Source organism: Arthrobacter sp. MDT2-16 (genome assembly GCF_054510925.1).
This window is the reverse complement of the sequence record NZ_JBTNDP010000001.1, coordinates 394567-450387: the sequence shown is the minus strand read 5'-3', so window position 1 is coordinate 450387 and position 55821 is coordinate 394567. Positions and strand designations below refer to the sequence as shown.

53 protein-coding genes (1 of these 53 only partly in view) are annotated in these 55821 nt (G+C 70.8%); 34 read left to right on the top strand and 19 right to left on the bottom strand.

The features are described from left to right. Positions 1-46: 46 nt before the first annotated feature. A complete protein-coding gene (locus ACX80N_RS02210) occupies positions 47-724 on the bottom strand; it encodes a Crp/Fnr family transcriptional regulator (protein WP_105033162.1) in 678 nt (225 codons plus the stop codon). Between the two features lie 235 nt (positions 725-959). Between ACX80N_RS02210 and ACX80N_RS02205 the strand changes: the two genes are divergently transcribed. Then, positions 960-2159: a MarP family serine protease gene (locus ACX80N_RS02205; protein ID WP_459338114.1), complete on the top strand. Its 1200-nt coding sequence runs from the start codon at positions 960-962 to the stop codon at positions 2157-2159. A gap of 60 nt (positions 2160-2219) precedes the next feature. After that, entirely contained in the window at positions 2220-2969 is a 750-nt protein-coding gene (locus ACX80N_RS02200; RefSeq protein WP_459338113.1) for a polysaccharide deacetylase family protein, read from the top strand. Here the strand turns inward: ACX80N_RS02200 and ACX80N_RS02195 are convergent. Continuing rightward, positions 2937-4112, bottom strand: coding sequence for a GNAT family N-acetyltransferase (locus tag ACX80N_RS02195; RefSeq protein WP_459338112.1), 1176 nt, complete (start codon positions 4110-4112; stop codon positions 2937-2939). The genes ACX80N_RS02200 and ACX80N_RS02195 overlap by 33 nt on opposite strands. Positions 4113-4332: 220 nt before the next feature. Next, the gene (locus tag ACX80N_RS02190) at positions 4333-5337 is read right to left on the bottom strand and encodes a DUF2332 domain-containing protein (RefSeq protein ID WP_459338111.1); all 1005 of its coding nucleotides are present in this window, start codon (positions 5335-5337) and stop codon (positions 4333-4335) included. A 208-nt stretch (positions 5338-5545) separates the two neighbouring features. On the opposite strand from ACX80N_RS02190, the gene ACX80N_RS02185 reads away from it, so the two are divergent. From ACX80N_RS02185 to ACX80N_RS02175, 3 genes are all read left to right on the top strand, one after another. Then, a complete protein-coding gene (locus tag ACX80N_RS02185) occupies positions 5546-7246 on the top strand; it encodes an ABC transporter substrate-binding protein (RefSeq protein ID WP_459338110.1) in 1701 nt (566 codons plus the stop codon). Between the two features lie 99 nt (positions 7247-7345). Beyond that, positions 7346-8350 (top strand): ABC transporter permease, encoded by a 1005-nt coding sequence (locus ACX80N_RS02180; RefSeq protein ID WP_459338109.1) that lies wholly within the window; start codon positions 7346-7348, stop codon positions 8348-8350. A gap of 53 nt (positions 8351-8403) precedes the next feature. Continuing rightward, on the top strand, positions 8404-9288 hold the full coding sequence (locus tag ACX80N_RS02175; protein WP_459338464.1) for an ABC transporter permease: 885 nt from the start codon (positions 8404-8406) through the stop codon (positions 9286-9288). 55 nt (positions 9289-9343) lie between these two features. On the opposite strand, the gene ACX80N_RS02170 is transcribed toward ACX80N_RS02175, so the two are convergent. Then, entirely contained in the window at positions 9344-10324 is a 981-nt protein-coding gene (locus tag ACX80N_RS02170) for a DUF5996 family protein (protein WP_459338108.1), read from the bottom strand. Positions 10325-10611: 287 nt separating this feature from the next. Between ACX80N_RS02170 and ACX80N_RS02165 the strand changes: the two genes are divergently transcribed. Next, positions 10612-11538: a reverse transcriptase domain-containing protein gene (locus tag ACX80N_RS02165; RefSeq protein ID WP_459338107.1), complete on the top strand. Its 927-nt coding sequence runs from the start codon at positions 10612-10614 to the stop codon at positions 11536-11538. Here the strand turns inward: ACX80N_RS02165 and ACX80N_RS02160 are convergent. The 4 genes from ACX80N_RS02160 to ACX80N_RS02145 form a co-directional block, all read right to left on the bottom strand. Continuing rightward, a complete protein-coding gene (locus tag ACX80N_RS02160) occupies positions 11533-13431 on the bottom strand; it encodes a dipeptide ABC transporter ATP-binding protein (RefSeq protein WP_459338106.1) in 1899 nt (632 codons plus the stop codon). The two genes, ACX80N_RS02165 and ACX80N_RS02160, sit on opposite strands and share 6 nt — an antisense overlap. A 55-nt stretch (positions 13432-13486) precedes the next feature. Next, positions 13487-13969, bottom strand: a complete 483-nt coding sequence (aroQ, locus tag ACX80N_RS02155) for a type II 3-dehydroquinate dehydratase (RefSeq protein WP_105033153.1) — start codon at positions 13967-13969, stop codon at positions 13487-13489. A 7-nt stretch (positions 13970-13976) separates the two neighbouring features. Further along, positions 13977-15296 carry an MFS transporter gene (locus ACX80N_RS02150; protein WP_459338105.1) on the bottom strand — a complete coding sequence of 440 codons (1320 nt, stop codon included), beginning with the start codon at positions 15294-15296 and terminating at the stop codon, positions 13977-13979. Positions 15297-15396: 100 nt separating this feature from the next. Further along, positions 15397-15975, bottom strand: a complete 579-nt coding sequence (locus tag ACX80N_RS02145; protein WP_459338104.1) for a TetR/AcrR family transcriptional regulator — start codon at positions 15973-15975, stop codon at positions 15397-15399. A gap of 117 nt (positions 15976-16092) precedes the next feature. On the opposite strand from ACX80N_RS02145, the gene ACX80N_RS02140 reads away from it, so the two are divergent. Beyond that, a complete protein-coding gene (locus ACX80N_RS02140; RefSeq protein ID WP_105033150.1) occupies positions 16093-16515 on the top strand; it encodes an organic hydroperoxide resistance protein in 423 nt (140 codons plus the stop codon). A gap of 55 nt (positions 16516-16570) precedes the next feature. Here ACX80N_RS02140 and acs read toward each other — a convergent pair whose 3' ends face one another. Continuing rightward, the gene (gene acs / locus ACX80N_RS02135; protein ID WP_459338103.1) at positions 16571-18529 is read right to left on the bottom strand and encodes an acetate--CoA ligase; all 1959 of its coding nucleotides are present in this window, start codon (positions 18527-18529) and stop codon (positions 16571-16573) included. Positions 18530-18816: 287 nt separating this feature from the next. Here acs and ACX80N_RS02130 point away from each other — a divergent pair, with 287 nt between their 5' ends. Genes ACX80N_RS02130 through ACX80N_RS02120 form a run of 3 tightly spaced genes read left to right on the top strand, consistent with a single transcriptional unit; the run spans position 18817 to position 21832 of the window. Then, the gene (locus ACX80N_RS02130) at positions 18817-20271 is read left to right on the top strand and encodes a hypothetical protein (RefSeq protein ID WP_459338102.1); all 1455 of its coding nucleotides are present in this window, start codon (positions 18817-18819) and stop codon (positions 20269-20271) included. 60 nt (positions 20272-20331) lie between these two features. Continuing rightward, positions 20332-21135, top strand: coding sequence for an endonuclease III (gene nth / locus ACX80N_RS02125; protein ID WP_459338101.1), 804 nt, complete (start codon positions 20332-20334; stop codon positions 21133-21135). After that, positions 21128-21832, top strand: coding sequence for an NUDIX hydrolase (locus ACX80N_RS02120; protein WP_459338100.1), 705 nt, complete (start codon positions 21128-21130; stop codon positions 21830-21832). The genes nth and ACX80N_RS02120 overlap by 8 nt, the downstream gene beginning before the upstream one ends. A gap of 9 nt (positions 21833-21841) precedes the next feature. Here the strand turns inward: ACX80N_RS02120 and ACX80N_RS02115 are convergent, their stop codons facing one another. Continuing rightward, positions 21842-23551: a bifunctional 3'-5' exonuclease/DNA polymerase gene (locus ACX80N_RS02115; protein ID WP_459338099.1), complete on the bottom strand. Its 1710-nt coding sequence runs from the start codon at positions 23549-23551 to the stop codon at positions 21842-21844. A gap of 104 nt (positions 23552-23655) precedes the next feature. Here ACX80N_RS02115 and ssd point away from each other — a divergent pair, with 104 nt between their 5' ends. From ssd to ACX80N_RS02080, 7 genes are all read left to right on the top strand, one after another. After that, on the top strand, positions 23656-24717 hold the full coding sequence (gene ssd, locus ACX80N_RS02110; protein ID WP_459338098.1) for a septum site-determining protein Ssd: 1062 nt from the start codon (positions 23656-23658) through the stop codon (positions 24715-24717). Beyond that, the gene (locus tag ACX80N_RS02105) at positions 24714-26033 is read left to right on the top strand and encodes a TadA family conjugal transfer-associated ATPase (protein WP_459338097.1); all 1320 of its coding nucleotides are present in this window, start codon (positions 24714-24716) and stop codon (positions 26031-26033) included. The genes ssd and ACX80N_RS02105 overlap by 4 nt, the downstream gene beginning before the upstream one ends. 8 nt (positions 26034-26041) lie before the next feature. Then, positions 26042-26821 carry a type II secretion system F family protein gene (locus ACX80N_RS02100; protein ID WP_459338096.1) on the top strand — a complete coding sequence of 260 codons (780 nt, stop codon included), beginning with the start codon at positions 26042-26044 and terminating at the stop codon, positions 26819-26821. Then, a complete protein-coding gene (locus tag ACX80N_RS02095) occupies positions 26818-27429 on the top strand; it encodes a type II secretion system F family protein (protein ID WP_459338095.1) in 612 nt (203 codons plus the stop codon). Before ACX80N_RS02100 ends, ACX80N_RS02095 begins: the two co-directional genes overlap by 4 nt. 143 nt (positions 27430-27572) lie before the next feature. Beyond that, complete coding sequence (locus tag ACX80N_RS02090) at positions 27573-28121, top strand: DUF4244 domain-containing protein (protein WP_459338094.1); 549 nt, start codon at positions 27573-27575, stop codon at positions 28119-28121. Beyond that, positions 28121-28588: a TadE family type IV pilus minor pilin gene (locus ACX80N_RS02085; RefSeq protein ID WP_459338093.1), complete on the top strand. Its 468-nt coding sequence runs from the start codon at positions 28121-28123 to the stop codon at positions 28586-28588. The genes ACX80N_RS02090 and ACX80N_RS02085 overlap by 1 nt, the downstream gene beginning before the upstream one ends. Then, on the top strand, positions 28581-28967 hold the full coding sequence (locus tag ACX80N_RS02080) for an Rv3654c family TadE-like protein (protein WP_459338092.1): 387 nt from the start codon (positions 28581-28583) through the stop codon (positions 28965-28967). Before ACX80N_RS02085 ends, ACX80N_RS02080 begins: the two co-directional genes overlap by 8 nt. Before the next feature lie 49 nt (positions 28968-29016). On the opposite strand, the gene ACX80N_RS02075 is transcribed toward ACX80N_RS02080, so the two are convergent. Both ACX80N_RS02075 and ACX80N_RS02070 read right to left on the bottom strand, forming a co-directional pair. Continuing rightward, on the bottom strand, positions 29017-31377 hold the full coding sequence (locus tag ACX80N_RS02075; protein ID WP_459338091.1) for a DEAD/DEAH box helicase: 2361 nt from the start codon (positions 31375-31377) through the stop codon (positions 29017-29019). 48 nt (positions 31378-31425) lie between these two features. Beyond that, positions 31426-32076 (bottom strand): GNAT family N-acetyltransferase, encoded by a 651-nt coding sequence (locus ACX80N_RS02070; RefSeq protein WP_459338090.1) that lies wholly within the window; start codon positions 32074-32076, stop codon positions 31426-31428. An 86-nt stretch (positions 32077-32162) separates the two neighbouring features. Between ACX80N_RS02070 and trhO the strand changes: the two genes are divergently transcribed. From trhO to proC, 6 genes are all read left to right on the top strand, one after another. Further along, positions 32163-33089 (top strand): oxygen-dependent tRNA uridine(34) hydroxylase TrhO, encoded by a 927-nt coding sequence (gene trhO, locus ACX80N_RS02065; protein WP_459338089.1) that lies wholly within the window; start codon positions 32163-32165, stop codon positions 33087-33089. After that, positions 33089-34858 (top strand): DUF7059 domain-containing protein, encoded by a 1770-nt coding sequence (locus ACX80N_RS02060; RefSeq protein ID WP_459338088.1) that lies wholly within the window; start codon positions 33089-33091, stop codon positions 34856-34858. Before trhO ends, ACX80N_RS02060 begins: the two co-directional genes overlap by 1 nt. 122 nt (positions 34859-34980) lie before the next feature. Then, positions 34981-37728: a type I DNA topoisomerase gene (gene topA, locus ACX80N_RS02055; RefSeq protein ID WP_459338087.1), complete on the top strand. Its 2748-nt coding sequence runs from the start codon at positions 34981-34983 to the stop codon at positions 37726-37728. 60 nt (positions 37729-37788) lie between these two features. Next, a complete protein-coding gene (locus ACX80N_RS02050; RefSeq protein WP_105033137.1) occupies positions 37789-38802 on the top strand; it encodes a Ppx/GppA phosphatase family protein in 1014 nt (337 codons plus the stop codon). Then, complete coding sequence (locus ACX80N_RS02045) at positions 38753-39604, top strand: sugar phosphate isomerase/epimerase family protein (RefSeq protein WP_105033136.1); 852 nt, start codon at positions 38753-38755, stop codon at positions 39602-39604. Before ACX80N_RS02050 ends, ACX80N_RS02045 begins: the two co-directional genes overlap by 50 nt. A gap of 262 nt (positions 39605-39866) precedes the next feature. Further along, positions 39867-40724, top strand: coding sequence for a pyrroline-5-carboxylate reductase (gene proC / locus ACX80N_RS02040; protein ID WP_459338086.1), 858 nt, complete (start codon positions 39867-39869; stop codon positions 40722-40724). On the opposite strand, the gene ACX80N_RS02035 is transcribed toward proC, so the two are convergent. From ACX80N_RS02035 to ACX80N_RS02025, 3 genes are read right to left on the bottom strand one after another with little or no spacing between them, the layout of a single operon-like run. Then, positions 40690-41979, bottom strand: a complete 1290-nt coding sequence (locus ACX80N_RS02035) for a glycosyltransferase 87 family protein (RefSeq protein WP_459338085.1) — start codon at positions 41977-41979, stop codon at positions 40690-40692. The genes proC and ACX80N_RS02035 overlap by 35 nt on opposite strands. Before the next feature lie 52 nt (positions 41980-42031). Further along, complete coding sequence (locus tag ACX80N_RS02030) at positions 42032-42700, bottom strand: potassium channel family protein (RefSeq protein ID WP_105033133.1); 669 nt, start codon at positions 42698-42700, stop codon at positions 42032-42034. Then, positions 42693-44105, bottom strand: coding sequence for a TrkH family potassium uptake protein (locus ACX80N_RS02025; RefSeq protein ID WP_459338084.1), 1413 nt, complete (start codon positions 44103-44105; stop codon positions 42693-42695). The genes ACX80N_RS02030 and ACX80N_RS02025 overlap by 8 nt, the downstream gene beginning before the upstream one ends. A 128-nt stretch (positions 44106-44233) precedes the next feature. On the opposite strand from ACX80N_RS02025, the gene ACX80N_RS02020 reads away from it, so the two are divergent. The 4 genes from ACX80N_RS02020 (at position 44234) to ACX80N_RS02005 (ending at position 46711) form a co-directional block, all read left to right on the top strand. Then, the gene (locus tag ACX80N_RS02020) at positions 44234-45436 is read left to right on the top strand and encodes an acetoin utilization protein AcuC (protein WP_240615251.1); all 1203 of its coding nucleotides are present in this window, start codon (positions 44234-44236) and stop codon (positions 45434-45436) included. Positions 45437-45489: 53 nt separating this feature from the next. After that, on the top strand, positions 45490-46017 hold the full coding sequence (locus ACX80N_RS02015) for an ArsR/SmtB family transcription factor (RefSeq protein WP_459338083.1): 528 nt from the start codon (positions 45490-45492) through the stop codon (positions 46015-46017). A gap of 187 nt (positions 46018-46204) precedes the next feature. Then, positions 46205-46417, top strand: a complete 213-nt coding sequence (locus ACX80N_RS02010) for a helix-turn-helix domain-containing protein (protein WP_459338082.1) — start codon at positions 46205-46207, stop codon at positions 46415-46417. 195 nt (positions 46418-46612) lie between these two features. Then, entirely contained in the window at positions 46613-46711 is a 99-nt protein-coding gene (locus ACX80N_RS02005) for a 30S ribosomal protein bS22 (RefSeq protein WP_003792170.1), read from the top strand. Between the two features lie 102 nt (positions 46712-46813). On the opposite strand, the gene ACX80N_RS02000 is transcribed toward ACX80N_RS02005, so the two are convergent. After that, complete coding sequence (locus ACX80N_RS02000; RefSeq protein WP_459338081.1) at positions 46814-47626, bottom strand: HAD family hydrolase; 813 nt, start codon at positions 47624-47626, stop codon at positions 46814-46816. 60 nt (positions 47627-47686) lie between these two features. On the opposite strand from ACX80N_RS02000, the gene ACX80N_RS01995 reads away from it, so the two are divergent. Together ACX80N_RS01995 and ACX80N_RS01990 are read left to right on the top strand one after the other, a co-directional pair. Further along, positions 47687-47959, top strand: coding sequence for a glutaredoxin family protein (locus ACX80N_RS01995; protein WP_459338080.1), 273 nt, complete (start codon positions 47687-47689; stop codon positions 47957-47959). A gap of 134 nt (positions 47960-48093) precedes the next feature. Beyond that, entirely contained in the window at positions 48094-48801 is a 708-nt protein-coding gene (locus tag ACX80N_RS01990; RefSeq protein WP_105033127.1) for a redox-sensing transcriptional repressor Rex, read from the top strand. 18 nt (positions 48802-48819) lie between these two features. On the opposite strand, the gene ACX80N_RS01985 is transcribed toward ACX80N_RS01990, so the two are convergent. Together ACX80N_RS01985 and ACX80N_RS01980 are read right to left on the bottom strand one after the other, a co-directional pair. Continuing rightward, a complete protein-coding gene (locus tag ACX80N_RS01985; RefSeq protein WP_459338079.1) occupies positions 48820-49455 on the bottom strand; it encodes a hypothetical protein in 636 nt (211 codons plus the stop codon). A gap of 212 nt (positions 49456-49667) precedes the next feature. After that, positions 49668-50225: a YceI family protein gene (locus ACX80N_RS01980; protein ID WP_459338078.1), complete on the bottom strand. Its 558-nt coding sequence runs from the start codon at positions 50223-50225 to the stop codon at positions 49668-49670. Positions 50226-50382: 157 nt separating this feature from the next. On the opposite strand from ACX80N_RS01980, the gene ACX80N_RS01975 reads away from it, so the two are divergent. The 5 genes from ACX80N_RS01975 (at position 50383) to ccsB (ending at position 55356) form a co-directional block, all read left to right on the top strand. Beyond that, positions 50383-51057: a histidine phosphatase family protein gene (locus ACX80N_RS01975; RefSeq protein WP_459338077.1), complete on the top strand. Its 675-nt coding sequence runs from the start codon at positions 50383-50385 to the stop codon at positions 51055-51057. Between the two features lie 90 nt (positions 51058-51147). Continuing rightward, positions 51148-51711 carry a TlpA family protein disulfide reductase gene (locus ACX80N_RS01970; RefSeq protein WP_459338463.1) on the top strand — a complete coding sequence of 188 codons (564 nt, stop codon included), beginning with the start codon at positions 51148-51150 and terminating at the stop codon, positions 51709-51711. Positions 51712-51828: 117 nt separating this feature from the next. Then, positions 51829-52545 (top strand): cytochrome c biogenesis CcdA family protein, encoded by a 717-nt coding sequence (locus tag ACX80N_RS01965; RefSeq protein ID WP_240615276.1) that lies wholly within the window; start codon positions 51829-51831, stop codon positions 52543-52545. 13 nt (positions 52546-52558) lie between these two features. Next, the gene (gene resB, locus ACX80N_RS01960; RefSeq protein WP_459338076.1) at positions 52559-54334 is read left to right on the top strand and encodes a cytochrome c biogenesis protein ResB; all 1776 of its coding nucleotides are present in this window, start codon (positions 52559-52561) and stop codon (positions 54332-54334) included. Beyond that, positions 54334-55356, top strand: a complete 1023-nt coding sequence (ccsB, locus tag ACX80N_RS01955) for a c-type cytochrome biogenesis protein CcsB (protein ID WP_459338075.1) — start codon at positions 54334-54336, stop codon at positions 55354-55356. Before resB ends, ccsB begins: the two co-directional genes overlap by 1 nt. Positions 55357-55464: 108 nt before the next feature. Here the strand turns inward: ccsB and ACX80N_RS01950 are convergent, their stop codons facing one another. Then, positions 55465-55821: the 3' portion of a PLD nuclease N-terminal domain-containing protein gene (locus ACX80N_RS01950; RefSeq protein WP_105033120.1), read on the bottom strand. The gene runs 87 nt beyond the window's last position; 357 of the gene's 444 nt are visible here — the last part of the coding sequence; its start codon lies beyond the right edge, outside the window; the stop codon is at positions 55465-55467.

The following is a 55821-nucleotide window of genomic DNA, read 5'->3' as shown; positions in this document are numbered from 1 at the left end:
GATGGCGGAAGGCACCCGCAGGCGGGTGCCTTCCGCCATCCGGACCTCAGCGGCTGCGCTGGCGCAGGCGCTGGATGTCGAGGATGACGACGGCGCGCGCCTCGAGGCGGAGCCAGCCGCGCTGGACGAACTCGGCGAGGGCCTTGTTGACCGTCTCGCGGGACGCCCCGACGAGCTGCGCGAGCTCCTCCTGCGTGAGTTCGTGCGCCACGAGGATGCCGTCGGTGGCCGGCCGGCCGAAGCGGTCCGCCAGATCCAGCAGGGCCTTCGCCACGCGCCCGGGGACGTCGGAGAAGACCAGGTCGGCGAGCGACTCGTTGGTGCGGCGGAGGCGGCGGGCGAGGGCCTGCAGCAGCTGGGCCGACACCTCGGGGCGTGTCTCGAGCAGGGCCCGGAGGTCCTCGTTCTTCAGCCCGGCGAGGCGCGTCTCGGACACGGCGGTCGCGGTCGCGGTGCGGGGACTCGGATCGAACAGTGCCATCTCGCCGAACAGCTCACCCGGGCCCAGGATCGCGAGGAGGTTCTCGCGCCCGTCCTGGGCGGTGCGTCCGAGCTTGATCTTGCCGGAGACGATGAAGTACAGCTGGTCGCCCTGGTCCCCCTCACGGAAGACCGACGAACCGCGGGGGAGATCCACCTCGATGAGCTCGTCCGTCAGCGCCGCGAAGACGTCGTCTCCCAGTGATGCGAAGAGGGGTGCCCGGCGCAGTACCTCGATGTCCATGAATTCTCCTGATGCGTGGTGTCGTTCCGCGGCTGTCCCCGCTGTCTTCTCCTGTCCATCTTGCCGTACCGGAGCGGATGTGACGACTGATACACGCTTCGATCGCTGCCGGGAGGCCCGCATCCAGCGGCTCGGGACCGTACTCCCACGCTCTTCCCATGACGCGCCGCTAGAATCGCTCGCAGTGTCGGGATGCACGCCGTTCTCCCGCCGTCCAGAGCCAGGGAGAACGTTCGTGCCGGAATTCAGCCTCGCGGGGTTCACGCTCCTCGACCTCGTCCTGGTCGTGGTCCTCCTCGGCTACCTCGTGACAGGGCTCCGCAACGGCCTCCTCGTCACCCTCGGCGGCATCGCGGGCTTCGTCGCCGGGGCCGTCGCCGCGTTCTTCGCCATCCCCCTCGTCAGCGCGTGGGTCCCCGACAACCCGTGGCGCCTGATCGCCGTGATCGGCACGGTGGTGGTGCTCATCATCGTCGGTCAGGCCGTCGGATCGGCGCTGGGGGCGTCCATCCGCCGGTGGTCCGATTTCCCACCGCTGCGCATCATCGACCGCATCCTCGGCGGCGTCGTGAACGTCGTCGTCGCGGCGCTCGTCCTGTCGATGCTCGCCTTCGGCGTCGGGACCCTCGGCGTCCCCTTCCTGTCCCAGCAGATCGCGTCCTCGCAGGTGATCCGGGCGATCGACACGGCCACACCCGGTCCCGTACGCACCTGGATGGCGCAACTGCGCACCATCGCGGTCGACGACGGCATCCCCACCATCCTCGAGAGCGTGGGACCCGCGACGCCGGCCGCTGTGCCCGACGCCTCTGTGGACACCCCGGAACTCGCCGCCGCCGCCGCGTCGGTGGTCCGCATCACCGGGACGGCCTTCCAGTGCGGCCAGAACCAGACCGGCTCCGGATTCGTCGTCGCACCGGGACGGGTGATCACCAATGCGCACGTCGTCGCCGGTGTGGACGAGCCCGTCGTGGAGGTCCCCGGCGGCGGTGCGCTGCCCGGTCGGGTGGTGCAGCTCGACACGGCCCGCGACATCGCCGTGATCGCCGTCGACGACCTGCGGGCCGCTCCGTTGCCGCTCGGCCAGGAACTGGACAACGGGACGACGGCGGCGTTCGCCGGCTACCCCGCGGGCGGCCCCTACCGGATCCAGCCCGCGAGCGTCCAGGGCCTGTCACCCGTGCTCGTCAACAACATCTACGGCGCCGAGCCGCAGCCGCTCCAGGTCTACAGCCTCGCCGCGAACGTCCAGCAGGGGAACTCCGGCGGACCCCTGCTGGATCTGCAGGGCCGCGTGGCCGGCGTCGTCTTCGCGAAGTCCACGGCCGATGCGCCCGTCGGGTACGCATTGTCCCTCGAGGAACTGCGCCCCATCGCCGAGAGCGCGCCCGATCTGGCCGAGGCCGTCTCGGCCGGGCAGTGCGCCCGAGGCTAGGGCAGACCCCGCTGCTACGCTTTCACCGCACGGCCCGCTCTCGGATCAGGGGGAACTGCGTTGTCCCAGGAATCAACCGCACGCACGGGGCGGACACGACTGGCCACGCCGCCGGTGTTCATGTACCACTCGATCAGCCCGTCCCGCCTGCCGGATCCGCACCGGTTGCGGGTCCACCCGGACCGGCTGGACCGGCACCTGGGACTGCTGCGGCGACTGGGGTTACGCGGGGTGTCGCTGTCCGAGTTGCTGCGCGCGGGCGAACGCGGGGAGGCACGCCGCCTCGTCGGCCTCACGTTCGACGATGGCTACACCGACTACCTCGAGCACGCCCTCCCGGCCCTGCAGCGCCACGGCATGAGCAGCACGCTCTATGTGGTGGCCGGTGGGCTCGGCGGCACCAACGAGTGGGACGACGGCCCCCGGCTCGGTCTTCTCGACGCCGATCAGGTGCGTGCCGTCGCCGCTGCGGGGCAGGAGGTCGGCAGCCACACCATGACCCATCCCCACCTGCGCGGTGTCGGTGCCGACTCCCTGGTCGAGGAGATCAGTGGAAGCCGGGAGGTCCTGCAGGACGTCCTGCAGACCGGAGTCGCGAGCTTCTGCTACCCGTACGGCGAGTTCGACGAGGCCGCCACCGGTGCCGTCCGTGCGGCCGGGTACGACCACGGGTGCGTGATCGGGGACTACGACCCGGGCGACCGGTTCACCCTGCCGCGCTGCTACATCAGCCCCCGGGACACCCCGGCGCACCTGGTGGCCCGCATGGTGCGGCACTCACTGCGCCTGGGACTGCGCGGGCGTCGCTGATCCCGCACCGTCATCGGAGCGCGTCGGCCGGGCCGCCTTCCGCGCACGCCGTGCCTCCACCGCCAGCAGCACGCGCTTCGCGGCACGCCGCGCAGCGAGGAGACCGTCGGCGGAGACCATCGCCGCGCGGCCCCGCATCGTCCGGGGCACCCGTAACTGATGGAGCGGCACGGACCGCGCGGCGAAGTCGGACTTGTACGGTTCGTCACCCACCGTGAGGTCGAAGTAGGACTTGCCCCGGCGGATGGCGTCCTGCACCAGGCCGTCGACGATCAGGAGCCCGAGCGAGTAGTTCCGGAGACGTTCGACGTCGTAGCCCACGAGCAGGAACAGTTCCCGGTCGGGCTCCACCAGATCGAGGGCGATCGCGACCGGCTCGGCTCCGACGTCCAGCACGACGAGCCGTCCCGGGCCTCCGAGGCGCACGCTGTCCTCGGCGACGGCCTGGTAGAAGGCAAAGGTGGCATCGTCCTGCACGAGGTCCACGCCGCGCCGTTCGGCGAAACGGGCCGACCGGAAGGCGCGCATCCTCCGCATCAGGGGCTCGACCTCGGCGGCGGCCGTCACCACGCGCAGGACCCGCTCGCCCTTGGGGCGCAGACGCTTGTACTTGCGCTCGAGGTGCCGCACGAACGCCGCGTCCAGGGTCCCGCGCCACGCTTCCGGGGTGCCCTCCAGGGTCATCAGGTGGGTGTCGTAGTGGTGGCGGCGCACGAGCGCACCGCCCAGTAGCGCGGCCATCGCGTCGGGGGAGCCCACGACGCGGTCCACGCGGAGCAGGTCGAAGCCCCCGAGCGTGCGACGGATCCCGGCGACGACCTCCGGACGACGCGAGAGTTCCACCAGCACCGGTTGCGGGACGACGGCGGCGTTGTAGTCCGCCACTCCGAGGTCGGCGAAGGTGAGCGTACGAACGGCCCCGCCGACGCGGACCAGCGGCAGCACCAGCACCAGCCCCCGGTCGGTCTCCCGCCGAACGGTCACCACGACCGGTCGGGCGCCCCGGGCCGGAGCCAGCGTGGTGTAGAGGCGGTGCAGCCAGACGCCGTGCTGGAACGACGTAGCCCCGGAGTCGGCGTGCAGGGCGGCGTACTCGGCGGACAGGAAGTCGAAATCGTCCTCACGCCCGATGATGTAGCTCATCGCGGTCCTCGCCTCCGGGGTCGTCGTCGCACCACTCAGGACACAGCCGAGCCCACGACGATCTCGGGCCGACCGGATCCTGCGGGACGGCCCGGTATCGGCGATTCGCGGCCGGGTGGGGTCAGAGTACCAGCAGCCTCCTCCGGGAGCGCCGGTCCGTCGGGCAGCGCCTGCGCCCGCGGCGCGGACCGGGAAGTCCCGGCCCGGTGCGGCCGCCGCTTCAGAGCCATTCGATCGATTGCCCGTGCGGCCCGGTGCGCGCGACCGACCGACCGTTGTGCTGCAGCACGAACCTGCCGTCCTCCTCACCCGCCACCCTCTCCAGGGCGCCGGGCACCCCGTCGAGCGTGCCGGCGCCCTCGTGCGACAGCCAGTGCACGGGGCGGTCCCGGTCCGCTGCGAGCCGCAGCATCGTGTCGCGGAACCGCTGCCGTCCCTCGGCGTCGAGGTACGCGAGGACGGCACTGTGGAACACGACGACGACGGCGTCGGACGGTGCGCGCCCGATGAGGGGCAGGAGCTGCTCGTTGAGGTCGCCACGCACGAGCAGCGGCGGGTCCTCCCGCACCACACCCAACGCGGCCCTGAGGCGCTCGGCGCGGAAGCCGTGCTCGGGCCAGACGAGGGCCTCGAGCCACCGCACGTCATCCGCATCCCCCGCGTCGAGCGGGTTCAGGTCGATACCCGCCCGCCAGGTGACGGCGGGAGGCGCCGACGGGAGCGGGACGGCCCCGGTCACCGAGCACGCGAGGGGCGGGACCGGGGAGCCCGCAGCGGGCGTGAGGGTCGGGCCGGGGGAGTAGGCGTACGCATACCGGTCGGGGAAGAGGCACGCGCCCGCCGACGCGCCGACCTCGATGAGTGCCAGCGGCCTGCCCTCCCCGGCGCTGATCGCGGCGAGACTCGGCAGCAGGACGGCGCAGCGCCCCGCCTCGTTCGTCTGGGTGGTCCGCGTCTCCATGACGTGGCGTATCTCCTCCCAGTGCCCGACGACGAACGAGCGGAAGGCGCGGTAGCCGCCGAGGGGCACCCCGGCGAAGCGGGCCGCGCCGAGGAACAGGACCGGCTGGCGGCGCGCCGGCGGAAGGGAGTCGAGCAGGGCGAGGACCTCGTCGTCGTCGCTCACACCCGTGCACCACTCGTCGTACAGGGGCGAGTACCCACGGGCGTCGGTCTCCGCGAAGCGCCGGTAGCGCGCGGATGTGGTCATTTCTGTCCCGCTCATCGATCCTCCCGTTTCGCAGGTATTTCCCCGGTGTAACCCGCAACCGCCGGGCTGCGCATGATGCCAAATCGTAACCACTCCGGCCCCCGAAATACTGTTACGGGCCTTCCCGGAAGTTAGGCTCGTCACACGGATCAGCGCGCTCGCCGCCGTGGTCCCACGGCTGCCGGTAGATCCGGTAGGAATCACTCGTCCACCAGGAGCACTTATGTCTAACCGAGGCACATCCGTGCGCGGCGCAGGTTTCGCGAGGAAACGCGCGGCGCTCACAGCAGGATTCTCCATCGCAGCACTCCTCCTCACCGGCTGCGTGCAGAGCCAGCGTGAGGAGAACACGGGCGCCGAGGGTGAGGGCGACACCGCCGTCGACTCCACCTTCGTCTTTGCCGCGTCCTCCGACCCCAAGTCGCTCGATCCCGCGTTCGCCAGCGACGGCGAGTCCTTCCGGGTCAGTCGCCAGATCTTCGAGGGGCTCGTCGGAGTGGAGCCCGGTACGGCCGATCCCGCCCCGCTGCTCGCCGAGTCCTGGGAGACCGCCGAGGACGGCCTGTCCACCGTCTTCCAGCTCAAGGAGGGCGTGACCTTCCACGACGGCACGCCGTTCGATGCGGAGGCCGTCTGCTTCAACTTCGACCGCTGGTACAACTGGACCGGCATCCAGCAGGCCGAGTCGACGTCGTACTACTACGGTTCCCTGTTCCGCGGCTTCGTGGACAGCCCCGACAAGGCCGTCTACGAGTCCTGCGAGGCCAATGGCGACAACGAAGTCACCATCAACCTCGCCAAGCCGTTCGCAGGGTTCATCGCAGCACTGTCGCTGCCGTCCTTCGCCATGCAGAGCCCCACGGCGCTCGAGGAGTACGCCGCGGACGAGATCGGCGGCACCGCGGAAGCGCCCTCGCTCAGCGAGTACGCCCTCGGCCATCCCGTGGGTACCGGCCCGTTCAAGTTCGATTCCTGGGACGTGGGGCAGCAGGTCGACCTGTCCATCTACGAGGACTACTGGGGCGACAAGGGCCAGATCACCAAGACGATCTTCCGCATCATCGACGATCCGCAGGCACGCCGCCAGGCCCTCGAGGCCGGGGACATCGACGGCTACGACCTCGTGGCACCCGCGGACACGCAGTCGCTGAAGGACGCCGGCTACAACGTCACGCCGCGTGACCCGTTCACCATCCTCTACCTGGGCATGAACCAGGCCGTCCCCGAGCTGAAGGACGTCAAGGTCCGTCAGGCCATCTCGCACGCCATCGACAAGGATGCGCTCGTGGCGCAGACCCTGCCCGAGGGCACGAAGGTCGCCACGCAGTTCATCCCCGAGGTCGTCGACGGCTACAACGAGGACGTCACCACGTACGACTACGACCCCGAGCGCGCCAAGGAGCTGCTGGCCGAGGCGGGCTACCCCGACGGCTTCGAGGTGACGTTCAACTACCCGACGAACGTCTCGCGTCCGTACATGCCCACCCCTGAGCAGGTCTTCACCAACCTGCAGGCACAGCTCGCCGAGGTGGGCATCACCGTCAAGCCGGCTCCCGCAGCGTGGTCCCCCGACTACCTGAACCAGGTGCAGGCGACCCCGGACCACGGCATCCACCTGCTCGGCTGGACCGGCGACTACAACGACACCGACAACTTCATCGGCGTCTTCTTCGGCAAGGAGAAGCTGGAGTACGGCTTCAACAACCCCGAGCTGTTCGCCGCCCTCGACGAAGCACGCGGGGTTAGCGACCGCGAGCAGCAGACGGAGCTCTACAAGGAGATCAACGAGCAGATCGCCCAGTTCAACCCGGCGGTCCCGCTCGCCCATCCCGCTCCGTCGCTGGCCTTCGCGCCGCGCGTCACCTCCTACCCGGCAAGCCCCGTCAACGACGAGGTCTTCACCGATATCGAGCTGAGCGAGTAGCAGCAGGACGCAGCACGGGCCGGCCACTGATCCCGGTGGCCGGCCCGTGCTCGTGCTACCCCTGCCCGGCTGTCGCCGGTCAACCCGGAAGGACCCCCAGTGTTACGCGTCATCGGTAAACGGATAGCTCTGCTCATCCCCACCCTCTTCGGCCTGTCCCTCCTGCTGTTCCTGTGGGTGCGCAGTCTCCCCGGCGGTCCGGCCACCGCGCTGCTCGGCGAGAAGGCCACCCCCGAGGCGATCGCCCGGATCAACGAGCTGTACGGTTTCGACCGCCCCCTCATCACCCAGTACCTGACGTACATCGGCAAGCTGCTGCAGGGCGACTTCGGCGTCTCCATCAACACGGGCCGCCCCGTGCTCGAGGAGTTCGCCACCCGGTTCCCCGCGACGGTGGAGCTCGCCGTCGTGGCCCTGGTCTTCGCGATCGGTGTCGGCATCCCGCTCGGGTATCTTGCCGCACGGCACTACGCCCGGCTCCTCGACCACAGCTCCGTGGTGCTGAGCCTCATCGGCATCACCGTGCCCGTGTTCTTCCTGGCCTTCATCCTCAAGTACCTGTTCGCGATCCAGTGGTCGATCCTGCCGCCCGACGGCCGGCAGAACCCCCGGCTCGACGCCACGCACTACACGCAGTTCTACGTGCTGGACGGGCTGCTGACGGGTGAGTACGACGCCGCGTGGGACGCCTTCCTGCACCTGATCCTCCCCGGCCTCGCCCTCGGCACAATCCCGCTGGCGATCATCGTCCGGATCACGCGCGCCTCGGTCCTCGAGGTGCAGAACGCCGACTACGTCCGTACGGCCCGCGCGAAGGGCCTGATGGAACGCACCATCCGCGGCCGATTCATCCTGCGCAACGCCATGCTCCCGGTCGTCACGACGATCGGCCTGCAGCTCGGCCTGCTCATCTCGGGGGCGGTGCTGACGGAGACGGTCTTCGCGTTCAACGGGATCGGCAGGTTCCTGCGCGATGCCATCTTCGGGCTGGACTATCCCGTGCTGCAGGGCTTCATCATCTTCATCGCGATCCTCTACGCGCTGATCAACCTGATCGTGGACCTGTCCTACTCCGTCATCGACCCGAGGGTGCGTGTGCAATGAGTGCCATCCTGCCTCCCGCCGTCGCCGGTTCGCCGGCCCCCAGCGATCCCGCGATGGAGCCCGAGCGCGGCACCGGCCTCTGGAAGGACGCGTACCTGCGCCTGCGCAGGAACCCGCAGGCGATCGTGGGCGCCGTCATCATCGGCCTGTTCCTGCTCGTGGCCGTCCTCGCCCCGATCCTCGCGCCGCACGGTGGCGACGACCTGCCCGGGCGCACCTCGATCACGCCCACGACCATCCCGGGCCCCGGGGAGATCGACGGCTTCCCGCTGGGCCTCGACCGCTTCGGCGGGGACGTGCTCAGCAAGCTGATCTGGGGCGCGCAGGCCTCGCTCATGATCGGCGTCGTCTCGACCGCTCTCGGCCTCGCGGGCGGCATGCTGCTCGGTGTGCTGGCCGGTGGCCTCGGCGGCTGGGTGGACAGCCTCATCATGCGCTTCGTGGACATCCTGCTGTCCGTGCCGCACCTGCTGCTCGCGGTCAGCATCGCCGCGGTGCTGGGGCAGGGCTCCTACGCCATCATGATCGCCATCGGCGTGTCGCAGATCCCCATCTTCGCGAGGCTGCTGCGCTCCACCATGCTGTCCCAGCGGGGTGCCGACTACATCCTGGCGGCGCAGACCCTCGGACTCAGCCGCAGGACCATCACGATGAGCCACCTGCTGCCCAACAGCATGGGCCCGGTGATCGTGCAGGCCACGCTGACCCTGGCGACCGCCGTCATCGACGCGGCGGCGCTGTCCTTCCTCGGGCTCGGCGGTGGACTGCCCCAGGCCGCGGAGTGGGGGCGCATGCTCACCTATGCGCAGGCCGAGCTCGCGGTCGCGCCGCAGCTGGCCTTCCTGCCGGGTGCTTGCATCGCCATCACGGCGCTCGGCTTCACGCTCCTCGGGGAGTCGCTGCGCGAGGCCCTCGACCCGAAGACGCGCAGGAAGTAGGACGCGCTGCGCACGACGGCGGCCGCCGGCCCTCGGGCCGGTGGCCGTCGTCGTCCTACGGGCGCCTGTGCTGCTCGAGGCGGTGCGGATCGAGCAGCAGGCCCGGGTCCCAGCCGCCGGTGCTCGCCGCGGCCCGATAGGTGGCACGCAGGAAGGTGAGCAGGGCGGCTTCGGGGTCCGGGGCGGTGCGGACGGCCTCGTACGGAAGCAGGAACTGGCGGTACTCCGCACTGTAGAACGCGCCTTCGACGTCGATCGCGGCATCGCGGTAGCCCTCCGGCTCGGGATACGCGTAGGAGTAGAACGCACCCTCCTCGCCGCCGCCGGGCCAGAAACCGCAGCTGGAGAGTTCGTGCGAGTAGCCCTCCTGCATGACCCAGTCGGCGCAGTTCGGGGCACCGCCGGGGTGGAGCGGCGCGGGCCTGCCGGAGAAGCGTGTGCAGGCGAGGTCCATGGCTCCCCAGAAGAAGTGCACGGGACTGACCTTGCCGAGGAACTCCGCCCGGAAGCGCGTGAGGACCCGCTCGGCCTGGAGGAGCTGCCGCCAGAACGCCGTAACGGCGGCGGCATCGTAGGACGCGTGCTGGTGGTCCTCGGCGAACGGGACGGCGGGATCCACCTCCGTGGGCACGGGCCGGATCGGCGCCTCGATCCCGAGGTCGGCCAGCGCCGCCATGGTCTGGGCGTGGAAGACCGCCACGGACTGGGGCTCCAGGGGCACGGTGCGGTCCTCACCGGAACTGGCCCGCACCAGCAGGCGGTGGTCCACCACGTCGACCTCGACGTCGAACGCCCCTCCGCGGTACGGGACGGAGGACGTGCCGAGTCCCCGCGGTGTCACGTACAGCGGGACCTGCCACCAGTGGTTGACCAGCGGCGCGTGCGCCATCCGGATCTTGCCGACCACCTGCAGCCACATGTGCAGCGTTGCCTGCGTGTCCTGCCAGTCAGCGACGCGCAGCTCGGGCCAGTCGGCCGACCACCTGTCCGTCGTCGTCGTGCTGCCCGTGCTGCCCGTGCTGTCCTGCTCGTTCATCGTGCCCCCTTGGTGCGTGCGCCTGTCGGAAGCCAATCTAGGCGCCCATCCCGGTCGGGTACAGGGAGGCAGCGGACGAGCGTCTTGCCAGGGTGGCACCGACGGATCCCGGCCGGGGCGGAACACGTACGCGCTACGCGTTCCTCTCCGGGGTTACCCAGGGGCACGCAGACCGGCCAGCACATGGCACCTCAGGCGCCTGACTGCGCTCCGCGCAGCACAGCGCCCGAACAGAAGCGGGAGGATCTGCTGCAGATGGGCTCTCTCCTCCTCGGGGTCCGACGGCGATGGCTCGGCCCGCTGGTGCGCGCAGTCATCTCCGGCTCTCCGCGGCGGCCCGACGGCGCGCCGCGGGAACTCGCCCGCTGGATCGCGGCACAACCACCCTTCACCGACGCGGTGGCGAAGTCCGAGGGCAGAGGCGCTCCGATCGCTCAGGCCCGGTACCTGGTCGCGGAGTCGAGCAGGGACGCACCCGGACCGGCGCCGCGGCCCACACCGGCGCGGCTGTCGTCATCTCATTGGACCTCGTCTCCTTCTTCGCCCAGGTCCCGCCGGTGCGGGTGTTCGGCGTGCTGCGGCAGGCGGGTTATCCCGAGGCCACCGCGCATGTGATCACGGGGCTCTGCACCCACTCGGTCCCGGAGGCCATCCTCCGGTCCATGCCCGACGGCGGCGGAGCGCAGGAACGCTTCGCCCTCGCCGGGGCGCTGCGCGCAGCCCACCTGCCTCAGGGGGCGCCGTCATCGCCTGCGCTCGCCGACCTCGCCGTGCGGCGCCTGGACTCCCGGTTGTCCGGCTGGGCGGGGGTGGCGGGCGGCAGCTACACGCGATACACCGACGATCCCACCTTCAGTGGTCCGGCCGGCCTCGCTCGTCGCGCAGACGCCTTCATCCGCGGTGTGGAGTGCATCGTCGTCGAGGAGAGCCATGCCGTGAACCGGCGTAAGACGCGCGTACGGGGCGCGTCCACGCGCCAGTCCGTGACCGGCGTCGTCGTGAACGTCCGCACCGGCGTGGCGAGGACGGACTACGACGCCCTGAAGGCGACCGTGCACACCTGCGTGGTGCACGGGCCGGAGTCGCAACGGCGCGGGCAGGCCGACTTCCGCGCGCACCTCGCCGGACGCATCGCCTGGGTGGAGTCGCTCGACCCGCCGCGCGGCGCCCGCCTGCGCGAGGAGTTCCGCCGGATCAGCCGGGGGACGCTATGACGCGAGGTCCTCGTCGATGGCGAGCTCGTTGCCCGGGATGGACGCGAGGAGCCTGCGCGTGTACGGGTGGCGGGGGTTCTGGAAGACCTCCTCGGAGCTCGCGGCCTCCACCAGCTCGCCGTCCTTCATCACGCACACGTAGTCCGAGATGAGGCGCACCACGGCGAGGTCGTGGGAGATGAACAGATAGCTCAGGCCGAGCTCGGACTGCAGGTCGCCCAGGAGCTTGAGGATCTGCGCCTGCACCAGCACGTCGAGCGCCGAGACCGGCTCGTCGCAGACGATCAGCTCGGGCTTCAGGGCGAGGGCGCGGGCGATCGCGACGCGCTGCCGCTGGCCGCCGGAGAGCTCCGCCGGGTAGCGCCGCAGGGCGTTCTGCGGCAACGAGACCTGGTCCATCAGCTCACGGACGCGTGCCGCGCGCTCCTTCCTCGACCCGCGGCTGTAGGCGTTGAGGGGCTCCTCGATGATCCGCTCGATCGTGAACATGGGATTGAGCGAGGAGTAGGGATCCTGGAAGATCGGCTGCACACGCTGCCGGAAGTCGCTGAGCTGCGCCTTGTCGAGCGTGGCCACGTCCATGCCGTCGAAGGTCATCGTGCCCGACGTCGGTGGAATCAGCTTGAGCAGCATCCGCGCCGTGGTGGTCTTGCCCGAGCCGGACTCGCCGACGATCGCCACGGTCTGCCCGCGCGGGATGTCGAGGGTGACGTTCTTCGCCGCGTAGAAGTCGTCCTTGCTCCCGCGGCGCTTGTAGACCTTCGTGAGGTCACGGATCTCCACGATGTTCGGCGGAGCGGTGTGGGCGGTCGCGCCTTTTGTCCCGGGCGTCCCGGCATGCTCGGCCGGACGGTCCGGTGACGGTGCGGCATGCGCCCCGCCGGCCCGCGATCCCGCTGCGCCGGCGGATTCCCCGGCCCCGGAGGTCGGGGCTGCACCGGGCGCGGCGCCCTCCGCGATCCCGTGCTCCGCCTCGTGCCCGGCGAACACCTCCTCGGCGAGCTTCAGCCGCGACGCGGGATCCGCCGTGAACGCGCCGGGGCGCAGCCGGACCGCCGCGACGCTGGGCGCCGCGCGGACGAGCGACTGCGTGTAGGGATGCTGCGGGTCGTTGAGCAGCTGGTCCGCCGGTCCGGTCTCGACCACGCGCCCGCGGTGCATCACCACGAGCTGCGAGGCGCGCTCGGCGGCGAGGCCGAGATCGTGCGTGATGAGCAGGACCGACGTGCCGAGCTGCTCCGTCATCATCTCGATCTGGTCGAGGATGGTGCGCTGCACGGTGACGTCGAGGGCGGACGTCGGTTCGTCGGCGATGAGCAGCCGCGGCCGGCAGGCGAGGCCGATCGCGATGAGTGCCCGCTGCCGCATGCCGCCGGAGAACTCGTGCGGGTACTGCTTGGCGCGCTCCCCGGCGTCGGGCAGCCCGGCGGCGGTGAGGACCTCGATGACGCGCTGCTTGACGTTCTTCTTGGTGGCCATGCCGTGCACCAGGAGGGTCTCGGCGACCTGCGTGCCGATCTTCGTCACCGGGTTCAGGTTGGACATCGGATCCTGCGGGACGAGGCCGATCGCCCGGCCGCGGATGGAGCGCATCTTCGCCTCCGGCAGGGTGGTGAGGTCCTGGCCCTCGAACAGGATGCTGCCGGCGGTCACGCGGCCGTTGCCGGGCAGCAGGCCGATGCAGGCCATCGCCGTCGTCGACTTGCCCGAGCCCGACTCCCCGACGATCGCCAGGGCGCTGCCGCGCCGGAGGGTGAAGCTCGCGTCCTCGACGGCATGGACCTCCCCGTGCGTCGTGCGGAAGCTCACCGCCAGGTTCCGCACCTCGAGCAGGGGTGCGTCGGGGTTCTCGGGCTGGGCGGTAGCGCGCGCGTCAGGAGTGATGTCCGTCATAGCACCATCGTGCCCTATGGGGAGGTGCGGAGCGGCGCTCGCAGCAGCGGCAGCGCTAACTTTTCGGGAACGATGCCGCGTCCGATCCGGCGGCGGCCAGGCGGGCGGCCAGGTGGTCCACCGCCAGGCGGTAGCCGTCGATGCCGGCGCCGACGATCACGGCGTCGGCGACGCCGGAGATGTAGGAGGAGTGCCTGAACTCCTCACGCCGGTGCACGTTGCTGATGTGCACCTCCACCACGGGCAGTCCGACGGCGGCGAGCGCGTCGCGGATGGCGATCGAGGTGTGCGTGAACGCTCCGGCGTTGATGACGATCCCGTCCGCCGTGGACCGCGCCGCGTGGATCGCGTCGATGATCTCGCCCTCGTGGTTGGACTGCAGCGCGGATGCGGTGCAGCCGCGCCCGCGTGCCGTGTCCGCGGCGAGGCGGACGACGTCGTCGAGCGTCGCCGTCCCGTACACGTCGGGCTCCCTGGTACCGAGCAGGTTCAGGTTGGGTCCGTTGATCACGAGGATGCTCGGGGTGCGCGGGGTCATGCCCCCACTATGCCGTACGCGCGCCGGCATCCATCTGCTGCGCATTCCGCAGGCGCACGGCTCCGAGGGCGCCGGCCACCGTCACGAGGCTCATGGCGGCGAGGACGACGCCGGGGTGCCACCACGCGCCGTCCGTCGCGATACCGAAGCGCTGTGTGATCGACGGCGCGAATCCGGCGACGATCGCGGCGATGCTGTAGGCGAAGGAGAGGGCGGTGAACGCCGTCGCCGGCTTGAAGATGTCCGCCATGAGGCCGCCGAGGGCCGCCCAGCTCGCCGTGGGCAGGATGCCGCCGAGGATGATCGCGGCGATGTACATCGGTTCGGTCGCGATGCTGATGACCCAGTACAGCGGGAAGGCGATCAGCGCCGTCCCGAGGGCCCCGCCCGCGACGACCTTCGCGGAGCCGATGCGCATCGCGAGGTAGCCGAACGCCGGGATGGTGCCGAGCTGGAGGATCGATCCGACGAGGGCGGCGTTGAGCACCGTGGCCTGGGAGAGGCCGAGCGTCTCGGTGCCGTACGCCTGGGTGTAGGTGACCATGAGGAAGTAGGAGCCGATGCCGAGGACTGCGGAGGCGATGGCGACGACGATCGCGACCGGCTGGGACTTCAGGACCTCGAGGAAGGGGATGCGGGGCAGCTGGTGTCCCTCGCTCGCCTGCTTGAACACGGGCGTCTCGTCGATCGCGAGGCGCAGGTAGATCGCGACGGCGAGGAACGGGAACGCGAGCAGGAACGGGATGCGCCAGCCCCAGGTGGTCATGATGTCGGGGGCCGCGACGGCGAGCACCAGGAAGATGGCCGAGATCAGCATGGTGCCCACGGGGGATCCGAGCTGGGGGATGGATGCGTACAGCGCCCGCTTGCGGGGCTCGGCGTGCTCGGTCGCGATGAGGATGGAGCCGCCCCACTCGCCACCCAGGGAGAGTCCCTGCAGGAAGCGCAGCGCCGTGAGGATGATGGGCGCCCAGATGCCGATGGTGTTGTAGTCGGGCAGCAGGCCCACGGTCCCCGTCGCGAGGCCCATGAGGGTGATGGTCCAGATCAGGGTTCGCTTGCGGCCGATCCGGTCCCCGAGGTGGCCGAAGAGGATGGCGCCGAGCGGGCGGGCGACGAACCCCATGGCGAACACCAGGAAGGCCGAGAGGGTCCCGGCCAGGGGATCCTGCTCGGTGAAGAAGACGACGTTGAACACGAGTGCGGCGGCGGTGCCGAAGACGTAGAAGTCGTAGGACTCGAGGGCCGTTCCGACGAAGGAGGCGCCGGCGACGCGGCGGGCCATGCGTGGATTCGTGACGGGGGGCTGCTGGACGGTTGTGGACACGCTGAAATCATCCTCTCGTGGCCGCCCGGGAGCCATGTTTCAGGACGAACATCACACCGGTGGCACACGGCGCCCACCTGTGCGGGAGGGGCCGGTGGTGTCAGGGGGACAGCGGCGCGCCGAGGTGGGCGGTGACGATGGCCCGCCCGGCGGTGACGAGGGAGTCCGTGACGGCGCTCGGGTCCCCCATGAAGCCGTGCACCATGGCGCCGTCGCGCAGCATGATGAGCTGGTCCGCCACGGCGTCGGGCCGGTCCACACCCAGCTCGGCCAGCAGTTCGGCGACGACCGCGTGCAACCAGGCCCGGTAGCGCCCGACGGCGGTCCGGACCATGCCGTCCGCCGGGTACTCGGCGGCGGCGTTGATGAAGGTGCACCCCCGGAAGCCGGGGCGGCACGCGGCGTCCCCGTTGGCCGCGGCCAGGTGGAGCAGGACGGTGCACGCATCGAGCCCGTCCGCGCGTTCCCTCCCGATGGCGGCCTGCAGCCGCGCGAGCTGGTCCTCCAGGTAGGCGACCACGAGGTGGTCCTTGGTCGGGAAGTGCCGGTAGAACGTCACCTTGGTGGTCCCGGCATCGGCGATGACCTTGTCGGCGCTCACCGAGCGGATGCTCGTGGCGTCGAACAACGTGGTCGCCGAGGCGAGGATCCGATCCCGCACGGGGGGCTGGGCGCTCATCATGCTCCATTGTCTGTCAAGCCGGTTCCATCGTTTGATCCCACTAGAGTTACTAGTTAGTCTACTAAGTCGGAGGGGAGCTGTCAGGCGCCCCGCGACAGAAGGACGGACACAGGCATGGGTGCTCTCTACACGGCGGTGGCCACCGCGACCGGCGACGGACGCAACGGCAAGGCGCACACGGACGACGGGCAGCTCGTCGTCGACCTCGCGGTCCCGAAGGAGATGGGCGGTGCCGGCGGCGCGACGAACCCCGAGCAGCTCTTCGCGCTCGGCTACGCCGCCTGCTTCCACAGCGCCCTCAAGCTCGTCGCGAGCCGCAGCAAGGCGACGATCAGCGACACCGCCGTCACCGCCGAGGTGAGCATCAACCCGGTCGACGGCGGGGCGTTCCAGCTCGCCGTCGCCCTGCACGCCGAGATCGGCGGAGTGGACCAGGAGACGGCCGACGCGCTCGTCGAGCGGGCCCACCAGGTGTGCCCGTACTCCAACGCCACGCGCGGCAACATCGAGGTCACGGTCGACGCCACGATCGGCTGATTGCCCCGGACATGCCAGAGGCCCCCGCACTCGCGGGGGCCTCTGGCATGTCCGGCTACTTCCGCAGCGAGACGGCGATCTGCTGCATGATCGTCGGATCGGACAGCGTGGTGGCGTCGCCGACCTCCCGGCCCTCCGCGACGTCCTTGAGCAGGCGGCGCATGATCTTGCCGCTGCGCGTCTTCGGCAGCTCGGGGACCACCAGGATGTTCCGCGGCTTCGCGATGGGCCCGATCTCCTTGCCCACGTGGTTGCGCAGCGTGGTGACGATGTCGTCGTCGTCCTTCGCCGAGCCGCGCAGGATCACGAACGCGACCACTGCCTCCCCGGTGGTCTCGTCGCTCGCCCCGACGACGGCGGCCTCCGCCACCGACGGGTGGCTCACGAGCGCCGACTCGATCTCGGTGGTCGAGAGGCGGTGGCCGGAGATGTTCATGACGTCGTCCACCCTGCCCAGGAGCCAGATGTCGCCGTCGCTGTCCTTCTTGGCGCCGTCGCCGGCGAAGTACATGGCGTCGAAGCGCGACCAGTACGTGTCCCTGAAGCGTTGGGGATCACCCCAGATACCGCGCAGCATCGACGGCCACGGTTCGCGGATGACCAGGTACCCGCCGGAGCCGTTCGGAACCGGGACGCCCATTTCGTCGACGACTTCGATGGCGATCCCGGGCACGGCCACCTGGGCGGAGCCGGGCTTCGTCGCGGTCACACCGGGCATCGGCGTGATCATCTGCGCGCCGGTCTCGGTCTGCCACCAGGTGTCCACGATCGGGACGTTGCCGCCGCCGATGACCTCGCGGTACCACATCCACGCCTCGGGGTTGATGGGTTCCCCGACGGAGCCGAGGACGCGGATCGAGGAGAGGTCGTACTTCTTGGGGATGTCGCGGCCCCACTTCATGAACGTGCGGATGGCCGTGGGTGCCGTGTAGAGGATGGACACCTTGTACTTCTCGATCAGTTCCCACCAGCGTCCCTGGTGCGGCGTGTCCGGCGTCCCCTCGTACATGAGCTGCGTGGCGCCGTTCACCAGCGGCGCGTACGCGACGTAGCTGTGCCCCGTGACCCAGCCGATGTCCGCGGTGCACCAGAAGACGTCGGTCTCCGGGCGCAGGTCGAAGGTGTTCCGGTGGGTGAACGCGGTCTGCGTGAGGTACCCGCCCGTGGTGTGCAGGATGCCCTTCGGCTTCCCGGTGGTCCCGGAGGTGTAGAGGATGAACAGGGGATGCTCCGCGTCGTGGGCCACGGCGGTGTGTTCGTCCGGCGCGGTGTCGACGACGTCGTGCCACCACAGGTCGCGGCCCTCGGTCCACTCGACCGGCTCGTTGTTGCGGCGGACCACCACCACGTTGGAGACGCTGTGGCCCTCGCGCTCGAGGGCGCCGTCGACGGCGGGCTTGAGGGCGCTCGGCTTGCCACGGCGGTACGTGCCGTCGGAGGTGACGACGAGCTTGGCCTCGGCGTCGTCGATACGGCTGCGGAGGGCGTCGGCCGAGAACCCGCCGAAGACCACGGAATGCACGGCACCGATCCTCGCGCAGGCGAGCATCGTGATGACGGCCTCCGGGATCATGGGCAGGTACACCGCCACGCGGTCGCCCTTCTGCACGCCCAGGGACTCGAACGCGTTGGCCGCCTTCTTCACCTCACGGGTGAGGTCCGCGTAGGTGATGGTGCGGGTGTCGCCGGGTTCGCCCTCGAAGTGGATCGCGACCCGCTCGCCGCGGCCGGCCTCCACATGGCGGTCGAGCGCGTTGTAGGCCGCGTTCACGGTGCCGCCCACGAACCACTTGGCGAACGGTGCGTCCGACCAGTCGAGGGTCTGCGTGAAGTCCTGGTCCCAGGTGAGGAGCTCGCGCGCCTGCTTCGCCCAGAACTCCGTGCCCTGCTCGCGCGCCTCGTCGTAGAGGGACGGCTGCGCGACGGCGTTCGCGGCGAACTCCGCGCTGGGCGGGAAGCGGCGTTCCTCGTGCAGCAGGTTCTCGAAGGCGTCGCCCTGGCGTTCGGCGGTCATGGTCTACCCCTTTGTGACGTGGTCGGTGACAGGTCCAAGGGAACACTATCGAGTTCTCCCCGTCCTGTGTGCCCCGGGTCACAGGGCCTAGCCGAGGTGGGGTGATTGTGCGGTGAGCGGCGCCCGGCGCCGGAGCTCCCCGGTGCTGTCCTCGGTGGCGTCCTCGGTGGTGTCCTCGGCGGTGTGGTCGGTGGAGAAGGTAGGAGGCGGTGGCTAGGGTGGAAGCAGGTATCCAACACCGGCGGCCGACGGCCGCGGGCGACCAGCGCTACATACGGGAGCACACCATGACCGAAGCATCCGATGGCCGGGGCGCCACCGGCGTCACATCGGCCGGATTCCGACCGGATCCCGCCCGGGGCGACGGCCTCCCGTCGGACGGCTCGGGCACCGGTACGTCGGTGACCGGTACGTCGGTGACCGGCACCTCCGCGTCCGGGACACCACAGGGCGCGCCTCCGGGGCCGAGCAAGGCCCTGGCAGGACCGTTCACCCTGCGGGAAGTGGTCTTCGGTGCAGGCGCCGCGCTCGTCTTCATCGGTACACTCCTGCCCTTCATCGGCGGCAGGGTCCTCTACACCAACTTCTGGAGCAGTGCCTCCCTCTTCTTCATCGGTATCGGCATCCTGCTGCCCGTGATCGCCCTGGCGCTGCTCGCAGGCCGCCGCCTGGGGAGCGGCGGACTCCGTGTCGGCTCGCTGTCGGTGGACCAGTTCGCATCGGTCGCGGCGGTGCTCGCGTCGACCTACTTCTTCCTGCAGACCGTCACCGCGTTCCACGTGGGACCCCTCGTGGCCCTGATCGGTTCGCTGGGCATGCTGGCCGCCACCGTCGTCGGGCCGTTCCTGCCCGGGATCAAGAACGACTTCGCCGACAGGCCGGAGGTGCCCGCCCGCACCGCGGCCCGCCCGATCACCGCTGCACAGCCCCGCCCGCCGAAGGCGCCGAAGCCGCCCAAGCCCGCGAGGACGGCCGGGGATGCACCCGGGACGGGCTCCGATCCCGTGGTCTCCCGCCCGGTCCAGGGCGGCCAGGCGGACATCAACCCTGCCGCCGCGGCCGTCCGCCAGAACGGCGCCGGTCTGTACGGTGCGGGCGGGGCCGGTGCCGTGGGTGCCGGTGCTGCTGCGTCGGGCCAGTCCGGCATGGAGCGGGACTCCTCGACGTTGCGAGCCCCGCAGGCCGATGAGGCTCCGGCGCCCACCCGCTCGGGACAGGACTCCGGGCTGTCGACGCATACCGCGCAGGAGCAGGCCGGCGGCGCCCACGCCGTCGGCCAGGCACCGGACGACCACGGGGCGGACGCACACCGGAGCTCCGCCGACTCCACCTCCGGCCAGGCCGAGGTCGTACCGGCCGAGGAGACGCGGGTCCACGACGTCGTTCGGGACGACTCGACGCGGACGTACGAGTCCGCCGACTCCTCGGCTGATTCCTCGGGCGAATCCGCTGCCGACTACTCCACCGGGTCCTCCACCGACGAGCGGGGCCGGCAGGAGCCCATCACGGCGACCCGTTCGGCCGATGAGGAGCCCGTGGTCGAGGCCTTCTGGTTCGCCGTCGGTTCCCCCCGTCCGGTGTACGACGAGCAGACGGGCCGGGAGGTGTTCCGGCTGCAGCCCGGCGACTGGGAGGTAGGCATCGAGGACCGTGGTGGTGAGTTCCTGGTGCAGGACAAGCGCACCGGTGCCGTCGGCATCCTGCGGGACCTGCGCAACATCGAGCGCGCACCCCGCGACTGACATCCCGCCCCGCCACAGCCCGGCGGAGTCCGTTCCGTCCCGTCGAGAGGAGACCCGCACGTGGCAGGCAGGAAGACGAAGGTGGACGAGGAGTCGCCTGTCGCCCTCAAACGCAGGGCACGGAAGATCAACAGGATCCTGGGGGACACCTACCCGTACGCGGTCGCCGAGCTCGACTTCCGCAACCCGTTCGAGCTGCTCGTGGCGACCGTGCTGTCCGCGCAGACCACCGACGTGCGGGTCAACCTCACCACGCCCGTCCTGTTCGAGCGCTATCCCGACGCCCGGGCCCTGTCGGAGGCCGACGAACCGGAACTGCAGGAGATCCTCCGGCCCACCGGCTTCTACCGGGCCAAGGCCAACAGTCTCCTCGCATTGTCGCGCCGCCTCGTGGACGAGTTCGACGGCGAGGTGCCGGACCGGCTCGAGGACCTCGTCACGCTGCCCGGCGTGGGCCGCAAGACGGCCAATGTGGTCCTCGGGAACGCCTTCGGTGCCCCGGGAATCACCGTCGATACTCACTTCGGGCGGCTCGCCCGCCGGTTCCGCTGGACCACGTCCGAGGACCCGGTGAAGGTGGAGATGGACGTCGCCGCCCTCTTCGAGCGCAGCGACTGGACCTCGTTGTCCAACCGCGTGGTGTTCCACGGCCGGCGGATCTGCCATGCCAGGAAGCCGGCCTGCGGCGTCTGTCCCGTCGCCGCCCTGTGCCCGTCCTTCGGTGAGGGGGAGACGGATCCGATGAAGGCCGCGAAGCTCCTCAAGTACGAACTCGCGCCGGGCCGGGAGGAGCTGCTGGAGCTCATGCGTGCCGGTCGGTCCCGTGCCGAGCTCCGTGAGGCCGGGCACGGTCTGGGTGCCTAGGCCTCCTGCCGCGACCGCCTACGACGAACTGGCGGCATGGGTGCGGTCGAAGGCTGCTCCTGGTTCGACCTTCGTCCGGCCCGGTGGCTGGCAGTTCGCCACCCTCGATCCCGCGAAGAGCCGCCGCGCGGCGGTGCTCGTCCTGGTGGGCCCACGCGACGGCGTCGCGTCCGGTGCGGATCCGGGGAGCGTCGAGCGCGACGATCTCGACATCCTGTTCGTCATGCGGTCGAGCACCCTGTCCAACCATCCCGGCCAGGTGGCATTCCCCGGCGGTGCCATCGACCCGCAGGACCCGGACGAGCGTGCTGCGGCCCTCCGCGAGGCGCAGGAGGAGACCGGGCTGGACCCTGCCGGCGTCGAGATCGTGGGGACGCTGCCGGAGGTCGGGCTCCCCGTCAGCAACTTCGTGGTCACGCCTGTCGTCGCCTGGTGGGCCGAGCAGTCCCCGGTCCACGCGGTGGACCGGGCGGAATCGGAGGCGGTCTTCAGGTCCCCGGTGGGCCTGCTGCTCGATCCGGCGCACCGGCGGACGGCGGTGGTGCGGCGGGACGGGTTCGTCAGCCGCACGCCGGCCTTCCTCACCCCGGACGCCGTGATCTGGGGGTTCACGGCCCTGCTGCTGGACGCGATGTTCGACGGGCTCGGCTGGTCGAGGCCGTGGGACCCGTCGCGGGAGATCCCTGCGCCCCTGTGAGCCGCTTCCTCACTTCGCGTCGGCGTAGGACGCGACGGTGACCGTGGAGATGGAGAACTCGACGGGGATGGGCCCGAACATCAGGCTTGTCGCCGCGCGCGCCGCGTCCTCCAGGATGGCTGCTGCCTCGGCCGTCCGGTCCGCCGGGACGTGCAGCACCACCTCGTCGTGGAGGAAGAAGGCCATCCGGCTCCTCGGTGCCGGGATGCCGCTGCCCGCCAGGCGTCGGCGGATCTCCGCGAGCCAGCACAGGGCCCATTCCGCCGCGGAGGCCTGCACCACGAAGTTCCGGGTGAAACGGCCCCGGGCGCGTGCGGCACCGTCCGCCCGGCGCTGTTCCTCCGCCGTCGTCGTGCGCTGCCTCGCCCGCCACTCCTCCGACGCGGGCGGACACCCGCGGCCGAGGTGGCTCGCGACGCCGTCGCCCGCCTCCCCGGCCCGTGCGGCGGCCTCCACGACGCCGATGGCGCGGGGGTAGGCGCGGGTCAGCTGGGGCATCAGCCTGCCGGACTCCCCGCTCGTCGCTCCGTACATCGCGCCGAGCATGGCGAGCTTCGCCTTCGAGCGGTCGCCGCCGAACCCCTGGTCGGCGATCCCCTGGTACAGGTCCCTGCCGCGCGCCGCTGCCGCGAGCGACGAATCCCGCCCGAGGGCCGCCAGTACCCGGGGTTCCAGTTGCGCCGCATCGGCGACGAGGAAGGCGTGGCCCTCGTCGGGTCGGACGGCGTCGCGCACCTGCCGGGGGATCTGGAGGGCGCCCCCGCCGCGGGACGCCCAGCGGCCCGACACGACGCCGCCCACCACGTACTCGGGGCGGAAGCGGCCGTCGTGCACCCAGGTGTCGAGCCAGTTCCAGCCGTTGGCGGTCGCGAGCCGGGACAGCTTCTTGTACTCGAGGAGCGGTCCGATGGCCGGGTGCTGCTGTCGCTCCAGCTCCCAGGAGCGCGTCGTCCTCACCTCGATCCCGGCCCGGTGCAGGGCCCGCAGGAGCTCCTGCGGCGAGTCCGGGTTGAGCGTCGGGTTCCCCAGCGCGGCCCGCAGCTCTCCCGCGAGCCGCTCCAGTTCAGCGGGCCGCACACCCTCCGCGGGCCGCGGTCCCAGGCTCCTCTCGAGCAGGTCCTCGTGGATGTCCCTGCGCCAGGGGAGACCCCAGTGCTCCATCTCGGCGGCGATGAGCGCACCCGCCGATTCGGCTGCGACGAGCAGGTTCAGGCGCGCGGGCTGCGACGCGGCCGCTACGGCGGCGAGCTGGTGGCCGAACTGCTCGACGACGTCGTCCAGGAACGGACCCGTGGGCGCCTGCGGTTCGTCGAACAGGGAGTGCTGGTTGGGGGCCGGCGGCAGGGGCGGCAGCGAGAGCCGGGGTGGTTCCGTGCCGTCCTCCGTCTGGGCCGTCGCCCGCAGGGAATCGATGTAGGGGGAGGGCCGGCACGACGGCGAGTTGGCGAGCAGGGCGCGCGTCAGCGCGAGGTCCCAGCACCGGTCCACGTCGACGCCCGCCGCCAGCAGGTCGAGGTACCAGGACCGCGTGCTGTTCCACACCCAGCGGGGGCGCCCGCGCTCGGCCTCGGCGACGGCCGGGGCGAGACCGCTCCGGTCGACGACCAGCGGGGAGCCCATCGGTGCTCCGTCGGATCCGAGGCGCTGCAGCGCAAGCGTCGCGCTGCCGCCGCGGTCGCCGCCGTGGTCCGGCGGGAGGGGCGCGACAGCGATGTACATGTCCATATTGTCGGCGGTGGCGGTGTCATTCCTGCAATCAGCGGATTGTCCACATAGCGGCGATCCGGTCGCGCGCTCCGGACCCGCGCGGCGAGGGTTGGGGCATGAGGCAGCAGACCTGGATCCCCACCGCAGGCCGGCGGCCCGTGGTCCTCGCGGGCGGCTCGCAGGACGTGCGGGACCAGGTGGCGCGCGTCGGCGCCGCAGCGGGCGTCTCCCCGCTCTTCGTCGAGAGCCTCGCAGCCGCTCTCCCCCTGGATCCGGCCGTGCTGCTCGTCGGTCCGGAACAGGCCGAGGCGGGGGTGGCAGGGCATCGGGAGGTCATCGTGGTGGGGGCTGCGGACCACGAATCGGCGGCGTGGGGGACCGCCGCCCACCTGGCATCCTCCCGCGTCGTCATCCTGCCCCAGGGCACGGCGTGGCTCGCCGAACACATCGGCCGGCGCGTGAGCCCGGCTGCCACCGGGGCGGTGGTGGGCTTCGTCGGCACGGCCGGAGGATGCGGCGTCAGTACCCTCGCCTTCTGGTGCGCGCGCACCCTGGCCCGCCGGGGCAGCTCCACCCTGCTCGTCGACGGTCAGCCGCTGGCCGGCGGACTGGATCTCGCCCTGGGCATGGAGGAACGCCCCGGCGTGCGGTGGAATGACCTGCAGGACCTCCGGGGGACGCTCAACCCGGACCAGCTGGTGTCCGCGCTGCCCGCCGAGGGGAAGCTCGCGGTACTGTCCCACTCCGGTGGTGCCGGGAACGGCGCGGAGCACGGCATGGAATCCGCTGCCGCCACCCTGGAGGCCGCCCGCAGCGCGTTCGACGTCAGCGTCGTGGACCTCGGCAGCCTGCCCGCGTCCTCCGCCCTGACGTCCCTGTGCGATCAGCTCGTGGTCCTCGTGCCGTCCCGACCACGCAGCCTCACGGCCCTGGGAGGTGTCCTGTCGGCGCACGGTTCCCTGCCCACGACCGTGGTGCTGCGCGGGCCCGTGCTCGAGGGACTCGACGCGTGGCATCTGGCGGAGGTCATCGGGCGACCGGGGCCCCTGCCGTACCTGCCGTTCGTGCGTGGAGCCTCCGGGGCCGAAGCCGGTGGCAGGATGCTGGGGTTCCCCCTGCCGCGGAAGGCACGGACGCTCGTCGCCTCCGTCTGTACCGGCCTCGAGCGTGCAGGATGAGCGGCGACGGCGGACAGGACGCGCCCACGAGGCGTCAGCTGCGCTCCACCCCCGGGCACACGCCGGCCCGCCCCGGCACACGCGGTTCGACGGACACCGGGGCGTCGTCGGCCGGTGATCCCGGAGCAGCATCGATGGTGGACTCGGTCCGCAGGGCGGTCCTGGCCGGTGATGTCCGGGCGACCGGCGCGGCGTTCGCCGACGCGGTGGGTTCGAGCGGGAGGCTGCTCGGCTCGGAGGGCACCCTGTCGGCGCTGGACAGGGTGCGGGCCGAACTCAAGGGACTCGGGCCGCTCGAGCACCTCCTCGCCGAGGAGTCCATCACGGACATCCTCGTCAACGGCCCCGACGACGTGTGGGTCGACGGCGACGCCGGGCTCCGGCGGGTCGGCCGCGTCTTCTCCACGGACGGTGAGGTGCGGGCCCTGGCCGTCCGACTCGTGGCGGCCGGAGGGCGGCGCCTCGACGACGGGTGTCCCGCCGTGGACGTCCGCCTCGACGGGCTCAGGGTCCACGCCGTCCTGCCTCCCATCTCCACGGCGGGCACCCTGCTGTCCATCCGCGTCAGGCGCCCGCGGGTCTTCTCCCTGACGGAGCTCACCGCCAACGGGACCGTGGCGGCTGCGATGGCCGACGCCCTCGCCCTGATGATGCGGAGCCGCTTGAACTTCCTCGTCAGCGGAGCGACGGGGACGGGCAAGACCACGCTCCTGTCCGCGCTCCTCGGGCTGGCGGATCCCGGTGAACGCGTCGTGCTGGTCGAGGACGCCGCCGAGCTGAATCCCGCGCACCCGCACACCGTGGGGCTCCAGTCCCGCCACGGCAATCTCGAGGGTGCAGGAGTGCTGGACCTCACCTCGCTCGTCCGGCAGGCCCTGCGGATGCGGCCCGACCGGCTCGTGGTCGGCGAGTGCAGGGGCGCTGAGGTCCGTGAACTGCTGGCGGCGATGAATACCGGACACGACGGCGGAGGGGCGACCATCCACGCGAACTCCGCCGAGGCGGTACCGGCACGGCTGAGCGCGCTCGCGGCTCTCGCCGGCCTGACGCAGGACGCGCTCGCGCTGCAGGCGGCCAGCGCGGTCGACGTCGTGGTCCATATCGTGCACGACCGGCAGGGCCGTCGTGTGGAGAGCCTCGGCCTGCTGGAGCGCGGCGGATCGCCGGGTCTGAGGGTCCGGCCCGTCCTCGTCGACTCAGGAGCGGGCTGCCGCCGTGCCGCGGGTTGGGACGATTTCGCCCACCGCGTGGGCTGGCCCGGACCGGTGCCCGCGTCCGAGCCCGGGCGGCCGTGTGCAGGCCGTGGCGTGCCGTGACAGGGCTGATGGTGGCGCTCCTCCTGGCGGGCTCCGGCGTGATCCTCTCACTGTCCCGGGCCGCACCGACCGGGAGCAGACCGGCGGGGCGGGCCCGCGCACCGGCCGGCGAGGGCCTGCGCGGTCCCCTGTCATCGAGGATGCCCGGTCATGGCGGGACCAGGGCCCGCTACGGCGGGCGACGCACCGCCGTCGACCCCCACGAGCTTCCGCTGTTCGTCCACCAGCTGGCCGGGCTCCTTCGGGCGGGACGCCCGCCCCACACCCTGTGGGCGGACATGGAGAGCGTGTACGCCGACCGCCGGAGCACGTTCGCGGTGGAGGCCCTGCCGGTGATCGGGACGGCGCGTCGAGCCGCCGAACTCGGTCTGGGCATTCCCGATGCGCTGCGCCAGGCCACCGGGGGCACCGGCCTCGCCGGCGCGGGGAGGACGCGGGTGCAGACCGACCGGCTGTGGGTGGACCTGGCCGGATGCCTGGTCGTCGCCGAGCGGAGCGGGGCGCCCCTGGCCGGGATCCTCGAACGATACGCGGCGCAGCTCGACGCCGATCTCGAGGGCCTCTCGGCGCGGGAGACAGCCCTGGCCGGTCCTCGGGCGACCGTCGTCCTGCTCGCCTGGCTGCCGGCCGTCGGGTTGTTCCTCGGGTTCGCCCTCGGCCTGAATCCGCTGGAGGTACTGCTGGGGTCGTTCCTCGGGCGGCTGGCCTTTGCCGCGGGCCTCCTGCTCATGATCGTGTCGCGGATCTGGTCCGGCGCCCTCGTGCGACGGGCCGGAGGTGATCCGTGACGGCGGGGCTGACCGTATCCGTCCTGCTCGCCGTCGGTGCCTTCGTCCTGGCTCTCCCGTCGGGCCGCTCCGGGTCGCGTCCCCGATCGGCGGCGGAACAGCGGGAGGGGCGGGGCATCCGGGACGCGCCGCTCATGCTCGATCTGCTGGCGGTGCTGCTGTCATCCGGGGCATCGGTCGAGAGCGCCCTCTCGGTCATCGCCGGCGCCTGCGAGCCCGAGGTGGGTTCGCCCCTGGGCCGCGTCCATGCTGCGCGACTCCTGGGCGCGTCGTGGGAGGCGGCCTGGGACGTCGGCGAAGGAGGTGCGGACACACCCGCGGCAGGACGCCCGGTGCTCCGCCGGCGAGAGCGCGGCGGTCCCTATCCGCGGCGGTGCGTCGCGGAGGTCCGCGAAGGCCTTCGCTTCGCCACCTCCACGGGGGCCCCGTCGGCGGCACTCCTGCATGCCCACGCCGCCCAGCTACGACGCCGGCACAACCGCGAGATCGACAGGAAGGCTGCCGCCCTGGGTGTGCAGCTCGTCCTGCCGCTCGGTCTGTGCTCCCTGCCGGCCTTCATCTGCCTGGGCGTGGTGCCCGTCGTGCTGGGTCTCCTGCCGGCGCTCTGACGGTGCTGCCCGGGTGGCGGATGGTTATCCACTTAGCCCGGTACCTCGTCCGGTACCAGGTGTGGCACCGCCAGAGTTGGTCCTGCGACGACCGTCGCTTCCGCTACGTGGACCGCATTCCACGTCGATGAAAAGGAGACGTCATGGCACAGCGATTGCACCAGAGGGAGACCGGGGATCCGGCACTGCAGGACCCCGACGCCGGCATCAGGGGCGCCGTCCGCCTCCCGACCGGCCCGGTTCCGGAGGGCGTCACGAGCCGCACGGCGGATCCCGGGCGCGGGTCGGCTCGGCCGGCGCACGAAGAGGCTGCAGGGTCAGGCGGGCCGGTCACCGACAGCCCGGCCGCGTGCCCCGTGCCGCAGCCCCGCTCGGTCCTTCTGCCCGCGCAGCCCGTCAGCACCGGAGACCGTTCCTGGGGGAGCGGTTCCGGGTCGTCCGCCGCCGGTGCATCCGGCGGCACCCGGTCCGCCCGCCGCGAGGAGGCGCGACGGCGGAGGTCGAACGAGCAGGTGATCCGCCGGAGCAGGAACGCGCCGGTGGACCGGGAAGCCGGGATGGCGACTGCCGAATACGCGATCGCCACGCTCGCCGCGGTGGGGTTCGCCGCCCTCCTCGTCGCGGTCCTGTCCAGCGGTGAGGTCAGGGGACTCCTGATGTCCCTGATCACCTCGGCGCTCAGTTTCGGCTGATGAGCGGTGGCCGGGGCGGGTCGGCCGTCAGCGACGGCGTCCAGCAAGTCCCCTGTCGGACGTCGGCGCACCGCTCGTCGGCGTGCGGGGCGGGCACGTGCGGATCGCGGGTCCGCGGATCGGACCGGGCGCAGCAGGGGTCGGTCACCGCCGAGGTCGCCGTCGTGTTGCCCGCCCTGGTCCTCCTGCTCGCTCTCCTCCTGGGTACGGCCCACGTCGGCACCGTGCAGCTGCGGCTGGAGGAAGCGGCACGTGCAGGCGCCCGGGAGGTCATGCGGGGCGAGAGCAACGCATCCGTGGAACAGACGGTGCAGCGCCTCGCCGGACGCGGAGCGTCGGCGCGGGTCGTCTCCGGATCGGGCTGGGCGACCGTCGAGGTACGGTCACGGGTCGAGGGTCCGTTCGTCGAGCTGATGGGCATCGAGCTGCATGCCTCGGCATCGGGCAGGGAGGAACATCATGGGTAGGCCACCGGGATCACGGAGCGGGCAGCAGGGCCTGGACGCCGAGAACGGAGCCGGGACGCTGCTGATGGCAGGACTCGCATTGTTGGCGCTCCTTCTCATCGCATCGGCGGCCCTCCTGCTGCAGGCCACGACGGCGGCCTCGAAGGCGGCGACAGCCGCCGACCTGGCCGCCCTGGCGGCCGCCGACGCCGCCCGGGGCCTCACCGCAGACGACCCATGCTCGGCCGCAGAGGCGGTCGCGCGACGCCAGGGTGCGGCGGTGCGGGAGTGTTCCGTCGGTGGGACCGGCCCGGGGACGGTCGTGATCCGCGTGTCGGTCAGCAGCACCGGCCTGCTGCCCGACGCCGTCGGCGCGGCGAGGGCGGGACCGCCGCCGTGAGCGGGTGCACCGCGGCCTGTCGCGGCGCGGGGGCGGTGGGAGGGAACCGTCAGGAGCGCAGCGGCGAGGCTGCGACCCCGTCGGCGGATGCCCCGGCCGCCTGGTTGAGGATGAGGGACAGCACCGCCACGGCTCCGCCCTTGCTCAGCGGGTTGTTCCGGTTGCCGCACTTGGGGGACTGCACACAGGAGGGGCAGCCGGACTCGCACTCGCACGCCTCGATGGCGTCACGGGTCGCCGCCAGCCAGGTGCGGGCGGCCTCGAACCCGCGCTCGGCGAACCCCGCCCCGCCGGGATGCCCGTCGTACACGAAGATGGTCGGCAGGCCTGTGTCGGCGTGCAGCGCCGTCGACACGCCGCCGATGTCCCACCGGTCGCTCGAGGCCACGAGTGGCAGCAGCCCGATCGCTGCGTGCTCGGCGGCGTGGAGTGCACCGGGCAGCTCCTCCGCGAGGATTCCCTCCGCCTCGAGGAGCTCCGGGCTGATCTCGAACCACACGCTCTTCGTGAACAGGTCCCGGGCCCCGAGCTCCAGAGGCTCCTCGCCCAGGATCTCGTTGGAGGAGAACGCCTTGCGCTGGAAGGAGACCACCTGGGTGGTGACCTTCACGTCCCCGAAGTTCGCGAGCACCCCGCCCCACAGCGCGCTGACGTCCCGTCCGATCACCTCGATCTGCGTGACGTCCCGCGCCTGGGTGTAGTAGTCGGGATGCGCCCGGGCCACCACGGCGCAGTGGTCCTGCTCGTTGAGTTCCTGCACCACGTACGTGCGCCCCTGGTGGACGTACACCGCCCCGGGATGCGCCTGGTAGTGGCTCTGCGGCGAATCCATCGTGCCGAGCAGAGCACCGGAATCCGCCTCCACGATGTTGATCGGCCCGCCTCCGTCCGCCCTGAGGTTCACCATGGCCGCAGCGCTCTGGGGGTGGGTCCAGAACCAGCCCGCGGGCCGGCGCCGGAGGAACCCCTGCTCGCACAGGGTCCCGAGCAGGTCCTCCGACGTCGCCCCGAAGAGACCGAGATCCGCCTCCGTCAGCGGCAGTTCGGCCGCCGCGGAGCACAGGTGCGGGCCGAGCACGTACGGATTGGAGGGGTCGAACACGGTGGCCTCGACGGCGAGGTCGAACACTGCCTCCGGATGGTGCACGAGATAGGTGTCGAGGGGATCGTCGCTGGCGACGAATGCGGCGATGGCGTCCTGGCCCGACCGCCCGGCCCTGCCGATCTGCTGCATGAGCGAGGCACGGGTGCCCGGCCAGCCGGCCACGAGGACGGCGTCGAGGCCCGAGATGTCGATCCCCAGCTCCAGCGCCGAGGTACTGGCCACGCCCAGCAGCTCCCCGCTGCGCAGCGATGCCTCGAGGGCCCGCCGCTCCTCCGGCAGGTAACCCGAGCGGTACGCGGCGATGCGGTGCGGCAGGCTCGGGTGCACGTCCTCGAGCATCCGCCGGGAGGTCTGCGCGATGCTCTCCGCGCCGCGCCTCGACTTGATGAACGCGATGGTCCTCACCTGCGAGGACACGAGATTGGCGAGGAGGTCGGACGTCTCCGCGATGACCGTCCGTCGGGAGGGGGCACCGTTCTCGCCCTTCATCCCGGTGAGCTGCGGTTCCCAGAAGGCCACGGTGGTGGAGCCGTGCGGGGAGCTGTCCTGGTCGACCGCCTGCACGGGGGCGCCGATCAGCCGGCCGAAGGAGGCGGCCGGTGAGGCCGAGGTGGCGGACGCCCCGATGAACACGGGGTGCGCCCCGTAGCTCGCGCAGATCCGCCGCAGGCGTCGCAGGAGGTTCGCGACGTGGGACCCGAACACGCCCCGGTAGCTGTGCGCCTCGTCGATGACCACGTACTTGAGCCGACGGAAGAACCGCGCCCACCACGTGTGGTTGGGCAGGATGCCGTAGTGCAGCATGTCGGGGTTCGCGAGGACCAGGTTGGCGTGATCGCGGATCCAGCGCCGTGCGCCCGATTCCGTGTCGCCGTCGTACGTCTCGGCGCGCACGGTGGGCAGCTTCAGCGCGTTGATCGCCGAGAGCTGGTCGGCGGCGAGCGCCTTCGTGGGCGCGAGGTAGAGAGCCACCGACCCGTTCGGGGCGAGCGTCGCGCGGCTCGCCAGTTCACTGCGGTGGATCTCGTCGAGCACCGGCAGCTGGTAGCACAGCGATTTCCCGGACGCGGTGCCCGTGGCGATGATGGTGTGCGCTCCCTCATGGGCGGAGGTGGCGCCTTCCACCTGGTGGCGCCAGGGCTCGCGGACGCCGCGCAGGGTGAAGGCGGAGACGACGTCGGGGTGGGCCCACTCCGGCCAGGGCGCATGCTCGGCGTCCCGGGCAGGGATCTCCCGGACATGCAGCAGCTGCTCGGGTTCTGGTCCGCCCCCGAGCAGGGGGATGAGGGAGTCGTGCGCAGCCACGCCGCAATTGTCCCATCGGCGCCCGGGTGGGTACCCCGGGAACGGCGCTTATCCTCTGATGACGAACACGTCGGCCAGGTGCTGCCAGCCGAGGAATTCGTAGAGCGCCCGTCCGTCGGCGGAAGCCATGAGCAGGCCGGAGGTGACATCGTCCTCCATGACCGCGGCGGTGAGATCCCGCATGACGTAACTGGCCAGCCCGCGGCGCCTGAAGCGTTCCTCGGTGACGATGCGGTCGTAGACCGCGTACTCGCCCACCACCGAGACGGACCCCCGGGCCGCCAGGACCCCGTCGGCATGGACCGTGACGCGGCGGCAGGATCCCTCACGGGTGCGTTCCAGGGCGAAGCCGTCGCCGGGAGGCCGCGGGTCCTCGACGTCCTGCCCGTCCATGTCGACGCGCATCAGGGACTGCTGGCGGTCGGTCACGCGCGTGCCGAGCGGCGCGGTGGCGTCGATCAGGGCCTGCATCCGGTTGGTGACGACGGTCAGCACGCGCAGGGGATCCTGCCGGAGCTCCGATGCCACGTCGAGCAGCAGCTCGTCGGTGGGCTCGAAGAGGAAATGCTCCGTCCGGTTCTGCTGGTCCGTCAGGAGCACGGACGTCGTGCGGCCGTCGTCGTGCGGTTCGTAGCCCCTGCATGCGGACCACCCGGTGATCCAGGTCCGGAGGAGTTCCCTGTCTGCTTCTGCGCCCATGTGCTGCACCCTAGTTCTCGGCGGGGACGATGCACATAGGCGGCCGCGAGGGTTACGGTTTTGAGACGCGAAGTAGGCTTTAAGCCGTGTCGATGAACCGTATTGCGCTCTATTACGCCTTTGCCCCGCTGCCCGATCCCGAGGCCATCCGGCTCTGGCAGCGCGCCCTCTGCGAGAAGTGGGGGCTGCGCGGGAGGATCCTCATCTCCAAGGACGGCATCAACGGCACCGTCGGTGGCGAGATCGGCGCGGTCAAGCAATACGTGAAGACCACGCGTGAGTACCCGGCGTTCAAGGGCATGGAGATCAAATGGTCCGACGGCGGAGCCGATGACTTCCCGCGGCTGAGCGTCAAGGTCCGCGACGAGATCGTCTCCTTCGGCGCCCCCGGCGAACTGGAGGTCGACGAGAACGGTGTGGTGGGCGGTGGCACGCATCTGGCGCCCGAGGAACTGCACGCCCTGGTCGACGCGAAGCGTGCAGCGGGGGAGGAGGTGGTCTTCTTCGACGGCCGGAACGCCCTCGAGGCGCAGATCGGGCGGTTCAAGGGCGCCGTGGTGCCCGACGTGCGGACCACCCATGACTTCGTCCGCGAGCTCGACTCGGGCAGGTACGACGACCTCAAGGACAAGCCCGTGGTCACCTACTGCACCGGTGGGATCCGCTGCGAGGTGCTCTCCAGCCTCATGGTCAACCGCGGTTTCCAGGAGGTCTACCAGCTCGACGGCGGGATCGTCCGCTACGGCGAGAAGTACCGCGACGGCGGGCTCTGGGAGGGGTCCCTCTACGTGTTCGACAAGCGCATGCACCTCGAGTTCAGCGATGACGCCATGACCCTCGGACGGTGCGTCAGGTGTGGGGCCCCCACGAACACCTTCGAGAACTGCTCGGATCCCGCGTGCCGCAACCTGACCCTGTACTGCGCCGGATGTGCCGCCGATCCGGTGACGCTGCGCTGCCCGCAGGGGTGCGAGTCGGACGAGGCCGGGGCGACGGCAGCGGGCGCCGCCTGATGCCGGTCACCGCCGCGTACGGGGAGTTCGACGACGACGTCCCCTCCGCGCCCTCCAGCGACGACCCGGCCGCGCTCGAGGCGCTCGCCGGGGATCTGACTGTGCTCGACTACACGGTCGACGGCGTCGAAGCGCTTCTCGGCAGCGCCGCGTACACGGCGCTGGGCCGCGGGCAGCTGGCACCCGCGCTGCTGGAGGGTCGGCGTCTCCTCAGCGGGGACGGGCACGACGACGAGGCCGGCAACGACGAGACCGGCGGCGAGAGCGGCAACGGCGGGACCGGCCGCGGAGCCGGAGCACGTGCCGTCCCCGTGCTGCTGTGGCTCCTCGGCGAGACCGTGGCGACGGACGACCTGCAGGCGGCCTTCCCTGGCATCGGCGTCGCCGGACTCGAGAAGCTCAGACTCATCGAGCGGGTGCCGGGCGATCCCGCCGCGGCGCCGTCCGACGCGCCCGGTGACGCTCCCCGGGAATCCCCGGCAGCCGGGCGGAACCACGGCGGAACCCCGGACCCCTGGCGCGCCACCGTCGAACTGCGCCCCTACGGCTCGGACGTCGGAGGCAACCTCTGGGTGGCCAGCGACCTCGGGTCCGAACAGCGGTCGGGTCCGCTGCACCACGACCACGTCCTCGGGATCGGAGGCGCGTCCCTGACGCTGGCGCAGACCGTGATGAGGGCGCCGGTGGACCGGGCCCTGGACCTCGGCACCGGCAGCGGCATCCAGGCCTTCCACCTCCTGTCGCATGCCCGCCACGTCACCCTGACCGACGTCTCCGACCGCGCGCTGGCCTTCGCCCGCTTCAACCTCCTGCTGAACGCGCCGGCCCTGGATCTCGACCCGCTGCACCTCGGCGAGCGGGTCAGCCTCCGCCTCGGGAGCCTGCTCGAGCCGGTGGCGGGGGAGCGGTTCGGGCTCGTGGTGTCCAATCCGCCGTTCGTGATCACCCCGCGCACGGGCGACCCGACGGAGTCGTACACCTACCGCGACGGCGGCCTCGCCGGCGACGCCATCGTGTCGACCCTGATCAAGGACCTCCCAGGGATCCTCGCGCCGGGCGGCGTGGCGCAGCTGCTCGGCAACTGGGAGATCACCGAGGGCACCGCGTGGGAGCGCCGCATCCGCGGCTTCGTGCCTCCCGGCGTCGACGCCTGGATCATCCAGCGCGAGCAGCTGACACCCGTGCAGTACGCCGAGACGTGGCTGCGGGATGCCGCCGAGAACCGGGACCGGGATGCCTACCTGGAGAGCTTCGCCGCCTATCTCGCGGATTTCGCCGCGCGCGACGTCGAGGGCATCGGTTTCGGCTCGGTGTGGCTGCGGCGCCCGCGGGACCGGCGCGGCCTCGTGCGGGTGACGCTCGAGGAGATCACGCACGAGATCGAGCAGCCCGTGGGTCCGCACCTGGCGGCCGCCGTCGGACGCGGGGACTGGCTCGCCGCCCACACGGAGCAGGCGGCATCGGGCACCGGTATCGCGGACGCGTTCCTGCTCGTCGCCGACGACGTCACCGAGGAACGGCACCAGCGGCCCGGCGCGGAGCACCCGGGCGTGATCCTGCTGCGGCAGGGCGCCGGCCTCCGGCGCACAACGCTGCTCAGCACCGAGCTCGCCGGATTCGTGTCCGCGTGCGACGGTGACCTCACCGCCGGTCAGATCGCAGGCGCCCTCGCGATGCTCCTGGAGCGGCCCGATGCGGCGTTCACGGCGGGACTGCTGGTCGACGTCGAGCAGCTCATCCGCGAGGGCTTCCTGATTCCGGTCCCCTGAAACCAGCGGCTACCCTTGTGCAGGTACTCATGACGCATACTGTGAGTTGAGGCCCAGCAGAGGGATCCCGACCGGATGCCCACCACCCTGCCGCGGCATCGCCCCGTATATATAGGAGAGAAGTGCCGACCAAGGCCACGGACAAGAAGCACGGCAAGAAGCTCGTCATCGTTGAGTCCCCCAGCAAGATCAAGAGCATCTCGGGCTATCTCGGCGAGGGTTTCCAGGTCGCGGCGTCCATGGGGCACATCCGCGACCTCCCGCAGCCCTCCGATCTCCCCGCCGAGCTGAAGAAGTCCTCCGTGGGCAAGTTCGCGGTGGATCTGGACAAGGATTTCGAGCCGTACTACGTCGTCTCCCCGGAGAAGCGGAAGACCGTCGCGGAACTCAAGGCGGCCCTGAAGGACGCCGACGAGCTCTACCTCGCCACCGACGCCGACCGCGAGGGCGAAGCCATCGCGTGGCACCTGCTGCAGGTCCTGAAGCCGAAGGTCCCCGTGTACCGCCTGACCTTCGGCGAGATCACCAAGGAGGCCGTCACCCGCGCCCTCGGGGAGCTGCGCGAGGTCGACATCCCCATGGTCGACGCCCAGGAGACCCGGCGTATCCTCGACCGCCTCTACGGCTACGAGATCTCGCCCGTGCTCTGGCGCAAGGTGGCCCGCGGTCTGTCCGCCGGCCGCGTGCAGTCGGTGGCCACGCGCCTGGTCGTCGAGCGCGAACGCGAGCGCATGGCGTTCCGCGCGGCGTCGTACTGGGACCTCACCGGCACCTTCACGCCCGAGGACACCTCCAAGGGCAGCGCCTTCCCGGCCAAGCTCGTCGCCGTCGACGGCCGCCGCATCGCCTCCGGCAAGGACTTCTCCGACCGTGGCGAGCTGAAGGCCGCCAACGTGGTCCGGCTCGACGGCGACGCCGCGCGCTCGCTCGCCACCGGCCTGGAGAGCGCCGCGTTCGAGGTCCGGTCCCTCGAGACCAAGCCCTACACGCGCCGTCCCGCCGCCCCGTTCACCACCTCGACGCTGCAGCAGGAGGCGGCCCGCAAGCTGCGCTTCAGCTCCAAGGTCACCATGCAGGTGGCGCAGCGCCTGTACGAGAACGGCTACATCACCTACATGCGTACCGACTCCTCGGCGCTCTCGGACCAGGCCATCAACGCCGCGCGCCGCCAGGCGTCGGAGCTGTACGGTCCCGAGTACGTCCCGGAGTCCCGCCGCGTCTACAAGGGCAAGGCCAAGAACGCGCAGGAGGCCCACGAGGCCATCCGCCCCGCGGGTGACTCCTTCCGCACCCCCGCCCAGGTGGCGCAGTCGCTGCGCGGCGACGAGTTCCGCCTGTACGAACTGATCTGGAAGCGCACCGTCGCCTCCCAGATGGCGGATGCGAAGGGTTCGACGGCGTCGCTGCGCCTGGGCGCCCGGAGCGCCGACGGCCGCGATGCCGAGTTCGCCGCCTCCGGCACGGTCATCACCTTCCGCGGCTTCCTCGCCGCCTACGAGGAGGGCCGTGACGCCGACCGCACCGAGGATGGGACGGACGACGACGCCCAGGGCACGCGCCTGCCCAACGTCGCCAAGGGCGACGCGCTGGGCGCGACGGCGATCGAGGCCGTGGGCCACGAGACCTCGCCGCCCCCGCGCTACACCGAGGCGTCGCTCGTGAAGGTGCTCGACGAGCGCGGCATCGGGCGCCCCTCCACCTACGCCGCGACGATGTCCACGATCATGGACCGCGGCTACGTCAGCTCCCGGGGTCAGGCGCTCGTGCCGAGCTGGATCGCGTTCTCGGTGGTGCGCCTGCTCGAGGAGCACTTCAACGACTACGTCGACTACGACTTCACGGCGGAGCTCGAGGAGGACCTCGACCGCATCTCCCGTGGCGAGGCGGGTCGGGTGGAGTGGCTCAACCACTTCTACTACGGCGACCGCAAGGACACCGGCCTGCACACGATCGTCGCCGAGCTCGGCGAGATCGACGCACGGAGCATCAACTCCGTGGAGATCGCGGAGGGCATTACCCTGCGCGTCGGCAAGTTCGGCCCGTACCTCGAGAAGCCGCTGCCGGCGGATGCCCCCGAGGGTACCGAACCGCAGCGTGCCAACGTCCCCGAGGACCTCGCGCCGGACGAGCTGACGGTCGAGAAGGCCCTCGAGCTGATGGAGGCGCCCACCTCGCAGGAGCGGGTGCTCGGGACCGACCCGGAGACCGGGCGTACCATCGTGGCCCGCGACGGCCGCTACGGGCCGTACGTGATCGAGCTGATCCCGGAGCCCACCGCGGAGGATCTCGCCAACCAGCCGGTCGAGTACTACAAGAACGGCAAGCCCAAGCCGCCGAAGAAGCCCGCGAAGGTCAAGCCGCGCACGGGCTCGCTCTTCAAGTCCATGTCGGTGGACACCGTCACGCTCGAGGACGCCCTGAAGCTCATGAACCTCCCGCGCGTGCTCGGCACGGACGAGGACGGCAAGGAGATCACGGTGCAGAACGGCCGCTTCGGGCCCTACCTGAAGAAGGGCAGCGACTCGCGCTCCATCGGCTCGGAGGAGGAGATCTTCACGATCACCCTCGAGCAGGCCCTGGAGATCTACGCGCAGCCCAAGCAGCGCGCCGGACGGACGGTCACGCCGCCGCTTGCCGAGTTCGGCGAGGACCCGGTGAGCGAGAAGCCCATCGTGGTGAAGGACGGCCGTTTCGGGCCCTACATCACGGACGGTGTCACCAACATCACGGTGCCCGGCTCGATGGCCATCGAGGAGCTGACGCGCGAGCAGGCGATCGACATGCTCGCCGAGAAGCGGGCCAAGGGTCCGGCGCCGAAGAAGACCACCCGGCGGGCACCCGCGAAGCGCAAGGTCGCTGCAGGGAAGTAGCCCGTTGCGCGGTATGAACAGACACACACAAGCGGGGGATGAGCTGGAAGCGCGGGAGCAATGCGGTTAGGTGTACTGGACATCGGGTCGAACACGGTCCATCTGCTGCTGGTGGATGCCCACCCGGGTGGCCGCCCGGTGCCGTTCGCGTCCCATAAGAAGCCCCTGCAGCTGGTGGCCTATCTCGACGAGGACGGCAGCATCTCACGGGAGGGACAGGACGAGCTCGTCGGTTTCGTCCGGGAGGCCCGTGCGTTCGCTGCGGGGCACGACGCCGAGGACTTCCTCGCTTTCTGCACCTCCGCGATCCGCGAGGCCGGCAACGGCCGTGAGGTCCTCACCCGTGTGCGGGAGGAGACCGGCGTGGACCTCCAGGAGCTCTCGGGCGACCAGGAGGCGGCGGTGACCTTCCAGGCCGTCCGCCGCTGGTACGGCTGGGGAGCGGAGTCCATCCTGAACCTGGACATCGGGGGCGGCTCCTTCGAGATGGCGATGGGGACCGACGAACTGCCGGAGGTGGCGCTGTCCGTGCCGCTGGGTGCCGGCAGGCTCACGCGTGACTGGCTGACCAAGGACCCGCCGTCGGCCAAGAGCGTGAAGGAGCTGCGCCGCTACATCAGGGCGACGCTCCGCGAGGCAGTGCCCCGGTTCGCGCACCTGGGGGAACCGCATCTGGTCGCGGGCACCTCGAAGACGTTCCGGTCCCTGGCGCGCATCGCCGGGGCGGCGCCGTCGGCCGCCGGGCCGTTCGTGCGACGTGAGCTGCGCCTCGAGGACCTCTCCCTGTGGACCAAGCGGCTGGCCGCGATGAGCTCCGCGGACCGCATGAACCTCGACGGCGTCTCCGAGCTGCGGGCGCCGCAGGTCCTCGCCGGTGCTCTCGTGGCCGAGTGCGCACTCGAACTGTTCAACGTGCCCTCCATGGACATCTGCCCCTGGGCGCTGCGCGAGGGTCTGCTGCTGCGGCGCTTCGACGCCAAGATGTTCGACGCGGACGAGCCGCTGCAGGGCGCCGGGGTGGGGCATGCCCAGCTCGACTCGCTGCGGCGCACCTCCCTGCCCCAGGGAGCCTGACGTGGCCGAGTCCGACGGCGCTCCGCGCGCCATCCCCGTGGCCCTGTCCAGCGCCTCCGTCTACCCGCTCGCGGTGCACGACGCCTTCGCCCTGGCGCAGGACCTCGGCTACGACGGCGTGGAGGTCATGGTCACCAACAACTCGGTGAGCCAGGACCCCGACCAGCTCGCCGTCCTCAGTGAGCGGTACGGCATGCCGATCTTCGCGATCCACGCGCCGACCCTGCTCCTGACGCAGCAGGTGTGGGGCAAGGCCTGGACGAAGATCGAGCTGTCCGCGGCGATGGCCGCCGAAGTGGGCGCCCGGACCGTGGTCACCCACCCGCCCTTCCGCTGGCAGACCGGCTACGCCGAGGAGTTCCCCGAGGGGATCGCGCGCGTCGCGGCGGAGTACGGCGTGGAGATCGCCGTCGAGAACATGTACCCCTGGAAGGTCAGGGGTCGCGAGGCGAAGGCCTACCTGCCGCACTGGAACCCCATCCCGGAGCCCTACGAGCGCATCACCTGGGACTTCTCCCACGCGGCGATCGCCGGCATGGACTCCTACGAGGAGATCCGCGCCCTCGGGGGAAGGCTCGCCCACGTGCACCTCACGGACGGGACGCCCAACGGCAAGGACGAGCACCTGCTGCCGGGGCAGGGGCAGCAGCGGTGCGCCGAGGCCCTCGGCCACCTCGCCGGGGCGGGGTGGGACGGCGTCGTCGCGGTGGAGGTCAGCACACGGCGCGCCCGCGCCGCAGGGGAGCGCGAGGAATGGCTCGCACAGACGCTGCGGTTCGCGCGGGAGCACCTGGGCCACTGAGGCGTGGGAGGCGCGAATCCCGGACGGTATCCCGAGCAGCGCACCAGGGGCCGACTCCCGGGACCACCCTCAGACAGGGATGGCGCCGGTGGACGGTCCAGATGTTGGGGGGATCATCTGGTGCCACCGGCGCCGGACCGGATCAGGAATTCCGGCCTCACTCGCACCCTTATGAGGTGTTCCCAACCCTAGGGCTCCTGCTTGTGCGGCAACACCGAGGATGCTGGGAGAAGGCTGGAAGTGCCCGTGGCAGGATGAAGCCATGACCCTCCACGCCACACAGCGCATCGCCTTCCTCGGGTGCGGATCCATGAACGAATCCATCCTCGCCGGGCTGCTGACCGCCGGTCTCGACCCCGCGCAGGTCACCGCCACCGTGCGCCGGAGCGAACGGGCCGCCGAACTGAGGGAGCGGTACGGGGTGGACGCACGCGCCACGTCCGACGACGACACCGCGAACACCGCTGCGGTGCGGGAGGCCGACGTCGTCGTGCTGGGCGTGAAGCCCGTGGGCATCGTCCCGCTCGCCCGGGAGATCGCGCCGGGCCTGCAGCCGTCCGCCGTCGTCGTGAGCGTCGCCGCCGCCGTGTCCATCGCCATGATCGAGGCCGCGCTGCCCGCGGGCCAGCCCGTCATCCGCTCGATGCCCAACACGCCCTCGAGGCTGGGCAGGGGCGTGCTGTCCATCTCGGCCGGATCCGCCGCCGGCCCGGAGCTCATGGCGCAGGCCCGTGACCTCCTGCGGCCCGCAGGCACGGTCGTCGAGATCCCCGAGGACCAGGTGGACGCCCTCTCGGCTGTCAGCGGTTCCGGCCCTGCGTACGCGTTCTACCTGGCCGAGGCCATGGCCGCCGCCGGCGTCGAGCTGGGCCTCGATGCCGATCTCTCCACGCTCATCGCCCGGGAGACCGTCGCGGGAGCGGGCTTCATGCTCGCCGAGGACGGCGCCGACGCCGCAGGCCTCCGACGGGCCGTCACGAGCCCCAACGGCACCACCCAGGCGGCCATCGAGACCTTCGAGGCGCGAGGCCTGACGCGTGTCGTCGCCGACGGCGCACGGGCCGCGACGGCGAGGGCCGCCGCGATCACGCGCGAGCTCGCGGAACCGTCGCAGTCCTGACGGGCTGTGCGGACCGGGCCGGCAGGGCCCAGACCGTCAGCAGCGCGACCGGCAGGACCACGCCGAGACCCGTGAACAGCCGCAGCGGCAGCGGACCCTCGCCCGAGACCGTGCCCGTGAGCGTCAGGGTGACGGTGATCGAGGAGAACATCATCACGGGGACGAGGGCACCGAGCAGCGCCCGGCTCAGGGCGCGGCGGGCTCCTGTCCGGGATCGGGCGAAGACGTGGCCGACCGGGAAGAGGAGGGCGATCCACACCCAGTGGTGGAACCACGAGATGGGCGAGATCGCGAGCATCACGACGGCGTTGGCCGCGACGGCACGCAGGGAGTCGCCCTCGCGGTCCGCGCGGCGGATGGCGAGGTAGCCCACGGCCACGACGCCCAGGGACGCGAGCAGCCAGGCGGGCCCCTGGAGGGTCTCGGGCAGCCCGGACTGGGCGACGATCGAGTTCAGCGACACGTTGTAGAGGTCCGCCGTCGCTCCTACCCGGGAGGCGTCGAACAGGGCATCCAGCCAGAAGACCACCGACTCGCGGGGCGCCAGGAGCCACCCGAGGGCGACCGTCGAGGCGAAGGACGCCGCCATCCACGCGAGCGAGCGCCAGTCGCGCCGCGCGAGGAACACGAGGCCGAAGGCGAGCGGCGTGAGCTTGATGCCCGCGGCGACGCCGATCAGGACTCCAGAGGGCAGGCGGGTGGAGCGGAGCAGGTCGGCGAGGATCAGCACCATCAGCAGCGCATTGACCTGGCCGAAGCCGAGGCCCTCCCGCCACGGCCCGCTGATGCCGATCAGCAGCATCGCCGCCAGGACCGCGACAGGCATGCCCCAGGCACTGCGTGGAGCGGTGTTCCCCTGGGCGCCGGGGCCGGCGGACCGCAGGTACCGCACGACGACGACGGCCACCCCGACGAGGCAGGCGCACGAGAGCGCCGTGACGATCCCGAGGGCTACCGCCTCCGGGAGCAGCGCGAGCGGCACGAAGAGGATCGCGGCGAACGGCGGGTACGTGAACGGCAGCCCGCGGGTGTCCGTCTGCACGAGCGCGTCGTCGTACAGCTCCTTGTCCCCGGCCAGCCCGAGCAGCGCCAGCGCGCCCTCGCGGTACACCGAGAGGTCGAGCCCGTGGATCTGCGCCGCGAGGACGACGACGGCGAGCACGAGGGCACCGCCCACCGCTGCCATCGCGCCGAGGGGTCCGCGACGGCGCTGCGCCGTCGTCGGCGCGCCTCCGAGGGACAGGCGTCGGCGCATCCCCCCGGACGTACGCGTCCCCGCCGCCCGCCGGAGGTCCGCACCGGGCACGTCAGGGCCGGCCGGCAAAGCGCTCGAGCAGGTCCACGTGTCCGGAGACGATCAGCATGTCGCGGCCGGACACCTTGGTGTCGGGACGCGCGTAGGTGAAGTCCTCGCCCGGCGACTTCACCCCGACCACCGTGACGCCGTACTTGGAACGCACGGAGGACTCCGCGAGGGTGAAGCCCTGTGTCTCCTTGGGCGGGTACATCTTCACGATCGCGAAGCCGTCGTCGAACTCGATGAAGTCCAGCATCCGGCCGCCCACGAGGTGAGCGGCGCGCTGCCCGGCGTCGGCCTCGGGGTAGATCACGTGGTTGGCGCCGATGCGCTTGAGGATCTTGCCGTGGGAGGGCGTGATGGCCTTGACCCAGAGGTGGTCGATGCCGAGGTCCACGAGGTTGGCCGTGATCAGCACACTGGACTCGATCGAGGTGCCCACTCCCACGACGGCGGCCGAGAACTCCTGGGCGCCGAGCTGGCGGAGCGAGTCGAGGTTCGTCGCATCGGCCTCGACCACGTGGGTGAGGATGCCTGCGAACTTCTGCACGAGCTGCGGGTCCCGCTCGATTGCGAGCACTTCGCGGCCCTGCCGCACGAGCTGTTCGGCGGTGGCCGCGCCGAAGCGGCCGAGGCCGATCACGAGGACGGGTGCGTTGTGGGCGGGTCTTTCAGCCAATGATCGGCCTCTCGTCTGGGTAGCGGTAGAGCGTGCTGCGTTGCCTCAGCGCGAGGGCCGAGGCGAGGGTGATGGTGCCCATGCGCCCTGCGAACATCAGGGCGGACAGGACGTACTTGCCCTCCGGCGGCAGTTCCGCGCTGAGGTTGGTACTGAGGCCGCAGGTCGCGAAGGCGGAGATGACCTCGAACACCACCTTGTCGAGCGGCTCGTCCGTCATGCGCAGCAGCAGGCCGCTGCCGATCAGGACGAGCGTGGCGCCCATGAAGATGACCGAGATGGCCACGCGCATCACCCCGGAGGGGATGGTCCGGCCCCACGCGCGGACGTCCGCGTCACCGCGGGCCTCGGCCACGATGGCGAGGAACATGACGGCGATGGTGGTCACCTTGATCCCGCCGGCGGTGGAGGCGGAACCCCCGCCTGCGAACATGAGGGCGTCCGTCAGGAGCATCGTCGTCGTCGTCATGTCGTTCTGGTCCACGAGGTTGAACCCGCCGGAGCGGGTCATGACCGAGGCGAAGAGAGCATGGATGGACTTGTCGACGACGCCGAGGTTCGCGATGGTGCGGTCGTTCTCCCACTCGAGGAAGCCCCAGGCGAAGGTCCCGGCCACCAGGAGGATCAGCGACACCGACACCGTGAGCTTGGCGTGCAGCGTCCACTTGCTGAAGCGGTGGCGCACCTGGACGAGGACCATGATCACCGGGAAGCCGAGGCTGCCCAGGAACACCCCGACCATGAGCGGGGTCAGGATCCACAGGTCCGTCTCGTAGGGCACCAGGCCATCGCTGTGGGGGGTGAAACCGGCGTTGTTGAAGGCGGAGATGGAGTAGAAGATGCCGTGCCAGAGCGCCTGCCACCAGGGTTCCCCGAGGATCATGAACCGGGGGATCAGGACGACGGCGAGGACGATCTCGATCAGCACCGACGTGGTGATGACGATCCGCAGGAGCGTGCCGATCTCGCCGAGGCGGCTGGCGTTGTTCAGCGCTTCCTGGGCCAGCAGTTTGCCGCGCACGCCGAGCCGCTTGCTCACGATCAGCGCGAGGAGGGAGGCGAGGGTCAGGGTGCCCAGTCCGCCGATGAAGATGCCGAGCAGGATCACCAGCTGGCCGAAGAAGGACCAGTGCGTGGCGGTGGACACGACGGTGAGGCCCGTGACGCACACCGCCGACACCGCGGTGAAGAAGGCGTCGTGCAGGGGTGTGACCTGCCGGTCGCTGGACGCCACGGGCAGGCTCAGCAGCACCGTGAAGACGAGGATGACAGCGGTGAAGATGAGGAGGGCGAGGCGTGCGGGTGAGCTGTTCGCGAAGGAGTCGATGAAGTCCCGGATCGAGGCCAGCAGCCTGACGTACCCGTTCCGATCGTCCTTCAGCCACCGTGGCTGTTGACTTAGCATTGACGCCCGCTCTGCCCCGTTTGCTGGTCCTTCCGCCGAAGCGGGCCGAAAAAAATACTTCCTGCAGTAGTAAAGCACTCTCCCGGCGCGCGACACCGGAATATCGCCCATCGCGTAGCCTTGCTGCAATGTCTACGCACTCCGGGTCCGCGGTTCCCCTCCAGGTCGTCTGGGACGAATCCATGCTGTCCTACGACTTCGGCGGCCAGCACCCCATGAACCCGGAGAGACTGCATCTCACCGCCCGGCTCATGCGCGAGTGCGGCCTGCTCGATCTCCGGCAGGTGGCGGTCGCCCCTCCGTTCGTCGCCTCCGACGAGGAGCTGGCGACGGTCCACAGCGCGGACTACATCAGCGCGGTGCGGCACGTGAGCAGCAACCCGGACGCCTCCGATGCAGCCAAGGGTCTCGGCACCGAGGACAACCCGGCGTTCGCCGGCATGCACGAGGCCAGTGCCCGCCTCGCGGGCGGCTCGCTCGCCGCTGCCGAGGCGCTGCTGCAGGGCACGGCCGTGCGGGCGGTCAACTTCGGCGGGGGGATGCACCATGCCGCCCGGTCGCGGGCCAGTGGGTTCTGCATCTACAACGACACGGCGGCCTCGATCCAGCGTCTGCTCGACCGCGGTGCGCAGCGGGTCCTCTACGTCGACGTCGACGCCCATCACGGAGACGGTACGCAGAGCATCTTCTGGGACGACCGCCGCGTCCTCACCATCTCCCTGCACGAGACGGGCATGAGTCTCTTCCCCGGGACGGGGTTCGCCAACGAGACCGGGGGGCCCGGCGCCGAGGGGTATGCGGTGAATGTCGCCCTGCCCACGCTGTCCGGGGATGCGGCGGTCCTGAGGGCGTTCCACGCCGTCGTGCCGCAGCTGGCGGAGGCCTTCGCGCCGGACGTCATCGTGAGCCAGCACGGGTGCGACTCCCACCGCGAGGATCCCCTCACCAACCTGCGGGTCAGCGTCGACGCCCAGCACGCGATGATGCTGGGCGTGCGGGAGCTCGCGGACCGCCTCTGCGGAGGACGATGGATCGCCACCGGCGGCGGCGGGTACGCCCTCACCAGCGTGGTGCCGCGCTCCTGGGCCCTGCTCGTGGCCGTCGCGGCCGAAGCGGCGACCGGACCGAGGACCCCGGTCCCCGCCGCCTGGCGGGAGTACGTGCTCGAGCGGCACGGCGTGGACACCCCGGGCCTCATGGGTGACGGGGCGGACACCTGGTGGCGTTCCTGGGAGGTCGGCTACGACCCGAACGACGACCTGGACCGCACCGTGATGGCCACGCGGAAGGCGGTCTTCCCGCTGCACGGCCTCGACCCCTGGTTCGACTGACCCGCCTTCCGACGCATGATGCCGTCGGGCGTATATATCGCTAGGGTGGGCGGATGGGAATCGATGATGTATTCGCCGTCATCGCCGAAGGCACGCGCAGGCAGATCCTCAGGACCCTGCGTGACGGCGACAGGGCGGTGGGGGAGCTCGTGATCGAGCTGCAGGTGAGCCAGCCGACGGTGTCCAAGCACCTCAAGGTCCTGCGTGAGGCGGGACTGGTGACGATGAGGGCCCAGGGCCAGAAGCGCTACTACTCACTGGACACCGCACCCCTCGGCCACGTGCGCGAGTGGCTCGCCGGATTCGACGCGGAGGGTTCATCCGGTCCCGCCCCGGGAGTTCCCGACACAGGGCAGCAGGACCGGGCCGGATCGGCGCTGGAGACGGTGTCCGGGGCGATCGCGGCGGCGGATCCGGACGCGGCGGAAGCCGAGGTGCTGGCCACCGAGGTCCTCGTGGCACCGGAACCCGCCGGGGTCGACGCCCCGAGGCCCCCCATCGGCAGGACCATGGGCCGGGCGGCCGAGCGGGCCGCGGACCTGCTCTCGCAGTTGCGGCGCCGTCGCGACCCCTCCTCGTAGCAGTCCTGATGCGGAGATGCACGGGCTGCCCGTCTCTTTCACTTGGATAACATCAGCCACTACAGTGGATCCTTAGGCGGATCATCCCCGTGCCACAAGGCGACACGCCGAGCGGTCGCTCGAGGGGTACGCTCCTCGATGCCGGTCGGGTGAAGCCTTGGCCCCCATGTGAAGGAAAAGTGGTGTGATGGCGGACGGGAACAACTTCTCGGATGTGCAGTTCCTGACGGTCGCGGAAGTGGCCGATCTCCTGCGCGTATCGAAGATGACCGTGTACCGGCTCGTCCACGCCGGGGACCTGCCGGCCGTTCAGTTCGGCCGCTCCTACCGCGTCCCCGAATCCGCCGTGGGCGAGTTCCTCCGCAACGCCCAGGTGGACGGCCAGACGGAGAGCGCTTGAGCCGCTGGTGGCCGTCCGGTCCGTTCTCCAAACGGATGTACCCTGTTAAGGAGCGTTTTGGGCGGGCTTCTCGCCCGCTCGACTTATTGCATCATCCGGGCAACTGCCAGCAGGCACACGCCATTCGCCACCAGTGCGGGTCTCCGGCTTCCGGCCGTGGTCCGTGCTGGCACCACGACAGTCTGTGAGGACTCTATGGGTTCAGTTATCAAGAAGCGCCGCAAGCGTATGGCCAAGAAGAAGCACCGCAAGCTGCTTCGCAAGACGCGCCACCAGCGCCGCAACAAGAAGTAGCCAGCATCCGGCGTCACGCCGGAGCCGACCGGCCCGGATCTCCGCCCTCGTGGCAGGGGAGCCGGGCCGTCGTCGTTCCCGGGGTGGGCGGCTGCCGGCCCGTCAGCGGCTCCTGAACCGTGAGAAGCCGCGCCACAGCCCGTAGATGGAGCCGGCGACGGTGGCCGCGCGCAGCCCGAACGTCGCCGCGCGGCGGCCGCTGCGGAAGTCGTAGACCGGCCAGTTGTTGGCCCGCGCGTGGCGTCGGAGCCTGCTGTCGGGGTTGATGGCCACGGGGTGGCCGACGACGGTCAGCAGGGGGATGTCGTTGTAGGAGTCGCTGTAGCCCCAGCAGCGTGCGAGGTCGAGGTCCTCGCGTTCCGCGAGTTCCAGCACGGCGGCGGCCTTGGCGGGCCCGTGCAGGAACTCGCCCACCAGCTTGCCCGTGTAGAGACCCTCCGCGACCTCGCCCACCGTGCCGAGGGCGCCGGTCAGCCCGAGGCGGCTGGAGATGACGCCCGCCACCTCCACCGGCGTTCCCGTCACGAGCCAGACCTGGCGGCCGGAGGAGAGGTGCTGCTCGGCCAGGGCGCGGGCGCCGGGCCAGATCTTCGACGCGATCATCTCGTCGTAGACCTCCTCACCGAGCGCCAGGATGTCCTCGTGGGCGATGCCGATCGCGAAGGCGAGCGCCGCGTCCCGCACCGAGTTGACGTCCGTCATGGTCTCGCCGCGCATGATGAACCGCAGCTGCTTCCACGCGAGGCCGGCGGCGAACCGCAGGGTGAACGCCCTCCGCTGGTACATCTTGCGGGCCACGTGGAACAGGCTCGCGCCACGCATCAGTGTGTTGTCGACGTCGAAGAACGCCGCTTCGCCCTGCGACGGTACCGGCGGCTCTGGGAGGGGCTGCGTGCCCCGGGCGGCGTCCGGCATGTTCCGAGTGTAGTTGTTCGCCCCCGGGCCCCCGCTGCGGCGCGGCGGTACGCTGGGAGCATGAAATCACCCGCCGAGATGCCGGGTCCGGGCGTCGTGCTCCTGACCCGCCCCGAGTGCCACCTCTGCGAGGACGCTCGGAACGTCGTCGCGCGCGTGACAGCCGATGTCGGGGTGGGCTGGCAGGAGCTGTCGGTCACCCAGGCGCCCGCGCTCGGGGTGCGGTTCGCCGAGGAGTTGCCCGTCCTGTTCATTGACGGCGTGCAGCGCGATTTCTGGTCCATCGACGAGGCCAGGCTGCGTCGGCTCCTGTCGCGGCCGCCGGGCGGCTGAGCCCTGGGCGGGCGCCGCTTCACCGGCTTGGTGGCCCCGCGCCGTCGGCATACAGTGGTGATACTCCCGCCCCGACGACGAGGTCCGGAGTATCCGCCCGTCCATCGCGGACGGTGGCGCTAGCGACGGAGCCGATGACAGTGACAACGCCGGACATGCCAGGCCTACGCCCCGTGGGTGACGGGGCACGCCACATCCCGCCCGCGTCGGTGGCCCGCCTCACCATCTACCTGAGGGCACTCAACTCCCTCCTTGCCGAGGGGACCGAACGCGTGTCCTCCGAGGAGCTGGCGGACGCCGCCGGCGTGAACTCGCCGATGCTGCGGAAGGACCTCTCCTACCTCGGGTCCTACGGCACGCGCGGAGTCGGCTACGACGTCCAGGTCCTCAACCGGCAGATCTCGATCGCGCTCGGACTGACCCTCGACTGGCGCGTGGCCATCATCGGTGCGGGCAACCTCGGCCGCGCGCTCGCAGGGTACTCGGGGTTCGTGTCGCGGGGATTCGAGATCGTGGCGCTCTTCGACGCGGACCAGCTGGTCGTCGGCACCGAGGTCGGGTACCTGCGGGTCAGTGCGATCAGCGAGCTGGAAGCGGTGCTGGAGCGGACGCGGACCAATATGGCGGTCCTCTCGGTGCCCGGGTCCGTGGCGCAGGAACTGTGCGACAGGCTCGTGGCCGCCGGCATCTCGAGCATCCTCAGCTTCGCGCCCGTGGTGCTGCAGGTGCCGCCGCACGTCCAGCTGCGCAAGGTGGACATGTCCACGGAGCTGCAGATCCTCGCCTACCACGCGCAGAGGGCGCAGGAGCCGGACCTCGGTCCGATCTCCCGCGCCCAGTAGGAAGCGCGGCCGCCCGGCTCAGTACCCGAGCCTCTGCGGCGCGAAGTAGGGCCGTGCGGGCTTGAGGTAGGTCATCACGACGCCGGCGGCCCCGACCAGCATCACGAGCACGCTGAGCGCCATCGACAGCGCCGGTGTCTCGGGCATCGTCTGCCCGCCGGCCGCGGCCGCCTGACTCGCGAGCGGCAGCAGGAGCAGGGTGCCGAGCGTGATCACCACGTTCAGCGCGGCGAGCACGGTCGCGGTGATGCGCGCCCAGTTCTGGCCCTTGCGGATGAAGATCGCGAGGACCACGTAGACGGCAGCGAAGAGGACGGCGAAGACCACCGTCAGCCCCAGACCGAACGACGCGCCGGCCACGTCGGGCACCTCGGTGGTCAGGGCGGAGATGAGCGAGGACAGCAGGTAGAGCACGCCCGCAGCCAGGATCAGGTAGTAGGCCCTCATGACCTCCCTGGGTGCCGGCCCCTTCTCCACGGGTCCGGCAGCGCCGGCCGACGTGGGATAGGCATAGCCCGAGGGCTGAGCCGCCTGGTAGCCGTAGGGGCTCTGCTGGCTGTACGGGCCCGGCTGGCTGCTCCCGTCCGCGCCGGGCGGGTTCCATCCCCGGCCGTCGTTCTGTCCGGTTCCCGGGTTGTCCTGTGGCGTGCTCATCGCGGCGTCCTCCGTTGCGCTCTCATTCGGTCATCCTTCCGCCGGTGCCCCCATGGACGCGCCCAGCGTGGATGGGGTCGCTGCAAGACTAAGTTCGTCGGCCACCGGAGACAACAGGGCTCGACGCAGACGGCCGGCGCCGTCGGGAGGACGGCGCCGGCCAGGGCGTGGAAGGGGCGGCGCGGGGCCGCCTCATGTCGGTGTGGGACGGGTCAGACAGCGACGGCGGCAGGTGCCACGAATGCCGCGTCGATCGTGATGGTCACCTTGTCGCCCACGAGGACGCCGCCGGCTTCGAGGGCTGCGTTCCAGGTGAGGCCGAAGTCCTTGCGGGAGATGCTCGTCGAGGCGGAGACGCCGGCGCGGGTGGCGCCGAAGGGGTCCACTGCCACGCCGTTGAACTCGGCGTCGAGGACCACGGGGCGGGTGATGCCGCGGATGGTGAGGTCACCGTTGATCCGGTAGGTCTCGCCCGAGCCCTCGTGCGAGGTGGACACGAACGTCATTTCGGGGAACTCCTCGACGTCGAAGAAGTCCGCGCCCTTGACGTGGGCGTCGCGGTTCTCGTCGCCGGAGGTGAAGGATGCGGTCCGGATGGTCGCCGAGATGCTGGAATCCTCGAGGGAGGACCCTACGGTGAGGGAGGCGTCGACGTCGCGGAAGGCGCCGCGCACCTTGCTGATGCCGGCGTGGCGGACGCTGAAGCCGACCTCGCTGTGCGCGGGATCGAAGGACCAGGTGCCGGTGGTGAGGCTGGAGGGAACGGTCATGATGAACTCCTGTGAGGCTGAGCGGTGGGTACGGGATAGATAAGCATGCGTATGCATGTTTTATTCCACACTTTCCTCAAAGGTTCAACTGAACGCCCTCAGCAGAAGGAATCGGAGCGATTCGCTCTCGTGTACGCGCATGCGGGAAACTGGGAGGATGCAGCGATCAACCGTCCACCTGGTGCGCCACGGTGAGGTCCACAACCCCGACGGCGTCCTCTACGGACGGCTTCCCGAGTTCCATCTCTCCGAGCTGGGGCGCCGCATGGCCGCCCAGATGGCCGACCACTTCGAACGGCGGCGGGACGACGGCGCCAATATCGTGCACCTCGTGGCGTCCCCGCTCACCCGTGCCCAGGAGACCGCGCAGCCGGTCGCGGACGCGCTCGGTCTCGGCATCACCACCGACGAGCGCATCATCGAGGCGGAGAACCGCTTCGAGGGCATGTCGCGGATCCGGAGCAGGCTCCGCCAGCCCCGCTACTGGCCTCTCCTCGTCAACCCGTTCCGGCCCTCGTGGGGAGAGCCCTACACCCGGCAGGCCGAGCGCGTCCTCGCAGGAGTGCAGGATGCACGCCGGCAGGCCATCGAGCTGGCCGGGGATGCCCCGGACCGGCCCGCCGAAGCCATCCTCGTCAGTCACCAGCTCCCGATCTGGGTCACGCGGCTCGCCGCGGAGAACAGGCGCCTGTGGCACGACCCCCGGCAGCGCGAATGCACCCTCACCTCCATCACGTCGCTCGAGTTCGTGGGCGACACGATCCAGCGTGTGAGCTACGTCGAGCCGTGTGCCGATCTGCTGCCCGGTGCGGCGAATGTCCCCGGGGCGTAATAGAATTACTACACGACGTAGAAATCAACGGAAGAAGCCGTGACACCAAGCAGCCGTCCCCCGAAGCGCCGGTTCCTGCTCAAGCTGGGCATGGCGCTGGCCTTCACCGTGCCGGTTGCCCTCGGAGCCACGTCCTGCGCCGCCGAGGACCCCCTCGCGCAGCAGGCCGCCGCGGGCGACGGCAAGAACTACATCGCGGGCGACGGATCGGTCACCGAGTACGCCGAGAGGGGAGAGCCGGTCGAGGTCTCCGGTGCGCTGTTCGACGGCACGTCCGTGTCCAGCGCCGACTGGAAGGGCCAGGTCACCGTCCTCAACTTCTGGTACGCCTCCTGTGCCCCCTGCCGCGAGGAGGCGCCCGACCTCGTCTCGCTCCATGACGAGTACGAGCCGCAGGGCGCCGCCTTCTACGGCGTGAACATCCGGGACGAGCGTGCGACCGCCGAGGCGTTCGAGCGCAGCTTCGACATCCCCTACGCCAGCTTCGACGACAAGGACGGCCGGGTGCTGCTCGACATGACGCAGTACGTGCCGCCGCAGGCGGTCCCCACGACGATCGTCCTCGACCGCGAGGGACGGGTCTCCGCGCGGATCCTCGGGCTCGCGGACCGCGGCACACTCAAGGCCCTGATCAGCGATGCCCTCGCCGAGTAGCGCGTCGGCCGCGCCCCGCCCATGAGCCTCCTGGCCGCCCCGCAGGCAGGATCGCTCATCGCGTCCGTGCCACTCGCCGCCGGGAACGGCTTCGCCGACACCGTCCTCAACGGCTCGATGCTCCTCGCCCTGCCGGTCGCCCTGCTGGCCGGCCTGGTGTCCTTCGCCTCGCCCTGCGTCCTGCCACTGGTGCCCGGCTACCTCGGGTACGTCACCGGGCTGACCGGCGTGGACCTCGAGAAGCAGAGGAGGGGTCGCATGGTGGCCGGCATCGGCCTGTTCGTCCTCGGGTTCTCGGCGGTGTTCATGGCCTACGGCACGCTGTTCGGGCAGCTCGGATCCTTCCTGCGCGTCTCGCAGGGATGGCTCATCCAGGTGTTCGGCGTCGTCGTGATCCTGCTGGGCGTCGTCTTCATGGGCGGCCTCTCCTGGTTCCAGCGGGAGAGCCGGGTGCACGCCAGGGTTCCGGCAGGACTCCTGGGCGCCCCACTGCTCGGCGTCACCTTCGGCCTCGGCTGGGCGCCCTGCATCGGCCCGACGCTCGGCGCGGTCCAGCTGCTGGCGATCTCCGGTGACGACGCGACGGCGCTCAAGGGCGCCGTGCTGACCTTCGTCTACTGCCTGGGCCTCGGCCTGCCGTTCCTGCTGATCGCGCTCGGCGTGCGCCGCGGGATGGGGGCGCTCGCCTTCTTCCGACGGCACCGGCTCCTGCTGCAGCGGGCAGGAGGCGGCATGCTGGTGCTCGTCGGCGTGCTCATGGTGAGCGGCGTCTGGAACCTGCTGATCACGCAGCTGCAGGATCTGCTGATCGGCACCGTGGTGCTGCCGATATGACACGCACCATGGCATGCGGGGCCGCATCACGCCACGACGGATCGTCATCGAGGGGAAGGGCACAGTGAAGCAGGACGTCTCGCAGGACACGAGGGACAGGGCGGGCGCCGCGGGTGCCGCGTCCGACGTCGTCCTGCCCTCGCTCGGGTTCTTCGGCACGCTGCGCTGGGCCTGGACGCAGCTGACGAGCATGCGGACAGCGCTGTTCCTGCTCCTGCTGCTCGCCGTCGCGGCTGTTCCGGGCTCGCTGTTCCCGCAGCGGCCCGCGAACCCCGCCGTCGTCACGCAGTACCTCCAGGACAACCCGGACACCGGGCCCGTGCTCGACTGGTTCCAGCTCTTCGACGTCTACTCGTCGGTGTGGTTCTCGGCCATCTACCTCCTGCTCTTCGTCTCGCTGATCGGCTGCGTGGTTCCCCGCGCGATCGCACACTTCAGGGCGGTCCGATCGAAGCCGCCGCGCACGCCCAGGCGGCTCTCCCGCCTGCCCGTCTACGGCACGCTCGAGGTGCCCGCGGATCGCGCGCGGGAGGCCGGACTGACGCCGTCGTCCGCCGCCGGGCAGGCCGCGGTGCTGCTGAAGAAGCGCGGCTACCGCGTCGACGTGCGCGACGCCGGGACCGACCGCCCGTCGGTCGGCGCCGAGCGCGGCCTCGCCAAGGAGCTCGGGAACCTCGTCTTCCACACCTCGCTGATCGGGGTGCTCGTCTCGGTGGCCGTCGGCGGGCTGTTCGGCTACAACGGTCAGAAGGTCGTCGTGGAGGGCGACAGCTTCGTCAACACCCTCATCGGCTACGACAGCTTCAGTCCGGGGTCCAACTTCTCCGACGACCGGCTCGAGCCCTACTCCCTCCGCCTCGACTCCTTCGACGTCCGCTTCGACCGCGAGCAGGAGAGCCACTACGGCCAGCCGCTGGACTTCACCGCCGAGCTCACCACGCAGGACGGCCCGGGCCGGGACGAGGAGCAGCAGGTCCTCAAGGTCAACGAGCCGCTCAGCATCGGCGGGACCAACGTCTACCTCGTCGGCAACGGGTACGCGCCCGTTGTGACGGTGCGCGACGGCGAGGGCAATGTCGCGTCGCAGGGGCCCGTGGTGTCGGTCCCGTCCGACGGCCTCTACACGTCCCTGATCGTCATCAAGGCGCCCGACGCCCGGCCGGAGCAGCTCGGCTTCGTGGGGTTCTTCCTCCCCACGGCCTTCGTCGACGAGGACGGTGTGTCCTTCTCGCGGGACCCGGACCCGTTCAACCCGCAGCTCAACCTCAACTCCTACTACGGGGACCTCGGTCTGGACGACGGCACCCCGGAGAACGTCTACGTCCTCGACACGGAGAACCTGACCGAGCTGAACAGCCGGAACAACGACGCCGGCGGGATCGTGCTCGGCGTCGGCCAGACCTACGACCTGCCCGAGGGCAAGGGTTCGATCACCTTCGACGGGCTCAAGCGCTACGTCGCCCTCGACATCCACCACGACCCGGGCGAAGTGGGAGCCCTCGTGTTCTCCACGCTCGCGCTCCTCGGCCTCACCGCGTCCCTGTTCATCGGGCGCCGCAGGCTGTGGGTGCGGACCGGTGAGCACCCCGACGGGCGCATCATGCTGGAGTACGGCCTGCTGGCACGCGGCGAGGACCACCGGCTCGCCGCCGAGGGCCAGGCCGTCGGGAAACTGCTGGCGGACCACTGGTTGGTCGCGTCCGGCACCACGGGGGACCATAGGGAGCAGGAGGCCGCGTCGTCGGCAGCCGGCTCGGGGCAGTCGCACCACAACGCAAAGGACAACTGATGCCAGTACCAGTCAACGCCGAGCTCGGGCAGGCCAGTGAGCTGTTCATGCTGCTGGCCTCCATCGCCTACATGGTGGCCCTCGTGTTCTTCGTCCTCGACCTCGTGAAGTCGAGCACGACCATCAGCACGCTCGAGACGCGCCTCGCCCGGGCCGATGCGCCCGCGCGCACCCTCGCGGGCGTCGGGGCGCGCGGAACAGGGTCGACGTCGGCCGCCACCGTGCCCGCCACGGCCGACGACTCCATGGACTACGGGGCAGGGCCCCGCCGCGGACGGGCGCGGATCGCCGTCGCGCTGACGGTCCTGGCAGCGCTGATCCACGGCACCGCCGTGGTCACCCGCGGCGTCGCCGCCCACCGCGTGCCGTGGGGCAACATGTACGAGTTCTGCACCACGGGCGCCTTCCTCGTCGCCGTCATCTTCCTCGTCACGCTCACCCGCAAGGACCTGCGCTTCGTCGGGTCCTTCGTGGTGGGACTCGTGGTCATCATGCTCTGTGCCGCGACCGTCGGTTTCCCGACGCCCGTCGCCAACCTGATCCCGGCCCTGCAGAGCTACTGGCTGGTGGTCCACGTCTCCATCGCCGTCGCGTCCTCGGCGATGTTCACCATCACGTTCGCGATGTCGGTGCTGCAGCTCCTGCAGACCTCCCGCGAGGCCAAGCTCCTGGCGGGCAAGGCCGACACCGCCAGGTTCCTCCGCCTGGTGCCGTCCGCCCTCAGCCTCGAGAACCTGTCCTACCGCCTGAACGCCATCGCCTTCGTGGGCTGGACCTTCACCCTCATGGCGGGTGCGATCTGGGCCGAGCAGGCCTGGGGCCGCTACTGGGGCTGGGACACCAAGGAGGTCTGGACCTTCGTCATCTGGACCGTCTACGCCGGCTACCTCCACGCCCGCGCCACCCGCGGCTGGACGGGGACGCGCGCAGCGTGGCTGTCGATCGTCGGCTACCTCTGCATCGTCTTCAACTTCACGATCGTGAACATCTACTTCTCGGGACTGCACAGCTACGCAGGCTGAGTCCTCCCGACCGGACGGAAGAGCCCCGCGGCAGCTGCCGCGGGGCTCTTCGATGTCCGGGGGAATGCACCGGCACGCGCGGGCCCGGCGCAGGCCGGTCCCGAGCCGTCAGGGGTGGTGGGCGCCCGTGGGTCCGGGGCCGGCGTCGTCTCCCTCGCCGTCGTGCTTGTCGTCCCGCACAGGAGGGTTCTTGCCGGTCTCGCGGGCCTTGGCCTCGCGTTCCTTCTGCTCCTGCTCGCGCCGACGCCGCTCCTCCTCGCGGGCCCTCTGCCAGCGCTGGGCCTCGAGATTCTGCAGAAAGGCGGGATCGTCGTCGGGCGCGGTGGGCTTCCGGGGTGCGGGCCGCCGCGGGCCCGACGGTCCCTGCTTGCGCGGACGGCCGAACAGGAACCACATTCCCGCACCGATGAGCGGCAGGACGAGGATGGTGACGAACCACGCGGTCTTGGAGATGCTCCGTACTTC

Coding starts and splice junctions, on each gene's coding strand:
- ACX80N_RS02210 (WP_105033162.1), bottom strand. CDS start 724: ATGGACATCGAGGTACTGCGCCGGGCACCCCTCTTCGCATCACTGGGA.
- ACX80N_RS02195 (WP_459338112.1), bottom strand. CDS start 4,112: ATGAGCTACATCATCGGGCGTGAGGACGATTTCGACTTCCTGTCCGCC.
- ACX80N_RS02190 (WP_459338111.1), bottom strand. CDS start 5,337: ATGAGCGGGACAGAAATGACCACATCCGCGCGCTACCGGCGCTTCGCG.
- ACX80N_RS02185 (WP_459338110.1), top strand. CDS start 5,546: ATGTCTAACCGAGGCACATCCGTGCGCGGCGCAGGTTTCGCGAGGAAA.
- ACX80N_RS02175 (WP_459338464.1), top strand. CDS start 8,404: ATGGAGCCCGAGCGCGGCACCGGCCTCTGGAAGGACGCGTACCTGCGC.
- ACX80N_RS02170 (WP_459338108.1), bottom strand. CDS start 10,324: ATGAACGAGCAGGACAGCACGGGCAGCACGGGCAGCACGACGACGACG.
- ACX80N_RS02165 (WP_459338107.1), top strand. CDS start 10,612: ATGGCTCGGCCCGCTGGTGCGCGCAGTCATCTCCGGCTCTCCGCGGCG.
- ACX80N_RS02160 (WP_459338106.1), bottom strand. CDS start 13,431: ATGACGGACATCACTCCTGACGCGCGCGCTACCGCCCAGCCCGAGAAC.
- aroQ (WP_105033153.1), bottom strand. CDS start 13,969: ATGACCCCGCGCACCCCGAGCATCCTCGTGATCAACGGACCCAACCTG.
- ACX80N_RS02145 (WP_459338104.1), bottom strand. CDS start 15,975: ATGAGCGCCCAGCCCCCCGTGCGGGATCGGATCCTCGCCTCGGCGACC.
- ACX80N_RS02140 (WP_105033150.1), top strand. CDS start 16,093: ATGGGTGCTCTCTACACGGCGGTGGCCACCGCGACCGGCGACGGACGC.
- acs (WP_459338103.1), bottom strand. CDS start 18,529: ATGACCGCCGAACGCCAGGGCGACGCCTTCGAGAACCTGCTGCACGAG.
- ACX80N_RS02130 (WP_459338102.1), top strand. CDS start 18,817: ATGACCGAAGCATCCGATGGCCGGGGCGCCACCGGCGTCACATCGGCC.
- ACX80N_RS02115 (WP_459338099.1), bottom strand. CDS start 23,551: ATGTACATCGCTGTCGCGCCCCTCCCGCCGGACCACGGCGGCGACCGC.
- ssd (WP_459338098.1), top strand. CDS start 23,656: ATGAGGCAGCAGACCTGGATCCCCACCGCAGGCCGGCGGCCCGTGGTC.
- ACX80N_RS02105 (WP_459338097.1), top strand. CDS start 24,714: ATGAGCGGCGACGGCGGACAGGACGCGCCCACGAGGCGTCAGCTGCGC.
- ACX80N_RS02100 (WP_459338096.1), top strand. CDS start 26,042: ATGGTGGCGCTCCTCCTGGCGGGCTCCGGCGTGATCCTCTCACTGTCC.
- ACX80N_RS02090 (WP_459338094.1), top strand. CDS start 27,573: ATGGCACAGCGATTGCACCAGAGGGAGACCGGGGATCCGGCACTGCAG.
- ACX80N_RS02085 (WP_459338093.1), top strand. CDS start 28,121: ATGAGCGGTGGCCGGGGCGGGTCGGCCGTCAGCGACGGCGTCCAGCAA.
- ACX80N_RS02080 (WP_459338092.1), top strand. CDS start 28,581: ATGGGTAGGCCACCGGGATCACGGAGCGGGCAGCAGGGCCTGGACGCC.
- ACX80N_RS02070 (WP_459338090.1), bottom strand. CDS start 32,076: ATGGGCGCAGAAGCAGACAGGGAACTCCTCCGGACCTGGATCACCGGG.
- ACX80N_RS02060 (WP_459338088.1), top strand. CDS start 33,089: ATGCCGGTCACCGCCGCGTACGGGGAGTTCGACGACGACGTCCCCTCC.
- ACX80N_RS02050 (WP_105033137.1), top strand. CDS start 37,789: ATGCGGTTAGGTGTACTGGACATCGGGTCGAACACGGTCCATCTGCTG.
- ACX80N_RS02045 (WP_105033136.1), top strand. CDS start 38,753: ATGCCCAGCTCGACTCGCTGCGGCGCACCTCCCTGCCCCAGGGAGCCT.
- proC (WP_459338086.1), top strand. CDS start 39,867: ATGACCCTCCACGCCACACAGCGCATCGCCTTCCTCGGGTGCGGATCC.
- ACX80N_RS02035 (WP_459338085.1), bottom strand. CDS start 41,979: ATGCGCCGACGCCTGTCCCTCGGAGGCGCGCCGACGACGGCGCAGCGC.
- ACX80N_RS02025 (WP_459338084.1), bottom strand. CDS start 44,105: ATGCTAAGTCAACAGCCACGGTGGCTGAAGGACGATCGGAACGGGTAC.
- ACX80N_RS02020 (WP_240615251.1), top strand. CDS start 44,234: ATGTCTACGCACTCCGGGTCCGCGGTTCCCCTCCAGGTCGTCTGGGAC.
- ACX80N_RS02015 (WP_459338083.1), top strand. CDS start 45,490: ATGGGAATCGATGATGTATTCGCCGTCATCGCCGAAGGCACGCGCAGG.
- ACX80N_RS02010 (WP_459338082.1), top strand. CDS start 46,205: ATGGCGGACGGGAACAACTTCTCGGATGTGCAGTTCCTGACGGTCGCG.
- ACX80N_RS02005 (WP_003792170.1), top strand. CDS start 46,613: ATGGGTTCAGTTATCAAGAAGCGCCGCAAGCGTATGGCCAAGAAGAAG.
- ACX80N_RS02000 (WP_459338081.1), bottom strand. CDS start 47,626: ATGCCGGACGCCGCCCGGGGCACGCAGCCCCTCCCAGAGCCGCCGGTA.
- ACX80N_RS01995 (WP_459338080.1), top strand. CDS start 47,687: ATGAAATCACCCGCCGAGATGCCGGGTCCGGGCGTCGTGCTCCTGACC.
- ACX80N_RS01990 (WP_105033127.1), top strand. CDS start 48,094: ATGACAGTGACAACGCCGGACATGCCAGGCCTACGCCCCGTGGGTGAC.
- ACX80N_RS01985 (WP_459338079.1), bottom strand. CDS start 49,455: ATGAGCACGCCACAGGACAACCCGGGAACCGGACAGAACGACGGCCGG.
- ACX80N_RS01980 (WP_459338078.1), bottom strand. CDS start 50,225: ATGACCGTTCCCTCCAGCCTCACCACCGGCACCTGGTCCTTCGATCCC.
- ACX80N_RS01975 (WP_459338077.1), top strand. CDS start 50,383: ATGCAGCGATCAACCGTCCACCTGGTGCGCCACGGTGAGGTCCACAAC.
- ACX80N_RS01970 (WP_459338463.1), top strand. CDS start 51,148: ATGGCGCTGGCCTTCACCGTGCCGGTTGCCCTCGGAGCCACGTCCTGC.
- ACX80N_RS01965 (WP_240615276.1), top strand. CDS start 51,829: ATGCTCCTCGCCCTGCCGGTCGCCCTGCTGGCCGGCCTGGTGTCCTTC.
- resB (WP_459338076.1), top strand. CDS start 52,559: ATGCGGGGCCGCATCACGCCACGACGGATCGTCATCGAGGGGAAGGGC.
- ccsB (WP_459338075.1), top strand. CDS start 54,334: ATGCCAGTACCAGTCAACGCCGAGCTCGGGCAGGCCAGTGAGCTGTTC.